Here is a 57,671-nt window from a genome sequence, read left to right on the forward strand (position 1 = left end):
ATGCAAGCCGTCGACTTCCTGCTCCATTAAAACGCCACAACGCTTCCGCTTGACCTTCCCACCGGGGCAAGGATTACAGTGGAAGCACTTAATCATTCAAGGAGTGCTTGCCATGTATCAGTTACAAGTTGAAAACATGAGCTGCGGCCATTGCGTCGGCTCGGTCACGAAAGCGGTGCAGGCGATCGATCCTGCGGCACAGGTGCAGATCGACCTGGCCAGCAAGCGCGTCACGGTGGAGTCACCCGCCGAACTGGGCGCCATCAGCGCCGCCATCGTGGAGGCGGGCTACCCCGTCACCAGCGCACAATAACAGCAGAGCAGCACCAGGACAGCCGGCCCTTGCGCCGGCTGTTTTTTTATCCGTCCAGTTCGGGGTAATGGCGGAAGATGCCTTCTTCATTGAAGGCGATTCTGCGCTTCGACTTCAGGTAGCGGGCGATATTCGGCCGCGCCGCCACCGCATCGTGCAGCGCAAACAGGGCTGGATACTGCGGCGCCAGGCGCGCCATGGCTTGCGGAAACGCATAGCGCAGGCCGGCCAGCATCTGGAACAGCGACAGGTCGCCATACGTGAGTCTGGCACCCACCAGGTACTGGCCGCGGCTGCGATTATTCAACAACACTTGCGTGAAATAGGAAAGAAACTTGGGCAAACGTGTTTCGCGGAAATCCGCGCTGCGCAGCATGGCCGCCTGCTGTTGCTCCTCGTAATATTGATTCATCGACAGCGGATGATGCGTGTCGTGCACTTCCGTCAGCCAGTCGGCCATCGTCAGTTGCAGCTGGTTCAGCCACAAACGGCCGCTTTCCGTACGTGGCGCCAGCCCCAGACGCCGGCCCAGGTACAAGAGGATATTCGTGGTCTGGCCGATCAGCACGTCACCATCGCGCAGCACGGGCGGTGCGTAGGCCGCCTGTGGCATGCTGTCGCCATCGAGGCAGGCCAGCATGGCGGGAACGCCTTGCCCCTTGCGTTCAGGCAAACGGGCGATATCGCGGTAGTCGGCGCCCGCCTCTTCCAGGGCCAGCCGGATGAATTCGCCGCGCCCCTGTATCGTGGGCCAGTAATACAGTTCATACGCCATAGCCCCTCCGTTGATTCACATCAATGGCAACATGCTTTCGCGTCCGTGTCACCAGCCAACCCCAGGCTTTGCAGGATAGGGCAATCGGGCTTGTCGTCGCCGTGGCACGATTGCGCCAGGTGGGCCAAGGTATCGCGCATTTCCGTCAGTTCGGCGATGCGCTGATTCAAATCGGCGACGTGGGCCAGGGCGATGCCTTTCACGTCCGCGCTGGCGCGCTGGTCGTTTTGCCACAGCGACAGCAGCTCGCGGATCTGTTCCAGCGAAAAGCCAAGACCCCGCCCGCGCTTGATGAAGCGCAAGGCGTGCAAGTCGTTCGGCGTGTAGATGCGGTAACCGGCGTCGCTGCGCGCGCTGGGTTTTAACAATGCAATACTCTCGTAGTAGCGTATCATTTTTGCCGATACGCCCGTTTCGCTTGCCGCCTGGCCGATATTCATCCTTATTGCTCCTTGGTATGCGTGCCACCTGAATGACTGCGGGCTTTCCAGCGCCGCAGCAACAGGGCATTGCTGATCACGCTGACCGAACTGAAGGCCATCGCCGCGCCCGCCACCATGGGGTTGAGCAGGCCGAAGGCGGCCAGCGGAATGCCGATCAGGTTATAAATGAAGGCCCAGAACAGATTCTGCCGTATCTTGCTGTAGGTGCGGCGCGAGATATCGATGGCGTCCGCCACCAGGGCCGGATCGCCGCGCATCAGGGTGATGCCGGCCGCATGCATGGCCACATCGGTCCCCGTCGACATGGCGATGCCCACGTCGGCGGCCGCCAGCGCCGGCGCATCGTTGATGCCGTCGCCCACCATGGCCACCTTCGCGCCCTCGCCTTTCAGCGCGACAATTTTAGCGGTTTTATCGGCCGGCAGCATTTTCGCCGCCACCGTGTCGATGCCCAGCAGCTTGCCGACGGCGTCGGCGCTGCCCTGGTTATCTCCCGTCAACATCACCGTGCGGATGCCCAGGCTGTGCAGATGGGCAATGGCCGCCTGCGCGTTCGGCTTGACCTGGTCGCTGAAGGCAAACAGGCCCAGCAGTTCCGATCCCGACGCCAGCCACGAAATCGTGTTACCCGTGGCTTCCAGTTCCTGCGCCTGCGCGGCCAGCGGCGTCATGTCCACGTTCAATTCCTGCATCAGCCGCGTGCTACCCAGCTTCAATTCCAGGCCATCGACGTGGGCCGCCAGACCGCGGCCCGGCAAGGCCGACAGGGCCGTGGCTGGCAAGGGGTCGATGTGGCGCGCGGTAGCCGCATCCAGCACGGCCGTCGCCAGGCTGTGCTCGCTACCGCGCTGAATGCTGGCCGCCAGCTGCAGCAGCCGCGCATCCTCGATGCCATGCGCATGCAAGGCCGCCAGCGCCGGTTTTCCCACCGTCAGGGTACCCGTCTTGTCGAACACGACAGTATTGACGGCGTGCGCCACTTCCAGCGCTTCCGCATCCTTGATCAGGATGCCGTAGCGGGCAGCCACGCCCGTGCCGGCCATGATGGCCGTCGGCGTGGCCAGGCCCAGCGCGCATGGACAGGCGATGACCAGCACGGCCACGGCATTGATGATGGCGTTCTCCAGCTCGCCGGTAGCGAGCCACCAGCCCAGCATGGTCAGCAGCGCCAGCACCAGCACCACGGGGACGAAGATGGCGCTGACCTTGTCGACCAGATGCTGGATCGGCGCCTTGGCCGCCTGCGCATCTTCCACCAGGCGGATGATGCGCGAGAGGGTCGTCTCGCCGCCCACGGCTTGCGTGCGCACCAGCAGCAAGCCGTCCGCATTGATGGCGCCGCCCGTGACCTTGTCGCCCACGTGCTTATCGACCGGCAAGCTTTCGCCCGTGATCAGCGATTCGTTGATCTGGCTGGCGCCTTCCACTACCACGCCATCGACGGCTACCCGCTCGCCGGGACGGATGACCACCAGGTCGCCCACTTTCACCTGGTCCACGGGCAAGTCCAGCTCCACACCGTCGCGGCGCACGCGCGCCGATTCCGGACGCAAGACTTGCAGCGCGCGGATGGCGGAGGCCGTCTGGCGCTTGGCGCGGCTTTCCAGCCATTTGCCCAACAGTACCAGGGTGATGACGACGGCCGACGCTTCGAAATACAGGTGCGGCAGCATCTCGCCCGCCGTCAGCCATTGGTAGACGGACAAGCCATACGCGGCGCTCGTACCCAGCGCCACCAGCAAGTCCATGTTGCCGCTACCGGCGCGGGCAGCCTTCCAGCCCGCCTTGTAGAAGCGCGCGCCAAAGTAAAACTGCACGGGCGTGGCCAGCGCGAATTGCAGCCAGCCTGGCAACATCAAATGGATGCCGGCCCACTCGAGCAGCATGGGCAGCATCAAGGGGAAAGCCAGCACGGCCGCGAACGCCACTTTCATGCCGTCGCGGTTCGGTGCGGCAGCGGGCGCGCTGGCCTGGCTGGCGACGGGTACCTTGGCGGCATAGCCGGCCTTGTCGATGGCGGCGATCAGGGTGCCCGCTTCCAGGCCGCCCGTCACCTTGATGCGCGCGCTTTCCGTGGCCAGGTTGACGCTGGCGGCCAGCACGCCTGGCACTTTCAGCAAGGCTTTTTCCACCCTGCCCACGCAAGAGGCGCACGTCATGCCGGCGATGCTCAGGTCGATCTCGCGCTGCGCCACCGTGTAGCCGGCCTTTTCCACTGCCGCCTGCAAGGTGGCCAGGGGAATCGGCGTGCTGGACGTGACTTTGGCCACTTCGGTGGCCAGGTTGACACTGGCCTGGCTCACGCCAGGCACGGCGGCCAGAGCCTTTTCCACGCGGCCCACGCACGAGGCGCAGCTCATGCCTTCGATGGCCAGCGCCTGCGCATGGGCGGCGTCGGGAGGGAAAGCGGCGGGGACGAGTGCACTCTGGTTCATGGCAGATCCTGTACGAAAGATTAACGAATAGGGTCAGGATCTGCTATCCAACGATGGGAAGGTCAAGCCCTATTTGCAAAGTGTGCGGGCTTGTTTACGGATGCTTAACGCACCACGCAGTCGATGGCGGCAGGCTTGCCGCTGTTGGCGCCGGCGCCCGTGCTGGACAGTGGCGTCGAAAACGCCGGCGGCGGCGTAAACGGGATGCCGGGATTGACGGGCAGCATCACGGGCGGCTGCTTGAAGCTGGGCGTAAAACCGAACTGGCCGGCAGCAAAATTTTGCGTCCCGGCAGGATTGGTGACATGAATCAAGCCATCGAGCACCTGCACATACAAGCCCGGCGCCCTCGCCGCCCCGACTGGCGGCGATACCGTTGGCAGCGCCGGTGCCGACGGTGCTACGTAACTGGCAACAAACGTCGTGCCGCGGATGCCGATGGTGGCGGCCGGCGTCTTCATCTCGAAGCGCTCCTTGTTGCGCTTGCCCAGCAGACCCGTGACGGAACGCAAGCCCCCCTTGAGCAAGCTGAAGATGGCATGGTCGCCATCGGGCTGCTCGGCCGTGTAGCTGAATTGTTCGATCACGAAACTGGTATTCGGCTTCAGGGTGATTTCGCTATTGTCGATCAGCTTGATCAAGGCATAGGTCTCCTTTTCCGTCAGCAAGGTATCCCCCTGCTCGACTTCGGACTTGATGGCCAGGATTTTCACCTTGCCATCCGCCTTCTTGGCCATCAGCGGGCCACTCAATTGCATGACGGTACCGGCCACCTGGCCGGCCCAGGCGTGCGCGCCCACGCACATCAGGGCCAGCCACAGCAGGGCCTTAATTGCAGTACATTTTTTTAGTAGGGTCATCGAATTTGTATCCTGTGGGTTTATCTGCAGCATCGGCAACATCCTTGCTGTCCGGCTTCTTGTCGTCCAGCTTGGCTGGCGGCGTGGACGCGAGCGTGTCGTTGGCACGGTCAGCCTGCTTGATGATGCGCAAGGCATCGTCGATGGCCGCACTCGTGGCGGCATCAATCACGGGCTTGTCGATGGTCGTCGCTGGCAGGAAGATGGCGTCCGCCATGCTCAACGTGCCATTCGGCGCCAGCAGAATCACGCCGCTGCGCTGGCGGTTGATGCGCACGCCCGTGTCGCCCGTGATGCTGCCCGTTTTCGCCAGCACGCTCATGCTGGACGCTGCCGGCAAAGCGACGCTTGCCGTGTCCGCGAAGCGCACATGGCCTTCCGCGGTGGCGGCAAAATTGCCACCGCTAACAATCTTCGCATTGCCGCCGACATGGATGTCGCGACCCGCCGTCAAACTGACATGGCGCGCAGCGGCCAACTGCGCGCCATCGCCCAGCAGCACGTCCGTGCTGGCATTGAGGGCGATATCATTGCCCTCGATCTTGCCGTTGACAGTGACGGGGCTGTGCGCCGTCACGCTGACGTTGCCGCCATGCGCATTGATATTGCCAGCCGCGACACCGCCCGTGTTGTCGATGGCGATATTGCCCGCGCCTGTGGTGAGCGTTCCCAGGGTCAAGGTACCCGGCGCCGAGGTATTGTTCAGCGCAATGCCGCCCCCTGCACTATTGCTGGCGGTAAAACTACCCACCTGGTTGCCCGCATTGCCCAGCACGATGCCATCGCGCGCCTGCGCAGCCAGGCTGCTGGCGAGCAGCGCGCCGTCCTGGCCGATGGCGCCGTTCAGGGCGCTCAATTTCACTTCGTTCGCCGCCAGGCTGGCGAAACGCAAGTTGCCATTGGCTTGCGTGATGGCCAGCTGGCCGGCGAGCCGGATGGCGCCGGCCGCCTGGCTGAAGCTGTTTGCGACAAGCAAGTTGCCGTTGCCGCTCAGCAGCCCGCCGCCTTGCGCATAGCGGTCCGCCGACAGGCTGCCGTTCAGCAGCAAGCTGCCGCCGTTGATTTCCAGGCCGGCCAGGCCGCTCAGCACGGAGAGGTCCAGCGCGCTTTCCCCCAAGGTCAGGCTGCCGCCCGTCAACAGCAAGCCCGTCGCCGAGTTCAGGTTTTTCAGGATGGTGCTGCCGGCCGCCGCGCTGTAGGTAACGATGCCCTTGCTGTTGCTGAAGTCGACGGCCAGCACGTTCGCGCCTTCCGGCACCACGCCGCCATCCCAGTTGGCGGCATCGCTCCACAAGCCGCTGCCGACCCAGGTGGACAATTGTTTTTGCGCAATCGATGCCTGCGCCGTGCCGCCCGTCGTCTCCAGGGTGTAGTTGCCCGCATCGGCGCCCGCCAGGCGGAAACCGCTGGCCGTCACCAGCTTGCCCGCGCCCGCATTCTTGTCGGCAAAGCTGCCGCTACCGCCCACCACGCTGACCACATCCTGGCCCAGCACGCCGTTCGCCGACGCGCTGACCGCCGCGGACGTGGTTCCGTCATACACCTTGCCGGCGGCGCTCACTCCTGCCAGGGTCAGGCTGGCCGGTGTAATGCTGGCCAGCAAGCCCGTCGGCAAGACGATAAAGTAATTGCCTGCATCGGCGCCCGTCAGCGCCGCGCCGCTGAGCTGCACGGCCTTGGCCGCGCCCACGTTCTTGTCCGCAAAGCTGGCTACCGCCGAGGCCGTCAAACTGTCGCCAGCGATACGGTCATCGCCCAAACTCAGCTGCGCACCCGTCGTGCCGTCGTAGACCTTGCTGCCCACCACGCCGGACAGGTTCAGGGCGCGCGCCGCGATGTCGGCCGTGGTGCTGCCGGTGCTCGCACCCAGCACATAGTTGCCGGCGTCGCCGCCGCTCAACGCCACGTTGCTGACATTGACGGCCTTGCCGGTACCCGCATTCCTGTTGCCAAACGCGGCGCTGCCGCTCACGCTCAAGGCATCGCCCTGGATGCGGTCATCGCCAAAGTGCACCTGCGCGCCCGTCGTGCCGTCATACGTCTTGTTGACGCCATTAAAACTCACGTTCAGGGTGCGCGCCGCGATGTCGGCCGTGGTGCTGCCTGCATTGCTGCCCAGCACATAGTTGCCAGCATCGCCGCCACTCAAGGCCACATCCGTGACATTGACGGCCTTGCCCGCACCCGCGTTCTTGTTGCCAAACGCGGCATTGCCAGCCACCGTCAGGGCATCGCCCTGGATGCGGTCGTCGCCGAAATTCACTTGCGCGCCCGTCGTGCCGTCATACGTCTTGTTGACGCCATTGAAGCTCACGTTCAAGGTGCGCGCCGCGATGTCGGCCGTCGTGCTACCCACATTGCTGCCCAGCACATAGTTGCCCGCATCGCCGCCGCTCAACGCCACATCCGTGACATTGACGGCCTTGCCGGTACCCGCGTTCTTGTTGCCGAACGCGGCATTGCCCGCCACCGTCAGGGTATCGCCCTGGATGCGGTCGTCGCCAAAGTGCACTTGCGCGCCCGTCGTGCCGTCATACGTCTTGTTGACGCCATTGAAGCTCACGTTCAGGGTGCGCGCCGTGATGTCGGCCGTGGTACTGCCCGCATTTCCATTCAGCACATAGTTGCCCGCATCGGCGCCCGTCAGCTGGCCCGTCGCCACCTGATAATCGACCACCTTGCCAGTGCCCACATGCTTGTCGCGGAAGCTGCCCTGCAAGCCGGTCATGCTGACCTGATCGCCCGTCACAAGGCCCTCGAAGTAGCCGTTCAGGCCAGCTTGCAAAGTGCCGTCATAGACGCGGCTTTGCGCGCCCGTGACGCCATAGTTCAGTACGCGCGCCGTGATGTCCGCCGTCGTGCTGCCCGCATTTCCATTCAGCACGTAGTTGCCCGCATCGGCGCCCGTCAGCTGGCCCGTCGCCACCTGGTAATCGACCACCTTGCCAGTACCGACATGCTTGTCGCGGAAGCTGCCCTGCAAGCCGGTCATGCTGACCTGATCGCCCGTCACCAGGCCCTCGAAGTAGCCGTTCAGGGCCGCCTGCAAGGTGCCGTCGTAGACGCGGCTTTGCGCGCCTGTGACGCCATAGTTCAGCACGCGCGCCGTGATGTCGGCCGTGGTGCTGCCCGCATTTCCATTCAGCACGTAGTTGCCCGCGTCGGCGCCCGTCAGCTGGCCCGTCGCCACCTGGTAATCGACCAATTTTCCGGTGCCGACGTGCTTGTCGCGGAAGCTGCCCTGCAAGCCGGTCATGCTGACCTGGTCGCCCGTCACCAGGCCCTCGAAGTAGCCGTTCAGGCCAGCTTGCAAGGTGCCGTCGTAGACGCGGCTTTGCGCGCCCGTGACGCCATAGTTCAGCACGCGCGCCGTGATGTCGGCCGTCGTGCTGCCCGCATTTCCATTCAGCACGTAGTTGCCCGCATCGGCGCCCGTCAGCTGGCCCGTCGCCACCTGATAATCGACCACCTTGCCGGTGCCCACATGCTTGTCGCGGAAGCTGCCCTGCAAGCCGGCCATGCTGACCTGATCGCCCGTCACAAGGCCTTCGAAGTAGCCGTTCAGGCCAGCTTGCAAAGTGCCGTCGTAGACGCGGCTTTGCGCGCCCGTGACGCCATAGTTCAGCACGCGCGCGCTGATGTCCGCCGTGCCGTCCGCCGTGGTCGCGGCCAGGCTGTAGTTGCCCAGTTCATTGCCGCCCAGGGCCAGGCCGCTGGCATGCACGGCCTTGCCGTTGCCCGCATTCTTGTCGAGGAAGGCGGCGCTGCCACTGATGCTGATGTTGTCGCCCGCCACCACATTGCCCAGCACGAAATTGGCGCCGTCGTAACCCAGGGTGCCGTCATAGATCTTGCCATTGCCGCCGATGCTCACCGTCAGCGCGCGCGGCGTGATGGCGAAAGTCGTCGTGCCGCCCAGGCTGATGTCGTACTTGGTCGACCACAGGCCTGTCGCTGCATAGCTGCCCACATTGCGCGCGTTGCTGCCGTAGCCGAGGCTGCCATTTACGCCCGTGTCGCCGTCGATCAATCCCACATAGCCGATCGAACCGAGGAAGGCGGCCAACTGGCCATCGTAGACCTTGCCCGCAGCATTGCCAGAAAGATTCACTTGCAGCGGTTTCAGGAAAGCCTTCAGCATCGGCGTCGTGTAGCCATCGTAGATGCGCCACACGCTGCTGAAATTGTAGTCGTTGAACATGCCCTGCTGCTTCATCTGCGCCGTGCTGCGTCCGCTGGAACCACCGCCATCCATCAGCACCAGCGATGTTTCATAATTAAAAAAACCATAGCTGAACGGGGAACCGGAAGACACGCGGCCGGCTACCGCGCCTACTGCCGCATAGCCGCTGCCAGTCACGGCGCCACTGCTGAAGACATGGCTGACGCTGCCCGTGCTTTCGCCGACCAGCCCGCCCATGTTTTCCCAGGCGAGGATGGGATCGGCAACGCCGGCCCGGCCCACGGCACCGCTGGCATACGCATCATCGATGCTGCCGCCGTTCAGGCCCACCAGGCCGCCGATGCTGCGCGCGCCAGTGACATTCCCGGTGGCATAAGACTGGCTCAGCGCGCCCTGGTTATTGCCAACCAGGCCGCCGATCATTTCACGCGCGCCCGTCACCACGCCGGTGGCGTACGAGGTCGTGATGCTGGCGCCGGACGCATTCAATCCCGCCAGGCCGCCGATGGCGCCGCCGCCATCGGCATTGATGCCGGTGACGGCGCCGCTGCTGGCGGACAGCGTGATGGCGCCCCCGTTGCTGCCCACCAGGCCGCCAACATTGCGCTGGCCGCTGACGGCCATGCTGCTGTTCACGCCATCGATGTTGCCGCTGACGACCTCGCCCGCCAGCGCGCCCACATTGGCCGTACCGGTGACGCTGCCGCCGCTCAGGGTCAGGTTGCGCAAGGTGCCGCCCTGGACGGTGCCAAACAGGCCTGCCGCCGAACCGGACGCCAGGCTGCGGTCGATTTTCAAGTTACTGAGAGTAAATCCGGCGCCATCGAACACGCCGGAAAAACCGCTGCCGCTGCCGGCGATCGGCACAAAACCCTGGCCATCGTTCCAGTTCGTGGTGCCGCTGGCGTCGATATTGCCCGCCAGGCGATAGCTGTTGCCAAGGCCGAGGCTGCCGATGCCTTGCAAGCCATGGATATCGGCGATCAGATAGGGCGAGGACGATCCGCCGTCGCCGCCTGCCGCGCGCAGGAAGCTCCCCTGCGCGATGCTGAAACCGCGCGCGGAAAACGCGGGCAGGCTGGCGCTGTTCTGCACCCAGCGGCCGCCATCGAGCACGAAGTCGCCGCCCACGCTGACGGCGCCGCTCGCGCTGATGTTATTGCCGGAAGCCAGGGTCAAGCCCTTGGCCACGCTGAGGGGGCCGTTCAGGTTGATATTGCCGCCCGTGCGCAGCACAAGCTGGTTCAACTCGCCTTGCGACGCCAGGTCCATCGCGCCCACGAGATTGACGACGCCGGCAAAACTGTCGCCGCCCACCTGCACGGTGCCGGCGCTGATGGTCTTCAATTCCGCTTCGCTCAAACCCAGGCTGCCGGCATTGTCCGCCGCGCCCGTGCCCAGGGTGATGGCGCCCACGCTGGAACGGCGGTTCAGGCTGACGGTGCCACCCGCCGTGGCCGCTATCGATTGCGCGCCGCCGCCCAGGCTCATATTGTCGGCAACCAGATTGACCGCGCCGGCGGACAAGCCGCCGCCACTGGCGAGCGACAGCAAGCCGCCGGCCGTGGCGGTGATACTACTGCCGTCCTGGCGCAGCGCCAGCGTGTTCGAGACGAGCACATTGCCGCCGCTTTCGAGCACCAGGTTTTTCACGCCGCCGTCCGCCGCGACCGTTGCCAGGTCGATCGCCTGCTCCACCGTCAGGTCGCCGCCTGCAGCGCTGCCGATATGCACGCTGCCGGCGGCGATGCGGTTCAGTTCGGCGTTTGTCAGGCGCAGGCCGCTGCCGGGCTTGTCACCCAGCGCGATCTGCCGTCCCGCGCTGAACGCTTGCAGGGTCACCCCGGCATTGCCGGCGGCGCCGCCAACATTGATGGCGCCGTTGATGCTGATGTTGTCCGCCTCCAGCAGCACCGTCTGACCGGTGACGCCACTGCCCAGCAGTTGATCGCCGCTGCCCGTCAGGTCGATGGATCCACCGGCGACATTCGCGCGCAAGGTCAAATTGCCGTTGCCGACATTGACGGAGCCGACGCCGAAAGTGACGCCGGCGCCGGACAACCGTACATCGCCATTGCCGCTGCCGAGCGCCGCGTTCAGATTCACATTCGAGCCGGCGCCATAGGCCATGCCAGCGGCCGCATCATTGGCCGACAGCGTGATATGGCCGCCATTGGTGGTGATGGGCGCATTGACATTGATGATCTCGCCCGCCTGCGCCGTCAAGCCCACGCCTTGCTGCGCGATGTTGATGGCGCTGTTGAAATTGATGCGGTGCAGGGCCTGCAGCGTGACGTTGCTGCTGGCGCCGGAAATGAGGTCGGCGCCGATGCTGGCGTTGCCGGTGGCAGGAGAGTCGGCGAATTGATCGAAGGAACTCAACTGGCCGCCCGAACCAGCGACCACGGTGATATCGTAAGGATCGAGCAGCCAGTTGCCCCGCTTGCCATGCGCCGCGCTGGTATTGACGCGGATGCCATCGACGGCCAGGTAATGGCCGGATGTTTCCACGAAGCCCCCGTCGCCGCCCTGCGCGCCGCCGCGCGCGGAAATGCTGCCGTGTACCTGGGCCGATTCATTGCCCCAGGCGATGACCTTGCCGCCGTTGCCGCCATGGACGGCATCGGCATTGACGCTGGCGTCCTTGCCGACGAGCACCTGCCGCGCATTCTGCACGGCCGCGTTCTTGCCCTGGTAGTCGCCGCCCAGCAAGACCGTGCCGCCGCCCGTGGCGCCGCTGGCGTCGATTGCCGCATTGCCCAGCAAACCCACCTGCTCGCCCAGCACCTGGATGTCTCCCCCCTTGCCCACCGCGCCAGTGGCGCTGGTGACGCTGCCCGCCTCCAGCAATGCCTTGCCGCTGGCCTTGAGCACGATCCTGCCATTCTCGCCGACGACGGCGCTGTTGGCGTTGAGCACGCCGCGCTGGCTGACCAGCGCGCCGGCCATGCCGATGCTGCCGCCCTGGGCAATGATCTGGCCCAGGTTCAGGGCCTGGTCCGCTGGTGCCGAGACCAGCACGCGCAATTGCGGATTGCCGGGGTCGGCCAGTTGCACGCTGCGTCCGGCCGCCAGGATCACTTCGCCATTTGGCGCCGTGATGATGCCCGTGTTTTCCACGTTCGGCGCGATCAGCAGCACTTGCCCGCCCTTGCCCGCCTGGATCAGGCCCGCATTGCTGACACCGCCGGCCACGCCGCCGGCCGTGAACTGGCGCTTGCCGGCCAGGAAATCCTCGTTCGTCATGCCCAGGCTGGACGCCACCAGCCCGTTCACGTCCACTTTCGCGCCCTGGCCAAAGACGATGCCGTTCGGGTTGATCAGGAAGACCTTGCCGTTCGATTCGAGCGCGCCCAGGATCTTGCTGGGGTCTTGTCCCGTGATGCGGTTGAGTACGGCGCTATTGCCGTTCTGCTGGATGAAACGCGTGATTTCGCCCGCATGGATGGAAAAGCTCTGCCAGTTGATGATGGTGTTGGGCGTGTTCGTGATCGAGAAGATGTTGCCCTGCTGGTTGAACGTCGCCTGTCCGTTGACCACCTGCGGCAAGGCGGGGTTGGCCTGCGTCGCGCCGAAACAGCCGGCCAGCAGCAGCGCCAGCGCCGTGCGGCGCAGGGGCAGCGCAAAGGGTGACGAAAAGGATGGCGTCAGGATGAAAACGGAGGGGTGCTGGACATGGTTGTGCATGGTGTTCATCCTGATACTAGTAGGCCAAGGCGAGGCGGAAATGCAGGCGGTTGGCGCCCCGCTGTCCCGTGTCGCCGCCATTGACGACATGGGCGTAATCGAGTTGCAGATTGGCATAGCGGCTCAGCAATAAACGCAGGCCGAGGCCGCCGCTGCTGATGCCTTGCGACGCGCTTTCGCCGGGCAGCCCATGGTTGCGGCGCAGCCATGCCGTGTCATAGAACGCCAGTGCGCGGCATTGGTAGCCGAGTGCCTGGCCGCACCAGTTCGGCGTATACAGTTCCAGGTTCAGGTTGACGCCCGAATCATTCGATACCTCGCGCTCGGCAAAGCCGCGCACGGACGCGGCGCCACCGGCGCCGAACTGCTCGCCCGGCACCAAGGCGTCGGGCGTGACTTGCGCGTTGACGAGCGCGCGCCATTGCCAGTCGCCGGCCAGCACGCGCCCCGAGCTGGCGCTCAGGCGCAGGGTGTTGTAGGCCGCCTTGGCATGCGCGCGCACCCGGTCGAAATCGGCTTGCGCGCCATGCTTGCCACCAGGGATATTGTGCGCGAAGGTGACCGCCACGCTGGTCTCGCCCGTGGGCAAGGTCCAGTTGCCGATGTAGCTGACGCTGAGCGGATGCACGGTGACGTCGGCGCCCAGCTCCATGCCGAACAGCTGCACGCTGTTGCGGTAAGCCTTGTAATCGACGCCGTACACGAGCTTGGGTTCGAAATCGCCGCTGCGGGCAAAGTTCTGGTTGTAGCGGATGCCGGCCATGCTGCCCTGGCCGCTGACGGCCAGGTCGAAGATGCCGGCCGAGACGCTGCCCGAATCGACGTTCGAATAGCTGGCGAAGAAATCCATCGAGTCGCCCAGCGCATACAGCGGCAAGTGGTAGCCGGCGCCATACACGCCCACCTTGTCCGGCTTTTCCAGGCTGCTCGTGTATTGCAGGCTGGCGACATGGTCGCGGCCGAACAGGTTGGCATGCTGCAGCACCACGCCCACGTGCGTCTTGCCCGTTTGCGCATTGCCCGTATTGTCGACGTTAAGCATGGCTTTCCAGGGCTTTTCATCGGCCACCGTGACGATGGCGTCGATGGCGCCCGCCGGCTCGTCCGCTTGCAGGCGCACTTCGATCTTGCGCGCAGGGTTTTCATTGGCCAGCTTCAGGCTTTGCGACAGGGCCGGCACGTTCGGCGTCTCGCCTTCGCGCAGGGACGGCAGGGCGCGCCGCACGTTGGCCTCGTCGACATGCGCGTTGCCGCTGATGGCGAGCTTGCCCAGCGGCGTTTGCAGCACGCTCAGGCGCACCACGCCCCGTTCCAGTTCCTGCTCGGGCAATTGCACCTGCACGGCGCTGTAACCGCGCTCGCGGTAGGCCGCTTCCAGCGCCTCGACGGCGCGGGCGATGTCGGAAAAATCGCGCTGCGCGCCCGTGTAGGGTGCCAGCAAGGCTTGCACCTGCGCGGACGTGAGCAGGGTATTGCCCTGGACGTCGAAGCGGCGGATCTCGAAGCGCGGCACGCCGTCTTCCTGCATCGCAGGAGCAACGTCATCCATGGGAACGGCAGCGCCGGCGGCGCCGACGGCGAACAGCAGCGCGGAACCCGCAAGCAGGTGCACCAAACGATATGTCATGTGAAGGATTTCTTGTGTAACCGGACAAGCGCGCGGCCCGCAGGCGCCAGCATGTCCGGCAATGGATTGAAGACAAATTTTAGACGGCTTTTAGTTTCCAGTCAGAAATTTCTAACATTTCTCCCTGATTTTTATCGCAGCGCAACAAACCGTGCGCCGGCGAGGGTGAAAAATGCCGCCATCGCTTGCATTTTCGGGCGCGATGGCGGGCTATTTGCTGTGCAATGCTGTCACGCCATCCCAGTCGGCAGGCGGCGGCGCGTTGCGGTACTGCTCCAGGCGCGCCGCGTACAGCCGGTACAGGCCGTCATCGGGAAAGTCCGCCTGCAAGCGGGCCAGCTGCGCGCCAGCCTGCCCCCAGTCGCGCGCGCGCAGACTGGCCAGCACCGCATGCCAGCGTTCCAGCTGCGCCAGCTCCGCTTTGCCGGCGTCGGCCAGCAGGCCGCGCGGCTCGAAGATGGCCACCGCTTCCTGCTTGCCCAGCACGCGTATGCGATCGAGCTCGCGGTACAGGAAATCCGGGGCGGCGGCGCGCGTGGCCTCGCCCACCACGATGCCCACGCCATACAGCTTGCTGGCGCCTTCCAGGCGCGCGGCCAGGTTGACGCTGTCGCCCATCACGGTATAGGCGCGGCGGATGCGCGAGCCCATGTCGCCCACATGCATGGATCCCGTATTGATGCCGATGCCGATGCGCAGCGCCGGCCAGCCGCGCGCACAAAACTGCCGGTTCAGCCGCGCCGCGCTGCCCTGCATCAGCAAGGCGCTGGCCACGGCCCGGCGGGCGTGATCGCCAAAGGCGACGGGCGCGCCCCAGAACGCCATCACGGCGTCGCCGATGTATTTGTCCAGGGTGCCGCCATGGCTGTCGCGGATATCTTCCGACATGGCCGTCAGATATTCATTGATGTATTCGCGCAGCGCGGCCGGCGCCAGCTGCTCGGAAATGGCCGTGAAACCGCGCACGTCGGCAAACAGCACCGTCAGTTCGCGGTTCTCGCCCTCCATGGTATAGCGCTGCGGATCGTCGGCCATCTCGGCCACCAGCTCGGGCGCCACATATTCGCCGAAGCGCGCCACCAGCGCGCGTCCCTTGCGCACCTCGAAAAAATAGCCCCACGCCAGGTTGGCGATGAACAGTGCAAGGATCAGCAGCAGCAGCACGGCGCCGCCCAGCACCAGATCGTGCGCGGCGTACAGGTACAGGTTGATGCCGATGGCCGCCGCCAGCGCGCCCCCGGTGGCCAGCATCACGCCGGCCGGCGGCAGCACTGCCAGGGCGCCCGCCAGCAGCAGGCCAAACAGCACGATCTGCACCAGTTCCAATGCCAGCGCATAGTCGGGCCGCGCCTTGAAGCGCCCGTCGAGCATGGACTTGATCAGGTTGGCGTGCACCTCCACCCCCGGATACTCGGCATTCACGGGCGTGGCGCGGATATCGTTCAAGCCGGGCGCCGTGGTCCCCACCAGCACGATGGCGCCCTTCAGCAGCGCGGGCGGCACCGTGCCGGCCAGCACGTCGGACGCCGAGACGTAGCGGAAGGCGCCGCCATCGGGGCCGCCCGTGCCGCGGTACCGCACCGTGGTCGTCAAGGCTTCGCCCACGGGGATCGCCATCGCGCCGCGCGGGGTGAACAGCATGAGGTGTTCGAGTCCGCCGTTGGCCAGTTCGCGCGCCGACAGGGTGTCGGCCGTGCCCGTGAAGCGGGGAGCGATGGCGCGCGCCTGCAGGTAGACGGCGACGGTGGCCAGCGACAGCGAAGGATAGTAGCCGTCGCCGATGCGCTGCAACATGGTCGAGGAACGCACCACGCCATCGGCATCGGTCAGGGCCGTGAAGATGCCGGCGCCTTGCGCGGCCGCCTGCAGGGGCGCGATATTGGCTTCGTAGCCGCGCGCCACGTAGGCCGTGACGCTGCGCCCGTTCAAATCGGCCACGGTGAAGGCCGGCTTGGGCAGCACGCCCTTCCTTTGCTGCTCCGAGACGCTGTAGCCCAGCACCACGGGCTGGCCGCGCATGGCCTCGGCAAACAGGCCGTCGTAATCCATGGCGGGGCGCAGCTTTTCCAGCTGCGCCGGCAAGCCGGCCACGCCCGCCAGTTCGCCATGCGCCAGGCCTTGCAGCACGGCGTAGCCGGAACTGGTGTCCGCTTCGGGAAACGCGATATCGAAGCCCAGCGCAGACACGCCGTAATGGCCGGTGAGCTGGCGTACCAGACGCGCCTGGATATCGCGGCTCCAGGGAAAACGGCCCACCCGGGCCAGGCTTTGCTCGTCGATGTCGACGATGACGATGCGGCGGTCGAGCTGCGGCTTTTCCGCGCGCATGCGCCAGTCGCCCAGCATGGCGTCCAGGCGCGCGATGTTGTCGTTGCCGGCCAGGCACAGCAAGGCCGCCGCCAGCGTCAGCAGTATGCCCAGCAAGCAGCGCGCCCCATGCTTGCGCAAGGCCAGCGACGGCTTCAAGGGATATAGCCTGGAATGGCCGCCTCGTCGACGGCATCGATCTGGCTTGGATGCATGTGCTTTTCAGCGAAGGTCAGATAGACTTTGCTGCGGATGAAGACGTCGAACAGCTCCGGGTCGATATGCCCGTTCAGGCTGAAATTGCCGAGGATGCGCAGGGATTCGGACAGCGACTTGCCCTTCTTGTAGGGCCGGTCGCGCGCCGTCAGGGCCTCGAAAATATCGGCGATGGCCATCAGCCGCGCCGGCACCGACATCTGTTCTTTCGTCAGGCCGCGCGGATAGCCCTTGCCATCCATGCGCTCGTGGTGGCCGCCCGCATACTCGGGCACCTTTTGCAGGTGCTTGGGCCACGGCAGCGCTTCGAGCATGCGGATCGACACGCTGATATGGTTGTTGACGATGGCCCGCTCGGCCGCCGTCAGGGTGCCGGCGCGGATGGTCAGGTTTTCCGTCTCGTCGGCATCCAGAAAATCGCGCAGTTCGCCATCGGCCGCGCGCCAGCGGCGCCTGGCGATCTGCCGCACGCGCTCCTGGTCCGCCTGCGCCATGCTCTCGCCGCCGATGTTCACCCTGCGGATGAAGTCGCGCTCTTCGCGCAGCGCGGCCTGCTCCTGCGCCAGCGCGCGGGCAATGGCATCTTTCTGCTGCGGCTGCGCCGCCTGCTGGCGCAGGGCCGCGATCTCGGCGTCGCGCAGCAGCACTTCGTAGCGCGTATCGATCAGGGCGATGCGGTCAAAAATGGTTTCAAGCTTGGTCGCCTTGTCGACCACGTGCACGGGCGTGGTGATCTTGCCGCAATCGTGCAGCAGGCCGGCCAGCCACAGCTGCTTGCGCTCGTTGTCGCTGAGCCGGAAATCGGCCAGCGGCCCGGTGTCCGTCGCATGCGCGGCATCCGCCAGCAGCATCGTCAGCTCGGGCACGAACTGGCAGTGGCGGCCCGTGTACGGCGACTTTTCATCGATGCCGATATTGATCAGGGTAACCAGCGATTCAAGCAACTCTTCCAGCTGCGAGATAAGCAGTTGATTCGTCAGCGCCACGCCGGCCTGCGCGGCCAGCGCCTCGATGAAGCGCTGGTCGGTGGAGGAAAAGGCGCGCACCTGCCCCGTTTCGCCATCCTTGGCATTGACCAGCTGCAGGACGCCGATCAAGTCGCCCTCGTGGTCGCTCATGGGCACCGTCAGGATCGATTGCGTGTGGTAGCCGTGGTGGCGGTCAAACTCGCGCATGCCGGAAAAATTGAAGCCCTCGTCGCGGTAGACGTCGGCGATGTTCACACTGCGGCGCAGGTTCGCCGCATACGCGGCCACCGATGCCAGATTCGGCTGGCCGGCAGCGTCGAACAGGGGCACGCCGGGCAAGCCCATGTCCGCCCCCTGAGCGATGCCCAGGCTGTCGTTGACGCTGATGTCGAACGCCAGCTGGCGGCCCTCGGCCATGGGCCGGTACAGGGTGGCGCCATCGGCGCCGCTCATGCTTTTTGCCAGCAGCACGATGCGCTGCAACAGCGCGCCGATATCGTGCCCCTCGCCGCCCAGGCCATGGCCGAGCGCGACACTGAGTTCGGTCAATTGCTCCAGTCTGTGGGCGATTTTCTCAGGGTGCAGCTGAGGCATGTTGGCGGCAATCAGGTAATGGGCAAGCAAAAAAGGGAAGTCGGCAAGCGCCAGTGTAACGGCCACCCTGCGCACTGTACATTACTTAGTTACAACAAAATGAAATAACTTTCCGTATCGCAACACGCATAAATGTTGCCGCCAATCTCATTAATTAGAATAGAATCAACAATAATTACACCGTAACAAGGTACTGAATGAAATTCACGTTCAGGGGCGTGCGCGGCTCCATCCCCTCTCCCGGCCCGCGCACGGCGCGCTATGGCGGCAACACCACGTGCATCGAAGTACGCACCGACAGCGATAGCCTGATCATTCTCGATGCGGGCAGCGGCATCTTCTCGCTGGCGCAGCAACTGCCGCCAGGCGAGCCTGTCGACGCGCACGTCTTTATCACGCACAGCCACTGGGACCACATCCACGGCCTGCCCATGTTTTCGCCCCTGTTCGTGGCCGGCAACCGCATGCGCCTGTACGGCGCCCACGATGCCGTCGCCGGACGCGGCATCGAGCACGTGATGGCTGTGCAGCTGCAAAACAGCTATTTTCCCGTCAGCGAAGCGGCCATGGCGGCCTGCATCGAGTACCGCACCCTGGCGCCCGGCGAGGCCGTCGAGGTAGGCGGCGCGCAGGTGCGCGGCGCGGAAATGAACCACCCCGTCGTCAACCTCGGCTACCGCATCGACTGCGGCGGCGCCGCGCTGTTTTTCAGCGGCGACCATGAACCGTTCTACAACCTGCATCCGCCCGGCCATGCCGAGCATGCGGCCTGCGCGGCGCGCAATGCACAGCGCCAAGCCGGCATCGACGCACTGGTCGCCGGCGTCGACGCGCTGATCATGGATTGCTCGTACACGCGCGAGGAATACCCGGGCAAGAAGGGCTGGGGCCACGGCACCTTCGACGCAGCCTTCGACCTGGCCCTGCGCTGCGGCGCGCGGCGCCTGTACTGCACCCACCACGAACCGACCCGCAGCGACGAGCAGCTCGAAGCCGTGTTTGCCGACGTGATGGGCCGCTATGCGAGCCGCCTGGCCGGCCTGCAGGTGTTCCTCGCCTATGAGGGGCTGACGGTGGACCTGGCCTGCGCATAAAAAAAGGAACCTTGCGGTTCCTTTTTTTGAATGTGCCCAATTGGCCCAAGGCCCTCTGAAAACCGTAGCGAGCAAGCCCGATATCGGATTGAGTAGCGGAGCTGTACTTTAGTACAGCGAGCAACGGAGATTCGATAGGGGGCTGCGCAGTAGGTTTGCAGGGGCGCCTTACATGATGTGGTGGCCAATCCACCAGGCAACCGCGGCAACGAAGGCGGAAGCGGGAATCGTGAAGATCCAGGCCCAGACGATATTGCCCGCCACGCCCCAGCGCACGGCCGACATTTTTTGCGACGAGCCGACGCCGACGATGGCGCCCGTGATCGTGTGCGTGGTCGACACGGGAATGCCCAGCGCCGTCGAGACGAACAGGGTGATCGCGCCACCGGTTTCGGCGCAGAAACCGCCCACCGGTTTGAGCTTGGTGATCTTCTGGCCCATGGTCTTGACGATGCGCCAGCCGCCGAACAGCGTACCGAAGCTGATGGCCGTGTAGCACGAGATGATGACCCACATCGGCGGCATGGCATCGGCCGCGCTCGAGTAGCCGGCGGCGATCAGCAGCATCCAGATGATGCCGATGGTTTTTTGCGCATCGTTGCCGCCGTGGCCCAGGCTGTAGGCGGCCGCCGATACCAGCTGCAAACGGCGGAACCACTTGTCGACCTTGCGCGGCGTCGAACGCACGAAAATCCATGACACGAGCAGCATCATGATCGAACCGAACACAAAGCCCAGCACGGGTGCGATGACGATGAAAGCCACGGTTTTCCACAGGCCGGCCGCGACCAGCGCGCCCGTGCCGGACTTGGCGACAGCGGCGCCCACCAGGCCGCCGATCAGCGCGTGCGAGGACGACGAGGGAATGCCGTAGTACCAGGTAAACAAATTCCAGAAGATGGCGCCCATCAGCGCGCCGAAGATCACGTACTGGTCGATCACCGCCGGGTCAATGGTGCCCTTGCCCACCGTGGCGGCCACGGTCAGCTGGTGGAACACGAAGATGGCGACGAAGTTGAACGTGGCGGCCATGGCAACCGCGGTCTGCGGTTTCAATACGCCCGTCGAGACCACCGTGGCGATCGCGTTGGCGGCATCATGGAAGCCGTTCATGAAGTCAAACAGCAGCGCGAGGACGATCAACAGGCCTAGCACGTAGATGCTGATTTGTATGGTCATTGTAGTTTCTTTTCTGATTCTGGTTCAGGACAGGCCCAACGCTTACGCGTTTTCGACGATGATGCCTTCGATAATATTGGACACATCTTCGCAACGGTCGGTCACGGTTTCCAGAATTTCGTAGATCGCTTTCAGCTTGATCAGGTTGCGCACGTCCGGCTCATCGCGGAACAGCTTGGACATGGCGGCGCGCATCACGTGGTCGGCATCCGATTCCAGGCGGTCGATCTCCTCGCAGATGGCGACGATCTTGCGCGAATTGTCCATGTTATGCAGCATGGCGACGGCGTCGCGCACTTTTTCGGTACAGGCCAGCACCAGTTCGGCCAGACGCTTGGCTTCCGGCGTGACGGCTTTCAGGTCGTACAGCGAAACGGTTTGCGCCGCATCTTCCAGCAGGTCGAGGATGTCGTCCTGGCGCGTGATCAACTGATGGATGTCGTCGCGGTCGATCGGCGTGATGAAGGTCTTGTGCAGCATTTCCACGGTGGCGTAGGTGACTTTGTCCGCCTGTTTCTCGATGCTTTCGATCGCATGCACGCGGTTTTCCAGGTCGTCGAAATTGGTCATCAGGCCGAGCATCTCTTTGGCGCCCTTGACGCACAGTTCCGCGTGCTGGTTAAACAATTCAAAAAACTTGCCCTCAGTGGGCATCAAGCGTCCAAACATGTCATTCTCCGTTAAGCATTGAGTCGTGTTATTTACTACAGAAAGCCGCCCCTTTTGATGAAGGGGCGGCCAATGGAATATCAGTGCTGCTGTGTTAGTCGCCTTGGTAAAGCGCCAGGCCACCACTGTAATTGCCAAATTTGGTGTACTGCCCCATGAAGGTGAGGCGGATGCTGCCGATTGGACCGTTACGTTGTTTACCGATGATGATTTCGGCCGTTCCCTTGTCTGGCGAGTCGGGGTTATACACCTCGTCGCGGTAAATGAACAGGATCACGTCGGCATCCTGCTCAATAGCGCCCGATTCGCGCAAGTCGGACATGACAGGACGTTTGTTCGGGCGTTGCTCCAGCGAGCGGTTCAGCTGGGACAGCGCGATCACGGGGCAGCCGAGTTCTTTCGCCAGGCCTTTCAAGCCCCGCGAAATCTCGGAAATCTCCGTGGCGCGGTTGTCGCCCGGCGTATTGGCCGACATCAGCTGCAAGTAATCGACGATGATCAGGCCCAGCTTGCCGCATTGACGCGACAGGCGGCGCGAGCGGGCGCGCAATTCGATCGAGTTGAGCGCCGGCGTTTCATCGATGTACAACTGCGCGTCGTTCATCTTCTGGATCGCATTCGTCAGGCGCGGCCAGTCCTCGTCGTTCAGGCGGCCCGTGCGCAAGCGGTGCTGGTCGAGCTGTCCGACGGAGCCGAGCATACGCATGGCCAGCTGGGCGCCGCCCATCTCCATCGAGAACACGGCCACGGGCAAGCCGCTGTCGATGGCCACGTTTTCGCCGATGTTGACGGAAAACGCCGTCTTGCCCATCGATGGACGGCCCGCCACGATCACCAGGTCGCCCGGCTGCAGACCGGAGGTCATGCGGTCGAGGTCGATGAAACCGGTGGGCACGCCCGTGATTTCACTCTGGTTATCGCGGCTGTACAGTTCGTCGATGCGCTCGACCACTTGCGTCAGCAGGGGCTGGATGGCGGTCCAGCCCTGAGCGCCGCGCGCGCCTTCTTCGGCGATGGCGAAAATCTTCGATTCGGCCTCGTCAAGCATCTGCTTGACTTCCTTGCCTTGCGGGCTGAAGGCCGTGCCGGAGATATCGTCGGCGACGGTGATGAGCTTGCGCAGCACGCCGCGGTCGCGCACGATCTCGGCGTAGCGCCGGATGTTCGCGGCCGATGGCGTGTTTTGCGCCATGGCGTTCAGGTAAGCGAGTCCGCCCACATCATCGGCCTTGCCGAGCTGGGTCAGGGTTTCAAAAACAGTAATGACATCGGCTGGCTTGGAAGCGTTAACCATCTTGACGATTTGCTCGAAGATGATGCGATGGTCATAGCGATAGAAATCCTCCGCATGCATGAAGTCGGCGATGCGGTCATACGCGGCATTGTCGCGCAGCAGACCACCGATAACGGATTGTTCTGCTTCGATCGAATGCGGCGGAATACGGAGGGAATCCAGTTGCGGATCAGAGGGGGCGTTCATGGCGCGAATTATACCCGCTTCGGCGTGCTGGCAAAAATAAAGGGCTGAAATTGAGCGAAAAAAAGGCCACAAAAAAGCCGGGCGAACCCGGCTTTTCATAGTGCGGCAGCGCTTGCGGGCCAGGCCCGCAGACGATTACGCGTTCGCGTCTGGTACGACAGCGATAACAACTTCCACGACCACGTCGGTGTGCAGAGCAACCGAAACGTTGTGCTCGCCAACGATCTTCAGCGGGCCGGTAGGCATGCGGATTTGTGCTTTTTCAACAGCAAAACCTTGCTTGGTCAGCGCTTCAGCGATGTCGAAGTTGGTGACGGAACCAAACAGACGGCCATCAACACCAGCTTTTTGAGCAACTTGAACGGTCAGGCCGCTCAGTTTTTCGCCCTGGGCTTGCGATGCGGCCAGTTTAGCGGCAGCAGCTTTTTCCAGTTCGGCGCGCTTGACTTCGAATTCAGCCACAGCGGTTGCCGTAGCACGACGTGCCAGGCGTTGCGGGATCAGGAAGTTACGTGCGTAACCGTCTTTGACTTTGACGACTTCGCCGAGGTTACCGACGTTAACAACTTTTTCTAACAGAATGATTTGCATAGTTCTTCTCCAGGAATATCTGACCGATTAAGCGTGGTGCAGATCGGTGTATGGCAGCAGCGCGAGGAAGCGAGCGCGCTTGATTGCGGTGTCAACTTGGCGCTGGTAGTGCGCTTTGGTACCGGTCAGGCGTGCTGGCATGATCTTGCCGTTTTCTTGGACGAAGTCTTTCAGCGTGTCGACGTCTTTGTAGTCGACTTGCTCAACGTGAGCTGCGGTGAAGCGGCAGAACTTCTTGCGTTTGAACAACGGGTTTTGCTGTTTGCGTTTTTCTTTAAGCTTGAGCTTATTTTTGTCGAACTTTTTACCGAATGCCATGTCAGGCTCCTGTATCTAAAATGCGCTAGTCAGAATTGACTGCACTAAAATCAATGATGTGAAACACCAAACTCTTGCTGTTGCGGCTCTTCCTGGCCAGGAAACCCGTGAACTGATACACCCCGCCCAAGCTTGCCTGACTGAACCTGCCTGAAATTTCGCCAGCGGCTAGCGCGGCAACATCAAACTCGGTCAAACGGGCAATCCCTGCTTCCATCTGCTGCGAACTGTGTTGCAATACTGCATTCACAATCGGCAGCCCTGCCGGGGTATAGCGCAATATTTCGCGCTCGGCAATGATGGCGGTTACTTGTAGCTGGTTCAGCGCACGATCCTGGTCAAGAATTAAGCTGCTGCTGCGGCTGGAGCGGCTGCTGGTGCTTCGGTGCGGTGGCTTTTGGCCGCGTCTTCGCGTTGTACCGATTTCATCATCGGCGAAGGAGCTGTTTCAGCTTTCTTCATTTTAACGGTCAGGTGACGCAACACGGCATCATTGAATTTGAATGCTGTTTCCAACTCGACCAGGGTCTCGTTGTCGCATTCGATGTTCAGGCAGATGTAGTGTGCTTTAGGCAGCTTTTGGATCGAGTAAGCCATTTGACGGCGGCCCCAATCTTCCACGCGGTGAACCGAACCGCCGCGGGTGGTTACGCTGGCTTTGTAGCGTTCGATCATCGCGGGCACTTGCTCGCTTTGGTCCGGATGGACGATAAAGACTATTTCATAATGACGCATGCAAACTCCTTCAGGTCGGATTGATAATCGCCCACCCCGGCGTCAAGACGGGTGTGGGAAGGTCAGCCGAAGATTATAACCGCCTTTTGCAAACGTTTCAATCATTCCTTCCACAAGCGCCCGAAAAGCCCGCGCGCCACCGTGCTTTCCGCCCCTGGACAAGTATTTCTTGCGAAATTCGCCTAAAACACGGAAATCCCCTTGCATAGTGGGCGATACTGTACAAAAATACAGACTGTTCATATAGACAGCATTTTAGTATGCACCCACCGCTCATGATCAAGCTGACAGCACGACAAGAACAAATCCTGAACCTGATCAAGGACGCGATTGAAAACACGGGCTTTCCTCCCACCCGTGCCGAAATCGCCAATGAACTGGGTTTCAAATCGGCCAACGCGGCCGAAGAGCATTTGCAGGCCCTGGCCCGCAAGGGCGCGATCGAGATTTCTCCCGGCACCTCGCGCGGCATCCGCCTGATCGGCGCGGCCGCCGAAGCCCTGCCATCGAAAGTGCCGGCAGCGCTGCTGATGTCGTTGCCCCTGATCGGCCGGGTGGCGGCAGGCTCGCCCATCCTGGCACAGGAAAACCTGGAAGCGAGCTACAACGTGGACCCCGCCCTGTTCTCAGCCAAGCCCGACTTCCTGCTGAAGGTGCGCGGCTGGTCCATGCGCGACGCAGGCATCATGGATGGCGATTTACTGGCCGTCAAGAAGGTCGATAGCGCCAAGAATGGCCAGATCGTCGTCGCCCGCATCGGCGACGAAGTCACCGTCAAGCGCTACAAGAAAACGGGTTCCGTCATCGAATTGCTGCCGGAAAACCCCGACTTCAAGGTCATCACCGTATCGCCGGAAGATGAATTCGCCCTGGAAGGTTTGGCGGTAGGCTTGATGCGCAGCTGGCATTGAACCACCGCATGTAAAAAGGGCCGCAACAGCATGACTGTTGCGGCCCTTTTTTTATTGCCCAGGCGTTTTATGCATCCAGGGCGCTACGGAAATCCTCGAGCAAGTCCGCCTCATCCTCGATACCGACGGACACGCGGATCAGGGATTCGGCGATGCCCATGCTGGCGCGGCGCTCGGCGCCCATCTCGTAAAAGATCGTGTGGGCGACGGGAATGACCAGGGTGCGGGTGTCGCCGAGATTGCTCGCTGGAATGGCAAGATTGAGACGATTGAGGAAATCGAAGCAATCGATGCCATCCTTCAGCTCAAAGCTGAACAGCGAGCCATAGCTGCGGAACAAATCCGTCGCCAGCGCGTGCTGCGGATGCGCGGCCAGGCCCGGGTAGTGCACGGCCGCTACCCGCGGGTCGGCGGCCAGCATGGTGGCCAGCGCCAGGGCGTTCGAGCAGGTGCGGTCCATGCGCAAGGCCATGGTTTCCGCGCCGACGGCGATATGGTGCGCCGCCTCCGGGCCCAGGGAGGCACCAAAATCGCGCAATGCCTTGGCGCGGATTTGCGCGATGCCCCACTGCGCCGGCGCCGCCTTCTTGTAATTGTCGAAAATGTTCGGATACTGCGTCCAGTCGAACACGCCCGTGTCCGTCAAGCTGCCGCCCAGGGCATTGCCGTGGCCGCCGATGGATTTTGTCAGCGCATTGACCACCAGGCCAGCGCCCACGGCTTTCGGGCGGAACAGGTAGGGCGTCGTCATGGTGTTGTCGACGATGTACAAAATGCCGCGTTCCTTGCACAACGCGCCGATCTTCGCCAGGTCGGCGATCTGCGTGCGCGGATTGGCGATGGTTTCGACAAACACGATGCGCGTTTGCGGCGTGATGGCGGCGGCCACATTGGCCACGTCCGTGGCGTCGACAAACGACACGCCGACGCCCTGCCCTGTCACCGTTTGCCACAGGCTGTTGGTGTTGCCAAACAAAAAGGCCGACGACACGACATGGTCGCCAGCGCGCAAGAGCGCCTGCACCACGGCGCCGATGGCGCCCATGCCGGTGGCGAAGCACAGCGTGGCGACGCCGTCTTCCATCTTGTTGACCTTGTCTTCCAGCGCGGAGACGGTCGGATTGCCCTGGCGGCCGTAGCGGAAGCCGGGCTCCTTGCCCTGGAATACGGAAGCGAGCTGGCGCGCATCGCCGTAGCCGAAGGCAACGGAAGTATGCACGGGCTTGTGCAGGGAACCGTGCTCGATGCCCTTGCGGCGGTCGTTATGCAGGATGGTGGTGGTAAAGCCGTAGTTTTTTTTATCGTTCATGATCGCGGAGCAAAAAAAGCCCGGCGCTAGCCGGGCAAGATAATTACGCTTCTGTTGTCGCCAGGTTCAGGTTCAGCTGGGAACGCGGCGTATCTTCGGGCGCTGCCGCCTTCGGATGGTGGCGCGCATATTCCAGGCGGTCCAGGTATTCCTGCGACACGTCGCCCGTCACGTACACACCATCGAAGCACGACGCTTCGAAGTTGGTCAGGGCCGGGTTGACGTCGGCGATGGCCTGCTTGAGCGCGCCGATATCCTGGTACACCAGGTAGTCGGCCGTGATTTCGCGGCACACTTCTTCCGTCGTGCGGCCATAGGCGATCAGTTCGTCGCGCGTCGGCATGTCGATGCCGTACACGTTCGGGTAGATCACCGGAGGCGCAGCCGAGGCGAAGATGACTTTCGTCGCGCCCGCTTCGCGCGCCATCTGCACGATTTCACGGCTAGTGGTGCCGCGCACGATGGAATCGTCGACCAGCAGCACGACCTTGTCCTTGAATTCGGACGGGATCGCGTTGAGCTTCTGGCGCACGGATTTCTTGCGCGCCGCCTGGCCCGGCATGATGAAGGTACGGCCGATATAGCGGTTCTTGATGAAACCTTCGCGGTACTCGATGTTCAGCGCCATGGCCAGCTGGATGGCGGCCGGACGCGAGGAATCGGGAATCGGCATGACCACGTCGATATGCACGCCTGGCAATTCGGCGCGGATCTTCTCGGCCAGGTACTCGCCCATTTTCAGGCGCGTGGCGTACACGGAGGCACCGTCGATGACGGAGTCGGGACGGGCCAGGTAGACGAATTCGAACACGCACGGGTTCAGGCTGGCATTGTCGGCGCATTGGGCGCTGTGCAATTGCTTGTCAGCATCGATGAAGACGGCTTCGCCGGGACCGATGTCGCGCACGAAGCGGAAGCCCATGCCTTCCAGGGCCACGGATTCGGAAGCGATCAGGTATTCCGGACCTTGCTCCGTTTCATTGATGCCCAGGCACAGCGGGCGGATGCCGTGCGGATCGCGGAAGGCCAGCAAGCCCACGCCGGCGATTTGCGCCACGGCGGCGTAACCACCCTTGACGCGGCGGTTCAGCACGGTAACGGCCTTGAAGATGGCTTCCGGGTCCAGGTTCAGGCCCGTCGTCGCTTCCTGGATTTCATGCGCCAGCACGTTGAGCAGCACTTCCGAATCGGAATCGGTATTGATGTGGCGGCGGTCGTTCTTGAACATTTCCAGCTTCAACTGTTCCCAGTTGGTCAGGTTGCCATTGTGCGCCAGGGTGATGCCGAACGGCGCATTCACATAGAACGGTTGTGCTTCCTCTTCGCTCGACGAACCGGCCGTCGGGTAGCGGCAATGGCCGATGCCCGTCGTACCTTGCAGCGAACGCATGTTGCGCGTACGGAAGACGTCACGCACGAGGCCATTGGCTTTGTGCATGGAAAACATACTGCTGTGATTGGTCGCAATCCCTGCCGCGTCCTGACCGCGATGTTGCAGGAGCAACAATGCATCATAGAGCAATTGATTGACAGGTTGATGGGAAACGACGCCGACGATGCCACACATGGTGTGCTCCTAAACTGTGCTACTGATTTTAAAAAAAATTCAAAATTTCACATGCTGCGCGTAAGCGGCAGGCAGATAAGGCTTGATGGCGCGCGCGCCCTGCTCCGCGAGCGGGCTGAGCTGCGCGTTTTTCCAGAATGGCTGCTGCGGTATGGACGTCATGCCACACAAGATGACGGCGGTCAGCACGATCACAAGGCCCCGCGCCACGCCGAACAGGCTGCCCAGGGTGCGGTCGGCCAGGCTCAGGCCCGTCACCTTGACGAGCGCGTCGACCGTCATGGACAGCAATCCCATCAAAATGCGTACGCCGATGAACAGCACCACGAATGCCAGCAACAAACGGACAGCTTCGCCTGGCACGGCTTCCGGCAGGAATTTCGCCAGCGTGGCGCCATAGGCGTTGGCAATGACGAAAGCCACGATCCAGCTGACCAATGACAGTATTTCCTTGACCAGGCCACGCATCATGCTGATCAGCACGGACGTCACCAGCACGAACAGCACCAGGTAATCGAAAATCGTCACGTGCGCTCAGCCTTGCAACATCACGCCGGTACCAGGCTGCCGCCCAGGCCCAGCTTTTGCAGCTTGGCGCGGGTCTTTTCGGCGTCTTCGCGGCTGCCGAACGGGCCCACGCGCACGCGGATGCGCTCGCCCGCCGGGCTGGAGACTTTTTGCGTGTACGACTTGATGCCCGCTTCGCGCAGCTTGTCCTGCAATTCGTCGACCTTGTCCTGCGTCGCCAAGGCCGCCACCTGCACCACGAACTTGCCGCTGCCGGCGTCGTGCGCCTTGTCTTGTACTTTCTCTTGCGGCTTGCCTTCCAGGATAGCCAGCGCGCGCGCGGCATCGTCGGCCGATTGCGCCGGCTTGGCAGGCTTAGTCTCGGGCTTCGCTTCCGGTTTTACTTCATGCTTGGGCTCGGGCTTGGGCTCGTGTTTCGGCTCAGGCTTGGGTTCGTGCTTCGCTTCCGGCTTCGGCTCCACCTTGACCGGCTTGGGCTCAGGCTTGGGCTCAGGTTTCGGTTCCACATAGGTCGGCTTGACCGGTGCAGGCTGGGCGGCGGCCAGCACGGGTGCCGGTGTGGGCGTAGGCTTGGCTGCAGGCGGCAGCGGCGCATCGACGATTTCCTCGGACTGGTCCAGGCCATTCGCTGCGGCCTGGGCCGGAATGGCCGGCACGGGCGCCGGTGCAGGTGCGGCGGCCTTTTCCTTCGACGGAATGTCGATGGCAATATCGTTGAAGGGCGCCTTCGGCTCGGAATCGAGCAGCATCGGCAAGCCGACAGCTACGCCCAGGGCCAGGGCAATCGCCCCGACCAGGCGGCGGCGTGCGCGCTTCTTTTCAGGCAAGACCGGATCCGGCGCCTCCTTGCCGCCACGGCGCGATCCGCCGCCACCGGAGGTGTTGGCGGCGCGCTTGCGGGTCGGCGACTGTGCTTCGCCAGGGACATAAAAGCCGCTGTCTTCGCCAGAGGATTCTTGCTTGTTTTTAAACAGTTTCGAGAACAAGCCCATGCGTGATTTTCAGTCGAGTGCGTTTCAGTGAAGTGAGGATTTTCGGGCCTTCATCACGCCGGCAACGGTGAGGAAAGAACCAAAGACCACAATTCTATCATTCTCACCGGCCCGGCTCATTGCATTTGCAAAAGCTTGTGCCGGATCATCGAAAATAGACACAGTATGTTCGCTGCTGTCGGGCTTGTCTTCGAGCATGATCTGCACCTTGGCGGCCAGTTCGGAGGCCGTGGCCGCGCGCGGCGAAGGCAGGCCCGTCAGGCACCAGTGGTCGACGTGCTCGCTCATCGCGGCCAGTACGCCATCGATATCCTTGTCCAGCATGGAGCCGAACACAGCATACGTGTACGGGTGGAAACCCATATTGCCCAGGTTCTGGTTCAGCGCCGACGCTGCATGGGGGTTGTGCGCCACGTCGAGGATCACGCTGGGGCGGCCAGGCAAGACCTGGAAGCGGCCCGGCAGTTCCACCGTCACGAGGCCCGTGCGCACTTCCTGCGCGCCCACGGGCAGTTTCAGCTTCAGCACTTCCAGCGCGGCCAGCACGGCCGTCGCATTGAGGATCTGGTTGGCGCCGCGCAAGCTCGGGTAAGCGAGCGAATTGCGGCGCTGCTCGCGCCCGCCATAGTTCCACTGCTGCTTGTCGCCCGAATAATTGAAATCGCGGCCCATCAGCCACAGGTCGGCGCCGATGGCTTCCGCATGGTCGATCAGCGACTGCGGCGGCACGGGGTCGCTGCAAATGGCCGCCTTGCCCGGACGGAAGATACCCGCCTTTTCAAAGCCGATCGCTTCGCGCGTGTCGCCCAGGTAATCCGTGTGGTCGATATCGACGCTGGTGACGATGGCCACGTCGGCGTCGATCACGTTGACGGCGTCGAGGCGCCCGCCCAGGCCCACTTCCAGGATGGCCACGTCCAGCTTGGCCTGCGACAGCAGGTGCAGGATCGCCAGGGTGGTGAATTCGAAATACGTCAGCGGCGTGTCGCCCCGCACGGCTTCAACAAAGTTGAAGCTGGCAACGAGCTGTTCGTCGCTGGCCATCTCGCCCAGCACGCGCGCGCGCTCGTTAAAATCAAGAAAGTGCGGCTTGATGTAGAGCCCCACTTTGTAGCCGGCACGCAACAACACGGATTCCAGCATGGCGCAGGTGGACCCCTTGCCATTCGTGCCTGCCACCATGATCACGGGGCAAGTAAACGCCAGCTGCATGCGCGCCTTGACGGCTTGCACGCGGTCCAGGCCCATGTTGATCTGGGTTTCCGAATGGCGGGTTTCCAGCATGGCGAGCCAGTCCGGCAAGGTGGTGGGGAGGTTTTGCATGGGAGACTTCTTGATGAGGAGACAGTGCGCGAAGCGCGGAGACGGTGTGGCGTGGCAACCGGGCGGGTCCTTCGGACGCCGCCCGGCCTGTTACTTTGGCGTTAAGCCAAGACTTCGACGGCCTGGTTTTGCAACAAGGCCAGCAGGCGGGCGATTTCTTCGCGCATCTTGCGGCGGTCGACGATCATGTCGACGGCGCCCTTGGTGACGAGGAACTCGGCGCGCTGGAAGCCTTCCGGCAGTTTTTCACGCACGGTGTTTTCAATCACGCGCGGGCCGGCAAAGCCGATCAGCGCTTTCGGTTCAGCGATGACCACGTCGCCCATGAAAGCGAACGAAGCGGACACGCCGCCCATGGTCGGGTCGGTCAGCACGCTGATGAATGGCAATTTCTTTTCCGACAGCTTGGTCAGCATGGCAGTGGTTTTCGCCATCTGCATCAGCGACAGCAAGCCTTCCTGCATGCGCGCGCCACCGGTGGCGGTGATGCAAATGAACGGCACCTTCTGTTCCAGCGCGATCTGTGCGCCGCGCACGAAGCGCTCGCCCACGACGGAGCCCATGGAGCCGCCCATGAATTCGAATTCGAAGCACGCCACGACAACCGGCAGGCTCATGATGGCGCCGCCCATGACGACCATCGCATCCGTCTCGCCCGTCGCTTCCATGGCGGATTTCAGGCGGTCCGGGTATTTCTTGCTGTCCTTGAACTTCAAGGTATCGACGGGCAGGATTTCCTGGCCGATTTCATAGCGGCCGCCCGCGTCGAGCAGGCTGTCGAGGCGTTCACGCGCGCGGATGCGCATGTGATGATCGCATTTCGGGCACACGTGCAAATTCGATTCCAGGTCCGTACGGTACAGCACGGCTTCGCACGACGGGCACTTGACCCACAGGCCTTCCGGCATGGTCTTGCGCGCGGCAGCATCAGAACGCTGGATGCGCGGTGGCAGCAGTTTTTCCAACCAACTCATATTTTCTCCTTGGGCCCTTGTAGGGGTAGCGTCGGTGGACGCCCCCGGCAGACGGTAAACGGCGACGCCCCGCAGGGCGCCACCAAAAATTTTATCTATTGCACAATAACAGGCAAATCAGTGGCCGAAGTGTAGCCGTTTATCGCCGGGCTGTCGAACTTTGCCGCCACCCGAGCTTGCGTAAACAACAAGCTTGCTCAGGCGTCCAGTGCGGCGCGGATGCTTGCCGTAAAGCTGCGCACGGCGTCGACGGCGCCACCTTCCGGGGCATTTTCAATCTCCTGGATGATGCGGCTGCCGATCACGACGGCATCGGCCACCTTGGCAACGGCCTTGGCCGTGGCGCCATCGCGGATGCCGAAGCCCACGCCGATAGGTAATTTTACATGCTGGCGGATGGCCGCGAGGCGCTCTGCCACCTGTTCCGTATCAATGTTGCCGGCGCCCGTGACGCCTTTCAGCGACACATAATAGCTGAAGCCGCCGCCAACCTTGGCCACTTGCGCAATGCGCTCTTCAGTCGAGGTGGGCGCCAGCAGGAAGATCAGGTCGAGCCCAGCCTCGCGCATGGCGGCGGCGAATTCCTCGCACTCTTCCGGCGGATAGTCGACGACGATGGCGCCATCGGCGCCGGCCGCTTGCGCTGCATCAATAAACGCGGCGCTGCCGATGCGCTCGATAGGATTCGCATAGCCCATCAGCACGACGGGCGTCGTCTGGTTCGTTGCGCGGAACTGGCGCACATAGCCGAACACATCGTGGATGCCGACATTGAATTTCAAGGCCCGTTCGCAGGCGCGCTGGATGACGGGGCCTTCGGCCATGGGGTCGGAAAACGGCACGCCCAGCTCCAGCACGTCGGCGCCGCCCTCGACGAGCGCGTGCATCAGGGGCACGGTGGCGTCGGGGCCGGGGTCGCCGGCGGTAATGAAAGTGACCAGGGCGGCCTTGTTGTTGGATTTTAAATTGGCAAAAGTGGCGGAGATACGGGACATGATGAGCTTTCTTAATGATGGATAGATGGAATGATTTCAACCCAAAGCAAAGGCTGGGGTCAGTCCCTGCGGGATCGGAATGCGCACCACTGGCGCGCACTCCCCCGGCGGGTCTGACCCCGTTGACACGCTGTTAGTTGAAATTGAGTCCCATGCGTTCCGCCACGGTATGCATGTCCTTGTCGCCACGGCCCGACAGGTTGGCCAGCACGATCTGGTCTTTCGGCAAGGTGGCCGCCAGCTTGGCCGCGTAGGCCAGCGCGTGCGACGATTCCAAGGCCGGGATGATGCCTTCGATATGGCAGCAATCGTGAAACGCTTGCAGCGCCTCCTCATCCGTGATCGACACGTATTGCGCGCGGCCCGAATCTTTCAGCCACGCATGTTCCGGGCCCACGCCAGGATAGTCAAGGCCGGCCGAGACGGAGTGCGTTTCGATGATCTGGCCATTTTCGTCCTGCAGCAGGTAGGTGCGGTTGCCGTGCAGCACGCCCGGGAAGCCCGCCGTCAGCGAAGCCGAGTGCTTGCCCGTGTCCAGTCCTTCGCCGGCCGCTTCCACGCCGATCAGTTTCACGTCCTTCTGGTCGATGTACGGGTAAAAGATACCCATGGCGTTCGAGCCGCCGCCGATGCAGGCCAGCACGTAGTCAGGCTGGCGACCCGTCATTTCCGGCATCTGCACCAGGCATTCCTCGCCGATCACGGACTGGAAGTCGCGCACCATCATCGGATACGGATGGGGGCCGGCCACGGTGCCGATGATATAAAAGGTGTTTTCGATATTCGTGACCCAGTCGCGCATGGCTTCGTTCAGCGCATCCTTGAGGGTCTTGGAGCCGGATTCGACGGGCACGACGGTCGCGCCCAGCAGTTTCATGCGGTAGACGTTCTGCGCCTGGCGCTTGACGTCTTCGCTGCCCATGTAGACCACGCATTCGAGGCCGAAGCGGGCGCAGATGGTGGCCGTGGCCACGCCATGCTGGCCGGCGCCCGTCTCGGCGATGATGCGCGGCTTGCCCATGCGCTTGGCCAGCAGGGCCTGGCCGATCACGTTATTGATCTTGTGCGCGCCCGTGTGGTTCAAGTCTTCACGCTTGAAATAGATTTGCGCGCCGCCAGCCATCTCGGACCAGCGCTTGGCGTGGTAGATCGGCGACGGACGGCCAACAAAGTGCTTGAGCTCGTAGCGGAATTCTTCGAGAAATTCCGGGTCGGCGCTGTAGCGCGCGTATGCGTCTTTCAGCTCGGCCAGCGCGTGGGTCAGCGTTTCGGCAACAAACGAGCCGCCATAGGGGCCGAAGTGGCCGCGTACGTCAGGAAAAGGGTAATCGGTGGCGTGGAACAATGCGGCGGCTGCGCCGGGCGCGGTGGTGTGGTCATTCATGGTGGTTTCCTCTGGCAATGATGGCATCGGCATCCTGCACCGCGGCGATAAACGCGCGGACTCGGGATGCGTCCTTGATGCCCTTGGACGCTTCGACACCACTGCTGATGTCGACGGCGTAAGGGCGCACGCGCACCACTGCGTCAGTCGCGTTTTGTACGCTCAAGCCACCACTTAAAACGACCCGAGGCGCGAGTTCTTTTGGAATGAGGGACCAATCAAATACCTTTCCTGCACCGCCGTAGGCATCCACATAGGTATCGAGCAAGAGGCTGGAGAACAAGGGACTGGCGGCGCGATAGCGCTGTTCGTATTCTAGCAAATCTTCAAAGGAGGTGTCGGGTTTGACGCGGAACACTTGCGTAAAGGGCGTATTCACGGCGCCAGCCAGCGCGGCGCTGTGTTCGGGCGTCTCGTCGCCATGAAATTGCAGCAGGGACAAGGGCGCCACGGCCCTGGTGGCCCGCACCTCGTCCACCGTGGCGTTGACGAACAGGCCCACCGTCGTCACGTAGGGAGGCATGGCGGCGATCAGGCTGGCGGCCTGCTGCGGCGTGACGTAACGGGGGCTTTTCGGATAAAACACGAAGCCGATGGCGTCGGCGCCCGCGGCCACGACGGCCTGGATGTCTTCGACGCGGGTCAGGCCGCAGATCTTGATGCGTGTGCGAGGCATGGCAATCCTTTACTTGATTTGATGCAGATCAAAACCAGGGCAATGCGCTGCTACTGTCTTGCGGCAATGCCCATTTCGGATCGTAATCGATCTGCGCCAGGTACAGACCGTCCGGCATGAAGGTGGGCGCCGCCGCGTGGCGGTCTTTACTTTCAAGCAAATGCCCCAGCCATTCCGGCTTTTCGCGCCCCGTGCCGATGTAGACGAGCGAACCGACCAGGTTGCGCACCATGTGGTGCAGGAAGGCATTGGCCGTAATGGTGAAAATCACGCAATCGCCGCGCCGCTCGATGCGGATGTCATGCATCAGCTTGACGGGCGACTTGGCCTGGCATTGCGCGGCACGGAAGGCCGTGAAATCGTGCCAGCCCAGCAGCGGCTGCACGGCTTGCCGCATCAGTTCCACGTCCAGCGGACGGAAAAAGAAACCGGCGCGCCCTTCCACCAGCGGCGAACGGGTGGCGTTGTTGTACAACACATAATGATAGGTGCGCGCGCGCGCGCTGAAGCGGGCGTGGAAGAAGTCATTGACCGTCGGATCGCCTTCAAGTTCCTTGGCCCAGCGCACGGCGATGGATTTCGGCAGGAAGGCGTTGACGCCGCGCACCCACGAGTGCACGTCGCGGTTCAATTCCGTATCGAAATGCACGACTTGCTCGAGCGCATGCACGCCCGTATCCGTGCGGCCGGCGCACGTGGTGGCCAGGCGCACGCGGGCAAACTGTTCCAGCGCGTTTTCCAGCTGGTCCTGCACCGTTTGCCCGTCTTCCTGTTTCTGGTATCCATGCCAGGCCGTGCCGTCGTACTGCAGGCCGAGGACGATACGCTTCAATGGCGTTGCTGTCGTAATATTTTGCATCGAAGCATTATACCGGCGCGCAGACGGCCCCGCCTCCCGACGACACAAGCGCCTGAGACGGCGTTCAGGGCAAGGCGCACGGTCGAAGACAGTACGACCAGTACGGCGAGACCGTGCAACGCAGCCATGGACGTCGTATCAGGTGCTTAACTGAGCAAAGCTCTCATGGTATTCGCTTTCTTCACCTGCTCTTCGCTGCCACCCTTGATGACCTCATCGATCAGCTCGCGCGCGCCTTCCTTGTCGCCGATTTCCTGGTAAGCGATCGCCAGGTCCAGCTTGGTATCCATTTCCATGTGGATGGCCGACAGCGGGTCGTCCACGCCAGCGCTGGCCGTCTTGCCATCGTTGAGGTCCAGGTCGATGCCGGACAGGTCGAATTCCTGTGCCGGCGGTATGGCTTCCGGCAAGGTGGCGGGCGTTTGCGCGTCGTCGAACAGGCTGTCGAGGGAAGGCTCGGCCGCCGCGACCGGCGCGGCAGCTGGCGCCACCGGTTCATCGAGGTCGAAATGGGCCAGGTCGACATCCTTCAACGGATCAGGCAACGGCGTCAAGCCGGCGCCTACGCCATTCACGGGGCCGGCTGGCGGCTCCAGGTCCAGGCCGAAATCCATGCTGGCGTCATACTGCGCATCCTGCGCGGCGGAGACCGGCTTGCTGTCCGGTCCCGGCATGACGATCGGGTCGCTGGTGGAAACGGGCTCGAAATCGAGGCTGTCGAGGTCGAAGTCGAGGGGCGCGCGCGTATCGCGGGCCATCACGGAGGACACGGGCTCGGCGGGCGCCAGGTCGGCCGCTGGCGCTGATTCAGGAGCAGACAGATCGTCGGACAAGTCCATGCTCTGGCCATGCAAGTCGTCGCCGGCAGCCTTGCTCAGGCTGACAACGGCGTCGTCTTCCGTATCGCCATACAGGGGATTGGTGGGATCAAGCGCCAGACCCAGCGCGGCCGCCTGCGGCCACTCCTCGCCCTGGCCCCGCGTCAGGCTGTACAGCTCGCTGGCCTGGTCTTCAAATGCGCGCACGTCGTTGCGGGCCGAATAGATTTCCAGCAGCTTCAGGCGGGCCGCATGGCGCTCCGGGTGGATACGCAAGGCTTCCTTGAGGATATCTTCCGCCTGGCCATCGCGGCCGTAGGCGATATACACGTCCGCTTCGGCGACCGGGTCCGTTTCATTCGCATCGAGCATGCTGGCGCCCGCCGCGGCGGCCACGCCGGCAGCGGCGGCACCCGTGCCGAACAGGTGGTTGCTCGCTTCGGACTGCTGGTCTTCCGGCGCCAGGCCGGCCGGCGGCGTCACCGGCGCTTCCGGCTCGAACACGGGGGCGACATTGTCGGCCGGCGGCGGCATCTCCTTGCGGCGGCGCGCAATCACCAGCGCGGCCACGGCGGCCAGCAGCGCGGCCAGGCCGATGCCGATGGCACCCATATGGTCATTGATCTTGTCGGCGAAGGTCGGTTCCAGCGGCGACGGCTTTCTCACCAGCGGCACCGGCTTCGCCTTCGGCACGGGCGGCTGCGCTTCGGCGACCGGGGCAGGAACGCCGGCCGGTGCGCTGGCAGCGGTCTCGGCCGGCTTGGCGGGCGCCGGGGCGCTCTTGTCCGCCATGGCCTTGCTCTTGACCGCCATCAACTTTTCCAGGTCGCTGACGTTCTTTTCCAGCTCTTTGACGCGCGCGGCAGCTTCATCGACCTGCTTCGCCTTGGCGATCTTGTCTTCCTCGCTGGCGACGGCGCTCTTGCCGGCCGACTTGGCCGCCGGCTCCGCCTTCGACAGTTTCAGCTTGTCTTGCGACTCGCTCACGGCCGTCGGCTTTTCCTGCACCTTCGTCGCGCCGATCTTGCCAGCCGTGCTTTGCGTCGCTTGCGCCGCCTTGGCCGGCTTGCTTTGCGACACCTGGCCCGCCAGCTTGTTGCGGTAGGCTTCGAAATCGATGGCGTGCGCCGTCACGATGCCCTTCGCTTCAGCCGCGCCCGTGGCGCGCACGGTGTCCGCGCCCGGCACGGCCAGGATGCGTCCGGCCTGCATGCGGTTCATGTTCTCGCCCTTGAAGGCATCGGGATTGGCGCGGTACAGGGCGACGAGCATCATGTCGAGCGAGACGCCCGAAGGCTTCAGCTCGCTGGCGATGCGGCTCAGGGTATCGCCCGCCTTGACCTTGTATTCGCCTGCCGCCTTTTTCGCGGCCGGCGGCGCAGCATCGGCTGCGGCGGCAGCCGGTTTGGCCTTGCCTGGCTCGACTGGCGCCGTCACTTGCGCGCCGCGCGTCTGGCGCGCTTCGGGCGTGTCGAGCACAAACGCATATTCGCGCACCTGGCGACCGCCCTTGCTGCTCAGCTCCAGCAAAAGATCCACCATGGGTTCGGCCACCGGTTGCGCCGAGCTGATGCGGATGAAGGGCTTGCCATTGCGGTTTTCCACGGCAAACGTCAGCGCGTTCAGGGCGGGATTGAATTCCACGTTGGCCTGGCGGTAGGCGTCCGGCGGCGCCAGCTTGGCCAGCAGGTTCGCGGCCTCGCCTGGCTTGACGGCCGATAATTCGACCTCGGCGCGCAGCGGCTGGCCGGCGGCGGACAGCACCGTGATCTTGCCCAGCTCGGCTGCGGATGCCGCCGGTGACAATAACACCGCACAGGCGACAGCACTGCTGAGTGTTTTAATGGCAAGGGAGGCGACCCGGGGACGAGTGTGTACAGGCATAGTTGGCGGCATCTTAGTTGACATGGGAAAACTGTTACTTTTCCAGAGGTATCAACATATCATCATGCCCAGAGCTATGCAAGCTCCGCATGGTTGAGCCTTGAGGGGCTCAGGACGAAAAAAAAGCCGGGAAAACAGCCCCGGCTTGATCTGGATCAGCAATTTATTGCCATTACGCGTCCAGCAGGATGCGCAGCATGCGGCGCAGCGGCTCGGCCGCGCCCCACAGCAACTGGTCGCCCACGGTGAATGCGGACAGGTATTCGCCGCCCATGCTCATCTTGCGCACGCGGCCGACAGGAATCGTCAGGCTGCCCGTGACGGCCGCCGGCGACAGGTCGCGCACGGACGCTTCGCGCGTGTTCGGCACGAATTTCACCCATTGATTGTTGCTGGCGATGATGTCGTTGATTTCATCGAGCGGCACGTCTTTTTTCAGCTTGATGGTCAAGGCTTGCGAATGGCAGCGCATGGCGCCGATGCGCACGCACAGGCCGTCCACCGGGATTTCCTTGGTGCCAAAGTCGATGCCGCGGCCCAGGATCTTGTTCGTTTCCGCGCCCGCCTTCCACTCTTCCTTCGACTGGCCGTTGCCCAGGTCCTTGTCGATCCACGGGATCAGGTTGCCGGCCAGCGGCGCGCCGAATTGCTTGATTTCATCCGGGGAATAGCCGTGCTGGGTGGCCAGCACCTGGCGGTCGATTTCCAGGATGGCGGAAGCCGGGTTGTCCAGCAGCGCCTTGACGGAACCGTTGATGGTGCCAAATTGCGTCAGCAGTTCGCGCATGTGCTGCGCGCCGCCGCCCGATGCCGCCTGGTAGGTCATCGACGTCATCCAGTCGATCAAATCGTGCTGGAACAGGCCGCCCAGGCCCATCATCATGCACGATACCGTGCAGTTGCCGCCGATGTAATTCTTGACGCCCTTGCCCAGCGCATCCTTGATGACGTGCAGGTTGACGGGGTCGAGCACGATGACGGCGTCTTTTTCCATGCGCAGGGTCGATGCCGCATCGATCCAGTAGCCATTCCAGCCCGCTGCGCGCAACTGCGGGAAGACAGCGCTCGTGTAGTCGCCGCCCTGGCAGGAAATGATGATGTCGCACTTGGACAGTTCGGCGATGTTGTTGGCATCCTTGAGGATGGTTTCATTCTTCGCCATGGCCGGCGCCGCGCCGCCCGTGTTCGAAGTGGTGAAAAACACCGGTTCGATATGGGCGAAATCGCCCTCTTCCTGCATGCGCTGCATCAGGACCGAACCGACCATACCGCGCCAACCTACCAAGCCAACTAATTTCATTACCATTCCTCAAGATGAGACGGCGACTGCCGTCATTAGACTATTTTATCCCAGCGCTTTTACAACTGCATCACCCATCGCCTCGGTACCGACCAAAGTCGTGCCCGCTTCATGGATGTCGGCCGTGCGCAGGCCCTGCGCCAGCACTTGCTTGACAGCAGCCTCGATGCGGCTTGCCTGCTCTTCGCGGTTGAGCGAATAGCGCAGCATCATGGCCGCCGACAAGATCGTCGCCAGCGGATTGGCGATGCCCTTGCCCGCGATATCGGGCGCCGAGCCGTGCGACGGCTCATACAAGCCCTTGTTGTTGGCGTCGAGCGAGGCCGACGGCAACATGCCGATCGAGCCCGTCAGCATGGCGGCCGCATCCGACAGAATGTCGCCGAACATGTTGCCGGTCACCATGACGTCGAATTTCTTCGGCGCCCGCACCAGCTGCATGGCCTCGTCGTCGACATACATGTGATCGAGCGCCACATCCGGGTATTCCTTGTGCACGTCGGTGACGATATCTTTCCAGAACTGGAAGGTTTCCAGCACGTTCGCCTTGTCCACGCTGGTGAGGCGCTTGTCGCGCTTTTGCGCGGCCTGGAAAGCCACGTGGGCGATGCGGCGGATTTCCCCTTCCGCATAGCGCATGGTGTCAAAACCTTCGCGCTGGCCCTTGAACGGACCATCCGGGCACTCGCGCACGCCGCGGGGCTGGCCGAAATAGATGTCGCCCGTCAGTTCACGGATGATCAAAATGTCCAGGCCGGACACCACTTCCGGCTTCAGTGTCGAAGCGCCCGCCAGTTCCGGATACAGAATGGCCGGACGCAGGTTGGCGAACAGGCCCAGGTTCTTGCGCAAGCCCAGGATCGCCTGCTCGGGACGGAACTGGCGCTCCAGGTTGTCGTACTGGTAGTCGCCGACAGCGCCGAACAGCACGGCATCAGCCGCCTTGGCCAGGGCCAGGGTGCCTTCCGGCAAGGGGTGGCCATGGGCCGCATAGCCGGCGCCGCCCACGGGCGCCGTTTCCAGCTCGAACGATTCGCCCAGCACATTCAAGACCTTGACGGCTTGCGCGACGATTTCAGGACCGATGCCGTCGCCGGGTAAGATTGCAATTTTCATATTTTAATCGTTTAAATGACGTTGGCCAGCCAGGGCTGAGCAGAAAGATGGCGTTCTTCGAAGGCGCGGATATCGTCGGCGTGGCGCAGGGTCAGGCCGATATCGTCGAGGCCATTCATCAGGCAATATTTGCGGAAGGCGTCGATCTCGAACGGATACGAGACGGAACCGTTGCTGGTGCGCACGCATTGCTGCTCCAGGTCCACCACCAGCTTGAAGCCGGGGAAAGCCTTGACTTCATTGAACAGGTGCTCGACCTGGCTTTCCGACAGCACGATGGGCAGCAAGCCGTTCTTGTAGCAGTTATTGAAGAAGATATCGGCAAACGATGGCGCGATGATGGCGCGGAAGCCATATTGATCCAGCGCCCACGGCGCGTGCTCGCGCGAGGAGCCGCAACCGAAGTTCTTGCGCGTAAGCAAGATCGAAGCGCCCTGGTAGCGCGGCTCATTGAGCACGAACTCCGGATTCAGCGGACGGCGGCTGTTGTCCTGCCCAGGCTCGCCATGGTCGAGGTAGCGCCATTCATCGAACAGGTTGGGGCCGAAGCCGCTGCGGTGGATCGATTTCAGGAATTGCTTCGGGATAATCGCGTCGGTGTCGACGTTGGCGCGGTCCAGCGGGGCGACCAGGCCTTCGTAAATCGTAAATTTATCCATGCTGTTTCTACTCGGTAGGACGCGCGGCGCGGGGCGCCGGCACGTCGCGGTTTATTTTCCGCCGGCGCCAGTGACGACCTGGCCGACTTTCTGCACATCGCGGCCGATGCCGGAGACGGTGTTGCAGCCAGACAGGATGACGGTGGCGATGAGGAGGGCGAAGAGTTTTTTCATGATGATTTCTTGATAGTAAGTAAGGGACCGGGAACGCTAGTGTAAACCAGCGGCGCCGGTCCCTGCCGTCATCGCAATCCCCGCACGTCGACAAAGTGGCCGGCGATGCCTGCCGCCGCCGCCATCGCGGGCGACACCAGGTGGGTACGGCCGCCCTGCCCTTGCCGGCCTTCGAAGTTGCGGTTCGACGTAGACGCGCAACGTTCGCCCGGCTCCAGGCGGTCCGCATTCATGGCCAGACACATGGAGCAGCCCGGCTCGCGCCACTCGAAGCCGGCATCCTTGAAGATGCGGTCCAGTCCCTCGCGCTCGGCCAGGTCCTTGACGAGGCCGGAACCTGGCACCACCAGCGCCAGGGAGACGTTCGAGGCGCGGTACTTGCCGCGCACCACGGCGGCGGCCGCGCGCAAATCCTCGATGCGCGAATTGGTGCAGGAACCGATGAATACCTTGTCGATGCGGATGTCTTCGATGGCCGTGTTGGGCTTGAGGTTCATGTAGACCAGCGCCTTTTCCATCGCATCGCGCTTGACGCTGTCTTTTTCCTGGTCGGGGTCCGGTACGCGGCCATCGACGCCGATCACCATCTCGGGCGAGGTGCCCCAGGTCACTTGCGGCACGATGTCTGCCGCGTTGAGCGTGACGACGAGGTCGAAGCGGGCGCCAGGGTCCGAATGCAGGGTGCGCCAATAGGCCACGGCGCGCTCCCAGTGCGGACCTGCCGGGGAAAACGGACGGCCCTTGACGTAATTGATGGTGGTGTCATCCACGCCGATGATGCCGGCCCGTGCGCCCGCCTCGATGGCCATGTTGCACACCGTCATGCGGCCTTCCATCGACAGCGCGCGGATGGCCGAGCCGCCGAACTCGATACAGTAGCCCGTGCCGCCGGCCGTGCCGATCTTGCCGATGATGGCCAGCACGATATCTTTCGCCGTCACGCCGGCCGGCAAGGCGCCGTCGACTTGCACCAGCATGGATTTGGATTTCTTTTGCAGCAAGGTTTGCGTGGCCAGCACGTGTTCCACTTCGGACGTGCCGATGCCGTGCGCCAGCGCGCCAAACGCGCCGTGCGTGGACGTGTGCGAGTCGCCGCAGACGACCGTCATGCCGGGCAGGGTCGCGCCCTGTTCGGGGCCGATCACGTGCACGATACCCTGGCGCTTGTCGTTCATGTTGAAGTAGGTCAAGCCGTAGTGCTTGGCGTTCTTGTCCAGCGTTTCCACCTGCAGGCGCGAGACCGGGTCGGCAATGCCATCGACGCGGCTGGTGGTGGGCACGTTATGGTCGGCCACGGCCAGGTTGGCGGAAATGCGCCACGGCTGGCGGCCCGCCACGCTGAGGCCATCGAAGGCTTGCGGGCTGGTGACTTCGTGCAGCAGGTGCCGGTCGATGTACAGAATTGTCGTGCCATCATCTTCGGCCCGAACAACGTGGGATTCCCAAAGTTTGTCGTAAAGCGTCTTCATCATGATTTATGCAGCGTTGCCACAGCCTGTTTAAGTGATCAAGTGATACCAGGTCATACGGTGATCCACAAGGATTATGCCATATATTGGGGAATACAGAACCGAAACAGGCAAAAGCGTGGGATTGGCGATACAAAGTTTGGCCGCATTGTTCGATATGAGCTGGAAATTGCCGATATCGGCTTATCAGCGCCATCACAAGCCCATCCGCACGCGGCTTGCCGAAGGACTGACGGCGGCGGCAGAAAGGCATGTTTTTTCCTCAATCTTTCGTGTATTGTGTTTCGACAATAATGACCGGCGCACGCGCGCCACCACACTGGGGACTTCGATGAAACTGAACTTGTTGGCGCTGGCCGCCCTGACCCTGGCCTGCGCCCATGCGGCGGCGGCCACGCCGGGAGAAACATGCGTACAGGACTTGCGCGCCATTGCGCCCTTCCTGCTGGAAAATGACACGGGCGCGCGCCAGCACCTGGAACAAAAGGGACAGGCGTATTTCGACCTGGCGCTGGCCACGGCCACCACGGCGGCGGCCGGCGCGGCCGATGGCCAGGCCTGCGATGCGGTCCTGGAAAACTATGCGCGCATGTGGCGCAAGGGCCACCTGCATGTGAAGCCGGGCAGCGCGCTCGATATCGCCAAACCGGCGCCGGCACGGCCTGCAGCGCCGGGACAGGCGGCAGCATCGAAGGAACCGGCGCTGCGGATATTGTCGGACGCGACTGTACTGCTGACCTTGCCCAGCTTTCACGGCAGCTACCGCGCCGCCGTGGCCGCCCTGCTCGATACGCATCGCGCGGCACTGGCGGCGCGCCCCAACTGGATCCTCGACGTGCGCCGCAACGGCGGCGGCAGCGACAGCACGTATGCGCCGCTGCTATCCTGGATCAGTTCGGGAGAGATCGTCCGCATGGGCGCCGAATGGCTATCCACGCCGGCCAATATCGCAGGCCAGGAAAACGTCTGCGCGCTGCTGGCGCCCGGCGACCAGGCATGCGCCGCCTTTGCGGCCCAGGCCGTGACGCAGATGCGCAGCGTCAAGCCGGGCCAATACGCGCCGCAGCAAAGCAGCGGCACCATCAGCTATATGCGCGCGGACACGCCGGAACCGCGCCGGCCGGCGCGCGTGGCCGTGCTGGTCGACCGCGACTGCGCCAGCTCCTGCGAAGAATTCCTGCTGGCGGCGCGGCAAAGTTTTCATGTGAAATTGATCGGCCGCAACAGTTACGGCGCACTCGACTATTCCAACCTGCGCCTGCACGCCCTGCCATCGGGACAGCGCCACCTGCAATACGCCACCTCGCGCTCTGCCCGCTTGCCGCAGCTGCAGGTGGATCTCGGTGGCATCATGCCCGATATCTACCTGCCGCCACCGAAGGACGAGGCGGAGCGCGCTCAGGAAGTGCTGCGCGTGCAGCGCTGGCTTGAAGGGGGAACTTTACGCCCCGGCGGCGTTTGATTACCCAATGAAAAAGCCCACTACGCATAGTGGGCTTTCAATGAATAAAGCAAATACTTACTTACGGAGCCTGACAAAACCGTAGCGAGCGGAAGGGAGAGGTGGCTAAGAAGCGCAACCGTACTCTAGTACGGTGAGCATCGCAGGCCGCCTATACCGACGCGCAGTAGGTTTGGTCAGGTGCTCTCATGCAGCCAAACGCACGCTCCCCCGGCACCCATCCATCAGGAACGACAGGCCGACAACCAGCACCAGCTCGCCCTCGGCCGAGCGGGCCGTACCCGTGATGCCTTCCACGGTGATGGCCGTCATCGGCTTGATCACCAGGTCGGCCGTGCCATCGACGGCTTCCACGGCCAGGATGTACGGCTGTGGCGCGGCGACCACGATGCCGACACGCTCGCTGCACGATTCGTAGCCCAGGGAGCCGGCCAGCGACCGCACGGGCAATGGACGGCCCTGGTCTTTCAGCACGGGCGCGCCGCCCACTTCCATGAAGGTTTCCGGCAATTCGACGACGCGTTGCACCACCGCCATCGGCAGCGCCAGCGCGGCACCCGACGTCGACACCAGCATGGTCGGCACGATCGACAGTTCGATCGGCAGGCGGATGGCAAATTTCGTGCCCTTGCCCAGCGCCGACTCAATATGGATGGCGCCGCGGTTTTTCTCCACGGCCGTTTTCACCACGTCCATGCCCACGCCACGGCCGGAGACGCTGGACGCGACTTCCTTGGTCGAGAAGCCCGGCAGGAACACCAGCTGGAAGCATTCGTCGTTGCTCAATTGCGCGTTTTCGCTGATCAAACCCTTTTGCTGGGCCTTGCTGCGCAGGAAGGCCGGATCCATGCCCTTGCCGTCATCCTGCAGCACGATCATGACACTGTTGGCTTCCTGCCATGCTTTCAGTGAAATATACGATTTGGCGGGTTTGCCGGCAGCCAGGCGCGCTTCCGGCGATTCGACGCCATGGTCGAGCGAGTTGCGCAGCATGTGCACGAGCGGATCGTACAAGCTGTCGACCACCACGCGGTCGACTTCCGTCTCCGCGCCCTCGATGGTCAGCTCGACATCCTTGCCCAGGTCCTTCGCCAGCTCGCGCACCAGGCGCGGGAATTTCTGGAACAGACGGCCCACGGGCTGCATGCGCGTGGCCAGGGTGGCCCGCTGCAGTTCCGTCGAGTAGCGCGAAGCGCGTTCCAGGGTTTCCGCCAGAGTCGCCATCAGGGTGGCGGCCTGGCCTTCGAATTTGAATTGCAGCAAGCGCTCAAGCAGCACGGCAGCCTGGTTGGCGGCCTGCACGGATTCGCCAGCCACTTCCAGCAGGGCATCGAGCTTGACGGCGTCGACGCGGATGCTGTCTTCCTTGACGGGCGCGGCATGGCGCACTTCCGGACGCTCTTCGCGTCGTTCGGCGCCATCCCAGGCCTTGGCGGCCGGCTTGGCGGCAGCGGCAGCGGCCGGCGCGGCGGCCACGACGGCAGGGGCAGCGGCGACGGCGGACACCGGCGCGGCAGCGACCCGGCTGCCCTCGGGCACGACGGCGTTATACATGCCTTCCCAGTCCAGGCCATCGGCGCCGGCGGTGGAAACGGCGGCTGCGGGCGCGGCCACGGCAACTTCTGCGACCTCGGCAACGACCACGGCCGCTTCCGCCACCACGGCGGCGGCCGGCGCAGGCGCGTCCATGCCCTTGCCTTCGATGGCATTCGTCAGGATATGTTCCAGCTCTTCCGGCATGGCCGGCAAGCTTTCCGGTGCGGCGCCATTCGCCAGTTCCGTCAGCTGGTCGGCCACGAAACCGGACGCTTGCAGCGCCGCCTCGATGGCGATGGGGGTTACCGGCGCTGCGCCCGTGCGCAAGGCGTCAAACAGGTTTTCCGTCAGATGGCAGGCCGCCACCAGCGCGGGCAAGCCCATGAAGCCGGCGCCACCCTTGATGGTGTGGAAAGAACGAAACACGGCATTCAGTGTTTCCTTGTTGTCAGGATCACGCTCGAGGCGCAATAAGTGCTCTTCAACATTAACCGCAAGATCCATCGCCTCAACGACGAAATCCTTGAGCATATCGTCCATTAGAATCCCAAATCCGCAAGAAGGTCGTCTACATTATCCTGGTCCAGCGCCACCGACGGCACGGACGGGCCCTGCATCAGCGGCACCGGCTTTTGCGCCAGCTTTTCGCGCACCTCGGCCGGCGCGTTGTCGCGCAGCAGCTGAGCCAGCTCGTGCTCCACCGTCTTGGTGATGTTGACCACTTTTTTGATCAGCTGGCCCGTGATGTCCTGGAAGTCCTGGGCCATCATGATTTCCAGCAAGCGTGCTTTTTCCGCTTCCGTTGCTTCGGCAACGGCTTGGGCGAACTGGCGTGAATCGCCGGCCAGGGCCTTGAATTCTTCCAGGCTCAGCTTGCCATCGAACAAGGCTGTCCAGCGGCTGTCCATGTCCTTGGCTTTCTTCGACAGCACGTCTTGCGCCGGCATGCCTTCGTCGAGCGTATTCAGGACCTTGTTGGCGGCCTGCTCCGTCAGGGTGGCGACATATTCCAGGCGGTCCTGAGCGTCGACGATCTGCGACGACGCTTCCGTCAATGCCTTGTCGTAGCCCAGTTCGCGCAGCGAGTCGTGCAGCAGGCGCACGATGCCGCCCAGGCGCTCGAACATCGGTTTGTCGGACTGGTCGACCGGATCGGCCGCTTCGCCAGGCGCGCCGACGCCGGCCACGGGGGCCGCTTCCGCTGCGGCTGGCGCGGCAGCCACCGGCGCCGCTGCGGCTGCCGGCACGGCGGCGCTGGCCGACACGGAGTCGAACAGCGCGTCAAAATCGTCATCCGCGATCACGGCGGGAGCGGGCGCGGCGGCAGGCGCCGGCGTGGCTGCGGCCGCGCTTTGCGCGGATACTTCATCGAATAATGCATCGAAATCATCAGCGGCGTTGGTCATATCCCTGCTTCTCCATAATTTGTCAAAATTCCGCCTGAACTGTGCGTTTTACAGACTGATACCCACAATTTCTCGATTAAGATGATTTGAGGCAATACCGCTGCGATGGTGCGAGTGTAGCAGGGCGCCGCCCTGTTGGTAAATCTCAAAACGCGCTTCCCGGTGCAAAGCTGGCCCACAAGAGCTTTTCCGCCAGGAAATAAGTGTTCCTGCTGTTGTATTTTGAAATACTACCATTGGCGTGCGTGCAAGACCACGCGCCGCACAAGAAATCCTGCCCGCGGGCGCCTGCGCAACAGCGCCATATGGATATCGCTGGGACATCGTTGCACCTTAAACACGATCTTTCTGCCAATGTTGTCTATACTGAAGGTGCAGTAGTATTGACAATTATCAAGTCTTTACATGAATACAATGCTGCCGCCACGTCTACAATAAGAGGCGTTGCGCGCGCTGAGTCATCGCCAAAGGACCTGCCATGTATAAGAAAATTCTGATCGCCACGGACGGCTCCACCGTCTCCAACTTGACGGCCTGCGCCGGCGTTGCCTTTGCCGAACAGATGCACGCCGACATCCTTGCCGTGTACGTGGCACCCGAGTACCAGTACCCGGTGTATATCGAAATCATTCCGCCAAGCTATCCCAGCGAAGAGGAATACCGCATCGCCATGCGCAAGGCGGGCGCCGACCACTGGCAGCCCATCCTCGACGCGGCTGCCAAGCGGGGCCTGCAGGCGACGGGCTTGACGGCCTTTTCCGACAGCCCGGCCCTGAAAATCGTGGAAGTGGCGCAATTGCAGCAATGCGACCTGATCTTCATGGGTTCGCATGGCCGCAGCGGCTGGGGCCAGTTGCTGCTGGGTAGCGTCACCAACAAGGTGCTGTCGCACTCGAAATTGCCCGTGCTCGTGCATAGGCTGATCAAGGAACCCCCGGCAAAATAAGGGGTCACATGGCCACGGAGGCCGCCGTTGCCGGCACAGCAAGAAAAAGGCAAACGTGCGGACATTTCAGTTAAAATGACAACATTTCTCGTTTCTTAACATTTGATTGTCCGGTAACGGACACAGCAGATTACACGCCACCAGATTGCCCGCCTATGATACGTATTGTGATTGCCGACGACCACACCATCATGCGTGAAGGATTAAAGCGCATCCTTGACGGCGCGCCGGATATCGACATCGTGGGTGAGGCCATCGACGGTTTTGAAGTCCTCAACCACGTGCGCCAGGGCGGCTTCGACCTGCTGCTGCTCGACCTGTCGATGCCGGGCCGCAGCGGCGTCGACCTGATCCGGCAAATCCGCAGCGAGGCGCCCAAGCTGTCCATCCTGATCCTCACCATGCACGAGGAAGAGCAATATGCGGTGCGCGCCATCCGCGCCGGCGCGCAAGGCTATCTGACCAAGGAAAGCGCGGGCACCCAGCTCGTGGGCGCCATCCACAAGGTGGCGTCGGGACGCCCCTACATCAGCGCCGAGGTGGCGGAGCAGCTCGTGCTCAACATCATGATGCCGAATGAAAGCTTGCTGCATAAACAGTTGTCGGACCGCGAATTCGAAGTCTTTTCCCTGCTGGTGGCCGGCAAGTCGATCACGGAAATTGCCAACAACCTGCATCTGAGCGTGAAGACGGTGAGTACGCACAAGACGCGCATCATGCAAAAGATGGGCATGAGTTCCCTATCGGAAATGGTCCAGTATGCCGTCGCGCACCGCCTGCTATCGCCCTTCAAGACGTGATCCTCCTGGCGCGCGCCCGCGCGCCAACTGTAGGAACAATCCTACCTCACCTACCGCAGCTCCTACTGCCATATTCAGCCACTGCTGATATTAATTGCATACGGTTGTTGGCATACTGAAACCAGTCATCAAGTTGCTGGAAAGTTATTTCATCACACAGCAAGTCTTCAGCGAATTGAGCATTACCTGCCTGGACGCGCGCCGCCGACCCTTGCCCGCCCGCCGCCCCGAGCATCCCGTCATTCAACTCTGAACTACCTGTCACCAGGAGATGAACATGCTGTCCACGCAAACGCCCGACACCCGCGCTGCCTCACCGTCGCTGGCCCCCTCCTCCCCGATGGAAGCGGGACGCCAGCGCCAGGGCCGGCTCTGGTCGAACCTGAAGGAGGTGTGCGACCTGCTGCATATCTCCAGCGCCTGCACCATCGCCGCTGACGAACTGCTGTTCCAGCACGTGCAATTCAAGACGGGCCAGCGCGTGCACACCATCGGCCAACCGTTCGACACCCTGTACATCGTCAATTCGGGATTCCTGAAAACCGTGCTCATCGATGAATTCGGCAATGAGCAGGTACTCAGCTTCCCCATGAAGGGCGACATGCTGGGCGTCGACGGGATCCACTCGCGCCATTACTCCTCGGAAGCGGTGGCCCTGTCCGACTGCGACCTGATCCTGCTGCCGTTCAAGAAGCTGACGGCGCTGGGCAGGGTGCACCTGGAACTGGAAAACGTCATGTATGGCGTGATGAGCCGCGAACTCGTGCGCGAGCAAGCCATGATCGGCATGCTGGGCGCCCTCAGTGCCGAAGCCCGCGTGGCGCGCTTCCTCGTCTCGCTGGCCGACCGCTTCGCGCAGATGGGCTATTCGAGCAAGCTGTTCAACCTGCGCATGACGCGCCATGAAATCGGCAGCTACCTGGGCCTGACCCTGGAAACGGTCAGCCGCACCTTGTCCGCATTCAATGAAATTGGCCTCATCACGGTTGATCAGCGCACCATCGGCATCAAGGATCCGGACGCCCTGAAAACCCTGCGCCGCCTGCCGCCGTCGCGCTCGCGCGCCAAGCAGCTGGCCGCCGCCAAACTCAAGGCCGATACCACCGCGGCCGCCACAGCCTCGGCGCAATTGCTGGCCACCATTTAGCGCCATCCCGATTTCTTCAAGCTTGGCACAGGCTTGGCCCGGCCAAGGCGCGCAACGCCTTGGCCGGGTCTTTTTTGCGGCCACTCCCCTTCCGCGCCGCGTCAGCGGCCACCTTTGCGCAGCAGCATCTTCCACGCTGCCATCTCGCCGCAAAAAAGCGCGGATTCCACACAAATAAGCCTTGCTTTTCGGGCCACATTCAACAATAATGCAAATACGAATCATTCTCAACTGAGATAAAGAAAGCCCAACATGCAAAGCTCAAAACCAGCCTTGATCCAGGATGCCGCTACCGCCCACGTCCGTCCTCCCGTCAGCATGGCCCAGCCGGCGCGCCGCATCACCAGCGAAGCGCTGCTGCAGCAGGGCCGCGAAGTGGAGATTGAGCACAGCGGCAAGATCTATCGTCTGCGCGTCACCCAGTTGAACAAGCTGATCCTGACTGCCTGAAGCAGCACGGCAGCCAGTCACCACACTCGCCAGCCAGTCGCGCTCCGTGCGCGCAGCCAGCCAAACCACCGCACAGGAGTGTTTGATGGCGAACGACCGACCTTCCACGACGTTTCCTTCCCCGCAAGGCCAACAGCCTGAATTGCTGCTGTCGGCCGTGCTGCATCTGATGTCGCACTACCATGCGGGCAGTCCCTGCGAGAAACTGGCCGGTGTCATCGAACGCCATCTGCAAGTGCTGTCGAATTCGCCCGGCCTGGGCCCCGTGCTGCAAGCGACGTGCCAGCAACTGTCGCAGCAGTGGGCCGCCCTGGTGGCGCTGCACCGGCCGGCGCCGCCGAAGACCACATTGCTCGATCGCCTGGCACGCATGCTGAGCGCCAAGCGCCCTGCCTCGCCCCTGCCGCAATAATTTCTATTCAACACTGCCACCGCCCAACAGGATACCGCCATGTGTGACAAAGACCAGTCCTTGCCCGTCATCAGCAATTGTTCCAGCGACGGAGCCGAAACGGCCGCGCTCGCTTCACGCCGCCGCCGGCTGTGGGAACTGTCGCATACCTGCCATTGTCCGCTGGTCGGCGTGGGCTTGCCATTGGGCTACCTGCGCAAGCTGGTGGGCAAGATGACGGGCGGGCGCGTGCTGGCAGACGACTACGAAGTGCACGTGGGCGCCGTGACGGAATGCGGCGCGCGCAACCGCCTGTCCGAAGCGCTGCAAAAGGAACTCGAACGCCGCTACGCTCCCGTGATCCTGCGCTTTCGCGGCGCCAAGACCACGGAGCAGGTAGCGCAACTGTGGCGCACGGCCGTCGCCAACGGCGACGTGTCGGGCGCCTTCTGGGCTGGCCTGACGCACCCGCGCTGCGATGGCGAGCTGGAAGAGCAGATGTGCAGAGACTTGCACATGATCCAGCACCAGGCCGGCGCCTGCGTGCGCGCCGACATGGGCAAATTTACGGCCTTGCAGGAAGAAAACGCGCGCCTGGCGCACGAACTGGCCAAGCTGCAACAGCGCAGCCAGGCAGCACTGATGGAAAAAACGGGCGAGCTGGAGCGCCAGGAAGCCGTGCTGCTGCGCACGCGTGCCGAGGCCATCGGCAAGGATAGCGTGATCGATGGCTTGCGCGCGGAACTGGCGCAATTGCAGGCCGCCATCCCGGCGCTGGAATCGCGCACGCGCCTGGTCGAGCGCCTGGCGCAAATGGATGAGCGCGAAAAGGAATTGCGCCAGCAAATCGTGGAATTGAAGCAGGCCCAGCCACGCCCGGCCGCTGCCGCGCCGCCACCGGCGCCGAAGCTGGAAGTGCCGACCGGCGGCAAGCTGAAAATGCCGATCCGCCTGGTCGATCAAAGCGTCCTGTGCGTGGGGGGGCGCAGCGGCAATGTAGCCACCTACCGCGCCCTGATCGAGCGGGTCGGCGCGCAATTCGCCCACCACGACGGCGGCCTGGAAGACAATGCCAACCTGCTCGATTCGAGCCTGGCGGCGGCCGACCTGGTGATTTGCCAGACGGGCTGCATCAGCCACAGCGCCTACTGGCGCGTCAAGGATTATTGCAAGCGCACGGGCAAGCGCTGCGTCTTCATCGACAACCCCAGCATTTCCAGCCTGGCACGGGGCTTGCAGGAAGTCAGTGGCGAGATGGAGCCAGCCGCGCTGGACGCCTCCGACTAAAACCTAGGCCTGCAACTCGCGCGCGATGGCTTCGCGCAAGAGCGCATCATCTACCGTGGTGTCGGGCGCAAAACGCCCCACCACCTTGCCGTCCTTGCTGATCAAAAACTTCTCGAAATTCCACAGCACGTCGCTGGGCTGCTCCTGCGTGATGCCGTAACCGGCCAGCTTGGCGCGGAAATCGCTGCCCGGCTTTTCCTGCGCCTGCGGCTGCTCTTGCACCAGGCGCTGGTACAGCGGATGCTGGCCCGGACCCTTGACGACGATTTTCTCAAACATGGGAAATTGCACGCCAAACGTGCCACGGCAAAAGTCCGCGATCTCGGCATTGGTGCCCGGCTCCTGCGCACCGAATTCATTGGCGGGAAAACCGGCCACCACCAGGCCCTCGGCCTGCTTGTCGGCGTAGAGTTTTTCCAGTCCTTCGTACTGCGGCGTCAAGCCGCAGGCGGAGGCCACATTGACCACCAGCACGACCTTGCCGCGATAGGCGTCCAGGCTGGTGGGTTCGCCATTGATGCGGCGCAAGGGAATGTCGTAAATGCTGTCGCTCATGATGTGTCTCCTCGGATGAAACAATCATGATAGCCGTGTGCGCGCGAACGCGCTGGCGGCGTCAAAAACTCAATACACGTCGCGCCGGTAGCGCCCTTCGGCCGCCAGCGCGTCGAGCGCGGGCCGGCCCAGCATCTCTTGCAGGGCCTGGTCGACGCCGCCCGCCATGCCGGCCAGGCTGCCGCAAACGTAGATGGCGGCACCCTGCTCCAGCCACAGTTTCACCTCGTCGGCATTGCCGCGCAGGCGGTCCTGCACGTAGGTCCGCTCCGCCTGGTCGCGCGAAAACGCCAGGTCCAGGCGCGGCAAGTCGCCGCTGGCGTGCCAGCGCTCAATTTCCTCGCGATAATGGAAATCGTGGGCCAGGTTGCGCTCGCCAAAGATCAGCCAGTTGCGCCGCTGCCCCGCCAGCACGCGGCTTTTCAGGTGGCCGCGCAAGCCGGCGATGCCGCTGCCGTTGCCGATCAGAATTAATGGCCGCCGGGCATTGTCTTCCAGGCGGAAGCGCCGGTGCTGGCGCAGGCGCAATTGCACCACGTCGCCGACCTTGGCTTGCGCCGTGAGCCAGCCCGAGGCCAGGCCCAGGCTGCCATCGGGATGCGCATGCTGGCGCACCAGCAGATGCACGCCGCCATCATGCGGAATCGAGGCGATCGAGTATTCGCGCGGCTGCGATGGGTCGGCCGGGGCGGTCACCTGCACCAGGTCACCCGATTGCCAGTCAGGCAAGCTGCCCGCCACCGGCGCCAGTTCCACGTGGTAGATGGCGCCGCCAGCGCTGCCAGGGTTGAGGTGGCGCCGCTGCGTCAAACGCCAGTCGCCGAAGGCGGGGGCGCTCCAGTCGGGCGCGTCGCTGGTGCCGGCCAGGTGGCTCAGGTGCTGGAACCATTGCTCGATGGCGGCGCTGGCGCTGCGGTCAACTTCGATGCGTTCGAACAGGCGCGATCCGCCCTGCGCCGCCAGCCAGGCATCGAGCGCGCGGCCGAAGCCGCAATAATGGCCATAGCTGCGGTCGCCCAGGGCCAGCACGGCATAATGCAATTGCGGCAGCGCCAGCTCGCCCGTCATCAAGCGGCCCATGAAGGCGGCCGCATTGTCGGGCGCGTCGCCTTCGCCATACGTGCTGACCAGGAACAAGGCCCGCTCGGCTTGTTGCAGATCCTTGGCCGTGACGTCGGCCAGCGCACACAGGCGCACGGGGATGCCGGCCAGTTGCAGGCTCTGCGCCGTTTGCGTGGCCAGTTCCTCGGCATTGCCCGTCTGGCTCGCGTACGCCACCAGCCAGGCGGGACTGTTGGCCAGCGCCGCCCTGGCGGCGTCGGACGCGCGGCGCTTGGCGCGCGCGCGCAGCCAGGGCGCCAGGCACACGCCCGCATAACTGAGGGACAGGGCGGCCAGCAAGGCCAGCCGCGTCGTATCGTGCGTAAAAATCATGGAATCAATCGTTCATTCGTCGAGCATGGCCAGCATGTGGCTGCTCAGCGTTTCGTGGTAGCCCTCGCCGTTGCGCTGCAGGAAGCGCGCGGCCAAGCCTTGCTCTTCGGCCAGCGCCATGCCGGCTTCCGGCCCCAGCACGGTCAGGGCCGTCGACCAGGCATCGGCCGCCATGCATTCGGCATGCACGACGGTGACGGAAGCGAGTTGGTTGGCGATCGGCATGCCGCTGCGCGGATCAATGGTGTGTGAGAAACGCACCGTGCCGTCCTGGAAGAAACGCCGGTAGTCGCCCGAGGTCGCCACGGACAAGCCGTGCAGCGCCAGCAGCATTTCCGCCGGATACTGTGCATTATCGGCACTATCGGCGGCGCCATCGACCTGTTCCAGCATGACCCACCACGGCTGGCCATCGGGCTTGCTGCCGGCGCCGCGCAGTTCGCCGCCCACTTCCACCAGGTAATGGTGGATGCCCTGGCTTTCCAGGTAGCGGGCCAGGCGGTCCACGCCATAGCCCTTGGCCACGGCGGACAAATCGAGCTGCAAGCCGCCCGGCTGGCGCGCGCGGCGGGCCGGCAAGTCGAGTTCCAGGCGGCGGCGCTGGCGCTGCGCCAGCAGCAGCGCCACGGTATCGTCTTTCGGCGGCAGGAATCCAGGCTCGTCATAACGGTTGCGGGGGCCGAAGCCCCACAGGTTGACGAGCGCGCCCGCACACGGGTCGTACGCGCCGCCGGACGCTTGCGACACGTGCATGGCAAAGCCCAGCACCTCGCAAAACGCGGCGGGCAGGCTGTGCCAGCTGCCAGGCTCGGCCCGGTTGAAGCGGCCCAGGTCGGACTCGTCGCTCCAGTGGCTCATTTGCGCCACCACCAGGTCCAGCTGCTGCTGCAAGCCCTGCTGCAAGTCGGCGCTGCCCGCGCGTCCCGGCATGGCGGGCTCGAGCAGGCGTACCGACCAGCTGGTGCCCATCGACAGGCCGCGCAAGTCCCGGAGCGCGGCACCGGGCGGCGCGACCTGATCGGAAATTTGCTGCGGCAGCAGGACCCGGCGCATCGGCGCTCTCGCTCGCGAAGATGCCGCCGCTTACTGCGGCAACACTTCCACGGTGGCCGCGTACGTCATGCGGCGCTCGGGCATGGCTGGCGGCTGGCCGGCCACGGCAGGTGCGGCCGCAGGCCAGGTGCTGCTCAGGTAATACATGCCGGCCGCCGGGACCGTAAACGTGATCTCGCCCTTGGCATCCGTGCTCTGGCGGATTTCACCGAGCACGCCACGGTAGCGCACGCCGCCTGGCACGAGGCTGAACGCCTGGTTCGCCGCCGGCTTGCCGTCGACCAGGAAGCGCCACGTGGCTTTCTCGCCGGCGCGCAAGTCGTTCGGGTGCGTCACCGGCACGAATTCCAGGCCCACGCCTGTCGGCTTGAACACTTCCGTGCTGGTTTCGCCATTGCTGAAGAAGGTTTCCAGGCGCGCTGCCGTGCGCGTGATTTTCAGTTCTTGCGCGTCAGCCGGCACTTCCTTCTTGAACGTTTCCTCGTTGCCACGGAAACGCTTCTGCTCGCCATTGAGCTTGTAGCTGCCCATCACGTTTTGCGACACGATGGCCGCTTTATACGTGCCAGGCTTTTCCATTTTCACATCGAAGACGCTGCGCAAACGGCCCGTGACCGTGTTCGCCGGCGTGACTTTGGCGCCGTCCGGACCGATGACTTGCAGCGCGTCCAGGCGCAGCGGCTGGTGGTCGATCTCGAACAGGCCGTCGGAGACGGCTGCGTCCACCGTCACCCAGGCGTCCTTGCTTTCCACCATCGTGCTCGATGGCACCATCCAGCCGCGGTGGGCGTGGGCGTTCATGGCCAGGCCGGCCAGGGCCAGGGCGATCAGGGATTGGTTGAATCGATTGAACATGATGTGCGCCTTATGGTTTGAGTTGGACGACGACATTGCCGAGTTCTTCCTTGCCTTTGGCAGGCACGGACTGGGCCGACTTCAGCGGCCACTGGAACGGCACGCGCACCAGTTCACGTCCACCCGCTTCGCGCGCCGCTTCCACCACCACCTGGTATTCGCCGGCCGGCAGCTTGTCAAGCAAGGCCTTGGCACCAGGGAAAGTCAGGGTATGTTCGCCCGGCGCACGCGTGGCGCCGCTGACGCCGTCAACGGGCATGGCCAGGTCGCGGCCGCTCTTGCGCCACCATTGACGCATGTCCTTCAGCCATTTTTCGCCGGCCTTGTCCTTCTTTTTCACGTCATACAGCACCGTCAGATTGCCGACGACCTTTTGATCGGCCGTTTCCAGCCATGCCGCCACGTAGGGACGGTGGTACTCCGCCACGTTCAGTTGCGGGATTTCAATCTTGAGGGCCAGGTCGGCCGCCATCGCCGAAGTGCCGATCAGGGGAAGGCCAAGCGCCAGGGAGTAGCGTAATTTCATGGTGTGCCTGTAAAAAGGAAAAATAAAAACGATCAGTGAATAAACAGCAGGGCGATCGCGCAAGGTATCAAGATACCGAGACCAACCATCGGCCAGGTAAATGGCCGGTTGGCCGCGTGGAACTTCAAAATCAATAGCCCCGTCAGGCAAAACACGATGCAGGCGCCGGCAAAGATGTCGATGAACCAGCTCCAGGCCACGCCCGTGTTGCGGCCCTTGTGGACATCGTTGAGCCAGGATACCCAGCCCCGGTCCGTCAATTCATATTCGGCGGCCCCGTCTTCCAGTCCGATGCGCACCCAGGCATCGCCGCCCGCCTTGGGCAGCGGCAAATACACTTCGTCGAGCGACCATTCCGCGGGACGGCCGCCCGCATTGAGCGACCATTGCTGCTTGAGCCAGGCTTCGGCG

The 57,671-nt window shown here is 63.2% G+C and carries 50 protein-coding genes (2 of these 50 only partly in view); 11 read left to right on the top strand and 39 right to left on the bottom strand.

What is annotated here, in order from left to right; translation table 11 throughout:
- Together BLT98_RS08345 and BLT98_RS08350 are read left to right on the top strand one after the other, a co-directional pair.
- Positions 1-30: the final stretch of a bestrophin family protein gene (locus BLT98_RS08345; RefSeq protein WP_070282379.1), read on the top strand. 912 nt of this gene lie to the left of the window's left edge; 30 of the gene's 942 nt are visible here — the last part of the coding sequence; the start codon falls outside the window, past its left edge; it ends in the stop codon at positions 28-30.
- Positions 31-112: 82 nt separating this feature from the next.
- The gene (locus BLT98_RS08350) at positions 113-313 is read left to right on the top strand and encodes a heavy-metal-associated domain-containing protein (protein WP_092606430.1); all 201 of its coding nucleotides are present in this window, start codon (positions 113-115) and stop codon (positions 311-313) included.
- Positions 314-359: 46 nt separating this feature from the next.
- On the opposite strand, the gene BLT98_RS08355 is transcribed toward BLT98_RS08350, so the two are convergent.
- From BLT98_RS08355 to BLT98_RS08390, 8 genes are all read right to left on the bottom strand, one after another.
- Positions 360-1,088 carry a glutathione S-transferase gene (locus tag BLT98_RS08355; protein WP_092606432.1) on the bottom strand — a complete coding sequence of 243 codons (729 nt, stop codon included), beginning with the start codon at positions 1,086-1,088 and terminating at the stop codon, positions 360-362.
- A gap of 20 nt (positions 1,089-1,108) precedes the next feature.
- The gene (gene cueR / locus BLT98_RS08360) at positions 1,109-1,528 is read right to left on the bottom strand and encodes a Cu(I)-responsive transcriptional regulator (RefSeq protein ID WP_092606434.1); all 420 of its coding nucleotides are present in this window, start codon (positions 1,526-1,528) and stop codon (positions 1,109-1,111) included.
- Between the two features lie 2 nt (positions 1,529-1,530).
- A complete protein-coding gene (locus tag BLT98_RS08365; RefSeq protein ID WP_092606436.1) occupies positions 1,531-3,966 on the bottom strand; it encodes a heavy metal translocating P-type ATPase in 2,436 nt (811 codons plus the stop codon).
- Between the two features lie 104 nt (positions 3,967-4,070).
- Positions 4,071-4,826 carry a FecR family protein gene (locus BLT98_RS08370; RefSeq protein ID WP_244517423.1) on the bottom strand — a complete coding sequence of 252 codons (756 nt, stop codon included), beginning with the start codon at positions 4,824-4,826 and terminating at the stop codon, positions 4,071-4,073.
- Positions 4,795-12,696 (bottom strand): YDG domain-containing protein, encoded by a 7,902-nt coding sequence (locus tag BLT98_RS08375; protein WP_092606440.1) that lies wholly within the window; start codon positions 12,694-12,696, stop codon positions 4,795-4,797. Before BLT98_RS08375 ends, BLT98_RS08370 begins: the two co-directional genes overlap by 32 nt.
- Before the next feature lie 16 nt (positions 12,697-12,712).
- Positions 12,713-14,323 carry a ShlB/FhaC/HecB family hemolysin secretion/activation protein gene (locus BLT98_RS08380; RefSeq protein WP_092606442.1) on the bottom strand — a complete coding sequence of 537 codons (1,611 nt, stop codon included), beginning with the start codon at positions 14,321-14,323 and terminating at the stop codon, positions 12,713-12,715.
- A gap of 210 nt (positions 14,324-14,533) precedes the next feature.
- Positions 14,534-16,789, bottom strand: coding sequence for a CHASE2 domain-containing protein (locus tag BLT98_RS08385; protein WP_244517424.1), 2,256 nt, complete (start codon positions 16,787-16,789; stop codon positions 14,534-14,536).
- Complete coding sequence (locus tag BLT98_RS08390) at positions 16,786-18,408, bottom strand: GAF and HD-GYP domain-containing protein (protein WP_092607073.1); 1,623 nt, start codon at positions 18,406-18,408, stop codon at positions 16,786-16,788. Before BLT98_RS08390 ends, BLT98_RS08385 begins: the two co-directional genes overlap by 4 nt.
- A gap of 197 nt (positions 18,409-18,605) precedes the next feature.
- On the opposite strand from BLT98_RS08390, the gene BLT98_RS08395 reads away from it, so the two are divergent.
- Positions 18,606-19,502, top strand: a complete 897-nt coding sequence (locus BLT98_RS08395) for an MBL fold metallo-hydrolase (protein WP_092606444.1) — start codon at positions 18,606-18,608, stop codon at positions 19,500-19,502.
- Between the two features lie 168 nt (positions 19,503-19,670).
- Here BLT98_RS08395 and BLT98_RS08400 read toward each other — a convergent pair whose 3' ends face one another.
- The 7 genes from BLT98_RS08400 to rpsF form a co-directional block, all read right to left on the bottom strand.
- Positions 19,671-20,681, bottom strand: a complete 1,011-nt coding sequence (locus BLT98_RS08400; protein WP_034783457.1) for an inorganic phosphate transporter — start codon at positions 20,679-20,681, stop codon at positions 19,671-19,673.
- A 42-nt stretch (positions 20,682-20,723) separates the two neighbouring features.
- Positions 20,724-21,350 carry a DUF47 domain-containing protein gene (locus tag BLT98_RS08405; protein WP_010400015.1) on the bottom strand — a complete coding sequence of 209 codons (627 nt, stop codon included), beginning with the start codon at positions 21,348-21,350 and terminating at the stop codon, positions 20,724-20,726.
- Positions 21,351-21,444: 94 nt separating this feature from the next.
- Positions 21,445-22,830, bottom strand: a complete 1,386-nt coding sequence (locus BLT98_RS08410) for a replicative DNA helicase (protein WP_034750488.1) — start codon at positions 22,828-22,830, stop codon at positions 21,445-21,447.
- A 135-nt stretch (positions 22,831-22,965) separates the two neighbouring features.
- Entirely contained in the window at positions 22,966-23,421 is a 456-nt protein-coding gene (gene rplI, locus BLT98_RS08415) for a 50S ribosomal protein L9 (protein ID WP_034783456.1), read from the bottom strand.
- A gap of 27 nt (positions 23,422-23,448) precedes the next feature.
- Positions 23,449-23,739, bottom strand: coding sequence for a 30S ribosomal protein S18 (gene rpsR / locus BLT98_RS08420; RefSeq protein ID WP_010400024.1), 291 nt, complete (start codon positions 23,737-23,739; stop codon positions 23,449-23,451).
- A gap of 25 nt (positions 23,740-23,764) precedes the next feature.
- On the bottom strand, positions 23,765-24,064 hold the full coding sequence (priB, locus tag BLT98_RS08425; protein WP_034783455.1) for a primosomal replication protein N: 300 nt from the start codon (positions 24,062-24,064) through the stop codon (positions 23,765-23,767).
- A 20-nt stretch (positions 24,065-24,084) separates the two neighbouring features.
- Positions 24,085-24,474, bottom strand: a complete 390-nt coding sequence (gene rpsF / locus BLT98_RS08430; protein ID WP_034750499.1) for a 30S ribosomal protein S6 — start codon at positions 24,472-24,474, stop codon at positions 24,085-24,087.
- Positions 24,475-24,749: 275 nt separating this feature from the next.
- Between rpsF and lexA the strand changes: the two genes are divergently transcribed.
- Complete coding sequence (gene lexA / locus BLT98_RS08435; protein WP_034783454.1) at positions 24,750-25,385, top strand: transcriptional repressor LexA; 636 nt, start codon at positions 24,750-24,752, stop codon at positions 25,383-25,385.
- A 67-nt stretch (positions 25,386-25,452) separates the two neighbouring features.
- Here the strand turns inward: lexA and BLT98_RS08440 are convergent, their stop codons facing one another.
- The 16 genes from BLT98_RS08440 to leuC form a co-directional block, all read right to left on the bottom strand.
- Positions 25,453-26,694 carry a cystathionine gamma-synthase family protein gene (locus BLT98_RS08440; RefSeq protein ID WP_092606446.1) on the bottom strand — a complete coding sequence of 414 codons (1,242 nt, stop codon included), beginning with the start codon at positions 26,692-26,694 and terminating at the stop codon, positions 25,453-25,455.
- Positions 26,695-26,737: 43 nt separating this feature from the next.
- Positions 26,738-28,261 (bottom strand): amidophosphoribosyltransferase, encoded by a 1,524-nt coding sequence (purF, locus tag BLT98_RS08445; RefSeq protein ID WP_034783451.1) that lies wholly within the window; start codon positions 28,259-28,261, stop codon positions 26,738-26,740.
- Positions 28,262-28,300: 39 nt separating this feature from the next.
- Positions 28,301-28,789 (bottom strand): CvpA family protein, encoded by a 489-nt coding sequence (locus tag BLT98_RS08450; protein ID WP_034783449.1) that lies wholly within the window; start codon positions 28,787-28,789, stop codon positions 28,301-28,303.
- 20 nt (positions 28,790-28,809) lie between these two features.
- A complete protein-coding gene (locus BLT98_RS08455) occupies positions 28,810-29,781 on the bottom strand; it encodes an SPOR domain-containing protein (RefSeq protein WP_092606448.1) in 972 nt (323 codons plus the stop codon).
- A 24-nt stretch (positions 29,782-29,805) separates the two neighbouring features.
- Complete coding sequence (gene folC, locus BLT98_RS08460; protein WP_034783446.1) at positions 29,806-31,104, bottom strand: bifunctional tetrahydrofolate synthase/dihydrofolate synthase; 1,299 nt, start codon at positions 31,102-31,104, stop codon at positions 29,806-29,808.
- Positions 31,105-31,205: 101 nt separating this feature from the next.
- Positions 31,206-32,078, bottom strand: a complete 873-nt coding sequence (accD, locus tag BLT98_RS08465; RefSeq protein ID WP_010400390.1) for an acetyl-CoA carboxylase, carboxyltransferase subunit beta — start codon at positions 32,076-32,078, stop codon at positions 31,206-31,208.
- Positions 32,079-32,275: 197 nt separating this feature from the next.
- Entirely contained in the window at positions 32,276-33,073 is a 798-nt protein-coding gene (trpA, locus tag BLT98_RS08470) for a tryptophan synthase subunit alpha (protein ID WP_092606450.1), read from the bottom strand.
- A 133-nt stretch (positions 33,074-33,206) separates the two neighbouring features.
- Positions 33,207-34,457: a tryptophan synthase subunit beta gene (trpB, locus tag BLT98_RS08475; protein WP_092606452.1), complete on the bottom strand. Its 1,251-nt coding sequence runs from the start codon at positions 34,455-34,457 to the stop codon at positions 33,207-33,209.
- Positions 34,450-35,133: a phosphoribosylanthranilate isomerase gene (locus BLT98_RS08480; RefSeq protein WP_092606454.1), complete on the bottom strand. Its 684-nt coding sequence runs from the start codon at positions 35,131-35,133 to the stop codon at positions 34,450-34,452. Before BLT98_RS08480 ends, trpB begins: the two co-directional genes overlap by 8 nt.
- A 28-nt stretch (positions 35,134-35,161) precedes the next feature.
- Positions 35,162-35,965, bottom strand: a complete 804-nt coding sequence (truA, locus tag BLT98_RS08485) for a tRNA pseudouridine(38-40) synthase TruA (RefSeq protein WP_092606456.1) — start codon at positions 35,963-35,965, stop codon at positions 35,162-35,164.
- A 173-nt stretch (positions 35,966-36,138) separates the two neighbouring features.
- Complete coding sequence (locus tag BLT98_RS08490; RefSeq protein WP_244517425.1) at positions 36,139-38,622, bottom strand: motility hub landmark protein FimV; 2,484 nt, start codon at positions 38,620-38,622, stop codon at positions 36,139-36,141.
- Between the two features lie 244 nt (positions 38,623-38,866).
- Entirely contained in the window at positions 38,867-39,994 is a 1,128-nt protein-coding gene (gene asd / locus BLT98_RS08495; protein ID WP_071653756.1) for an aspartate-semialdehyde dehydrogenase, read from the bottom strand.
- Positions 39,995-40,039: 45 nt separating this feature from the next.
- Positions 40,040-41,110 carry a 3-isopropylmalate dehydrogenase gene (leuB, locus tag BLT98_RS08500; protein ID WP_092606458.1) on the bottom strand — a complete coding sequence of 357 codons (1,071 nt, stop codon included), beginning with the start codon at positions 41,108-41,110 and terminating at the stop codon, positions 40,040-40,042.
- Positions 41,111-41,121: 11 nt separating this feature from the next.
- Entirely contained in the window at positions 41,122-41,769 is a 648-nt protein-coding gene (leuD, locus tag BLT98_RS08505) for a 3-isopropylmalate dehydratase small subunit (RefSeq protein WP_034783435.1), read from the bottom strand.
- Between the two features lie 51 nt (positions 41,770-41,820).
- Entirely contained in the window at positions 41,821-41,943 is a 123-nt protein-coding gene (locus tag BLT98_RS08510; protein WP_010400408.1) for an entericidin A/B family lipoprotein, read from the bottom strand.
- 68 nt (positions 41,944-42,011) lie between these two features.
- On the bottom strand, positions 42,012-43,415 hold the full coding sequence (gene leuC / locus BLT98_RS08515) for a 3-isopropylmalate dehydratase large subunit (protein ID WP_092606460.1): 1,404 nt from the start codon (positions 43,413-43,415) through the stop codon (positions 42,012-42,014).
- A 328-nt stretch (positions 43,416-43,743) separates the two neighbouring features.
- Here leuC and BLT98_RS08520 point away from each other — a divergent pair, with 328 nt between their 5' ends.
- Entirely contained in the window at positions 43,744-44,874 is a 1,131-nt protein-coding gene (locus BLT98_RS08520) for a S41 family peptidase (protein WP_170846323.1), read from the top strand.
- Between the two features lie 186 nt (positions 44,875-45,060).
- Here BLT98_RS08520 and BLT98_RS08525 read toward each other — a convergent pair whose 3' ends face one another.
- Both BLT98_RS08525 and BLT98_RS08530 read right to left on the bottom strand, forming a co-directional pair.
- Positions 45,061-46,950, bottom strand: coding sequence for a chemotaxis protein CheA (locus BLT98_RS08525; RefSeq protein ID WP_092606464.1), 1,890 nt, complete (start codon positions 46,948-46,950; stop codon positions 45,061-45,063).
- On the bottom strand, positions 46,950-47,816 hold the full coding sequence (locus tag BLT98_RS08530; protein WP_092606466.1) for a protein phosphatase CheZ: 867 nt from the start codon (positions 47,814-47,816) through the stop codon (positions 46,950-46,952). The genes BLT98_RS08525 and BLT98_RS08530 overlap by 1 nt, the downstream gene beginning before the upstream one ends.
- A 478-nt stretch (positions 47,817-48,294) precedes the next feature.
- Here BLT98_RS08530 and BLT98_RS08535 point away from each other — a divergent pair, with 478 nt between their 5' ends.
- The 6 genes from BLT98_RS08535 (at position 48,295) to BLT98_RS08565 (ending at position 52,837) form a co-directional block, all read left to right on the top strand.
- Positions 48,295-48,762: a universal stress protein gene (locus BLT98_RS08535; protein ID WP_070260284.1), complete on the top strand. Its 468-nt coding sequence runs from the start codon at positions 48,295-48,297 to the stop codon at positions 48,760-48,762.
- Between the two features lie 155 nt (positions 48,763-48,917).
- Positions 48,918-49,562: a response regulator gene (locus BLT98_RS08540; RefSeq protein ID WP_034783426.1), complete on the top strand. Its 645-nt coding sequence runs from the start codon at positions 48,918-48,920 to the stop codon at positions 49,560-49,562.
- Positions 49,563-49,902: 340 nt separating this feature from the next.
- Positions 49,903-50,709 carry a Crp/Fnr family transcriptional regulator gene (locus BLT98_RS08550; protein WP_034783488.1) on the top strand — a complete coding sequence of 269 codons (807 nt, stop codon included), beginning with the start codon at positions 49,903-49,905 and terminating at the stop codon, positions 50,707-50,709.
- Between the two features lie 252 nt (positions 50,710-50,961).
- On the top strand, positions 50,962-51,159 hold the full coding sequence (locus tag BLT98_RS08555; RefSeq protein WP_034750559.1) for a hemin uptake protein HemP: 198 nt from the start codon (positions 50,962-50,964) through the stop codon (positions 51,157-51,159).
- Positions 51,160-51,244: 85 nt separating this feature from the next.
- Complete coding sequence (locus BLT98_RS08560; RefSeq protein ID WP_092606470.1) at positions 51,245-51,571, top strand: hypothetical protein; 327 nt, start codon at positions 51,245-51,247, stop codon at positions 51,569-51,571.
- 39 nt (positions 51,572-51,610) lie between these two features.
- Positions 51,611-52,837, top strand: coding sequence for a DUF2325 domain-containing protein (locus BLT98_RS08565; RefSeq protein ID WP_092606472.1), 1,227 nt, complete (start codon positions 51,611-51,613; stop codon positions 52,835-52,837).
- A 3-nt stretch (positions 52,838-52,840) separates the two neighbouring features.
- On the opposite strand, the gene BLT98_RS08570 is transcribed toward BLT98_RS08565, so the two are convergent.
- The 6 genes from BLT98_RS08570 to BLT98_RS08595 form a co-directional block, all read right to left on the bottom strand.
- Complete coding sequence (locus tag BLT98_RS08570; RefSeq protein ID WP_092606474.1) at positions 52,841-53,392, bottom strand: glutathione peroxidase; 552 nt, start codon at positions 53,390-53,392, stop codon at positions 52,841-52,843.
- Between the two features lie 69 nt (positions 53,393-53,461).
- Positions 53,462-54,826: a sulfite reductase subunit alpha gene (locus BLT98_RS08575; RefSeq protein WP_092606477.1), complete on the bottom strand. Its 1,365-nt coding sequence runs from the start codon at positions 54,824-54,826 to the stop codon at positions 53,462-53,464.
- Between the two features lie 12 nt (positions 54,827-54,838).
- On the bottom strand, positions 54,839-55,879 hold the full coding sequence (locus BLT98_RS08580; RefSeq protein WP_092606479.1) for an FAD:protein FMN transferase: 1,041 nt from the start codon (positions 55,877-55,879) through the stop codon (positions 54,839-54,841).
- 30 nt (positions 55,880-55,909) lie between these two features.
- The gene (locus BLT98_RS08585) at positions 55,910-56,734 is read right to left on the bottom strand and encodes a DUF4198 domain-containing protein (RefSeq protein WP_092606481.1); all 825 of its coding nucleotides are present in this window, start codon (positions 56,732-56,734) and stop codon (positions 55,910-55,912) included.
- A gap of 10 nt (positions 56,735-56,744) precedes the next feature.
- Positions 56,745-57,260 (bottom strand): DUF2271 domain-containing protein, encoded by a 516-nt coding sequence (locus BLT98_RS08590; RefSeq protein ID WP_034783417.1) that lies wholly within the window; start codon positions 57,258-57,260, stop codon positions 56,745-56,747.
- A gap of 32 nt (positions 57,261-57,292) precedes the next feature.
- On the bottom strand, positions 57,293-57,671 hold the 3' portion of the coding sequence (locus BLT98_RS08595) for a PepSY-associated TM helix domain-containing protein (protein WP_092606483.1). The gene runs 275 nt beyond the window's last position; 379 of the gene's 654 nt are visible here — the last part of the coding sequence; its start codon lies off the right edge, out of view; the stop codon is at positions 57,293-57,295.

It is taken from the genome of Janthinobacterium sp. YR213 (assembly GCF_900099875.1).
GTDB classification, from domain to species: Bacteria; Pseudomonadota; Gammaproteobacteria; order Burkholderiales; family Burkholderiaceae_D; genus Janthinobacterium; species Janthinobacterium lividum.

Coding starts and splice junctions, on each gene's coding strand:
- trpB (WP_092606452.1), bottom strand. CDS start 34,457: ATGAATGACCACACCACCGCGCCCGGCGCAGCCGCCGCATTGTTCCAC.
- BLT98_RS08380 (WP_092606442.1), bottom strand. CDS start 14,323: ATGACATATCGTTTGGTGCACCTGCTTGCGGGTTCCGCGCTGCTGTTC.
- trpA (WP_092606450.1), bottom strand. CDS start 33,073: ATGTCCCGTATCTCCGCCACTTTTGCCAATTTAAAATCCAACAACAAG.
- asd (WP_071653756.1), bottom strand. CDS start 39,994: ATGAAATTAGTTGGCTTGGTAGGTTGGCGCGGTATGGTCGGTTCGGTC.
- folC (WP_034783446.1), bottom strand. CDS start 31,104: ATGCAAAACCTCCCCACCACCTTGCCGGACTGGCTCGCCATGCTGGAA.
- BLT98_RS08560 (WP_092606470.1), top strand. CDS start 51,245: ATGGCGAACGACCGACCTTCCACGACGTTTCCTTCCCCGCAAGGCCAA.
- BLT98_RS08550 (WP_034783488.1), top strand. CDS start 49,903: ATGGAAGCGGGACGCCAGCGCCAGGGCCGGCTCTGGTCGAACCTGAAG.
- BLT98_RS08410 (WP_034750488.1), bottom strand. CDS start 22,830: ATGAACGCCCCCTCTGATCCGCAACTGGATTCCCTCCGTATTCCGCCG.
- accD (WP_010400390.1), bottom strand. CDS start 32,078: ATGAGTTGGTTGGAAAAACTGCTGCCACCGCGCATCCAGCGTTCTGAT.
- BLT98_RS08370 (WP_244517423.1), bottom strand. CDS start 4,826: ATGACCCTACTAAAAAAATGTACTGCAATTAAGGCCCTGCTGTGGCTG.
- cueR (WP_092606434.1), bottom strand. CDS start 1,528: ATGAATATCGGCCAGGCGGCAAGCGAAACGGGCGTATCGGCAAAAATG.
- BLT98_RS08525 (WP_092606464.1), bottom strand. CDS start 46,950: ATGGACGATATGCTCAAGGATTTCGTCGTTGAGGCGATGGATCTTGCG.
- BLT98_RS08585 (WP_092606481.1), bottom strand. CDS start 56,734: ATGTTCAATCGATTCAACCAATCCCTGATCGCCCTGGCCCTGGCCGGC.
- BLT98_RS08375 (WP_092606440.1), bottom strand. CDS start 12,696: ATGCACAACCATGTCCAGCACCCCTCCGTTTTCATCCTGACGCCATCC.
- rplI (WP_034783456.1), bottom strand. CDS start 23,421: ATGCAAATCATTCTGTTAGAAAAAGTTGTTAACGTCGGTAACCTCGGC.
- rpsR (WP_010400024.1), bottom strand. CDS start 23,739: ATGGCATTCGGTAAAAAGTTCGACAAAAATAAGCTCAAGCTTAAAGAA.
- BLT98_RS08390 (WP_092607073.1), bottom strand. CDS start 18,408: ATGCCTCAGCTGCACCCTGAGAAAATCGCCCACAGACTGGAGCAATTG.
- rpsF (WP_034750499.1), bottom strand. CDS start 24,474: ATGCGTCATTATGAAATAGTCTTTATCGTCCATCCGGACCAAAGCGAG.
- BLT98_RS08510 (WP_010400408.1), bottom strand. CDS start 41,943: ATGAAAAAACTCTTCGCCCTCCTCATCGCCACCGTCATCCTGTCTGGC.
- BLT98_RS08590 (WP_034783417.1), bottom strand. CDS start 57,260: ATGAAATTACGCTACTCCCTGGCGCTTGGCCTTCCCCTGATCGGCACT.
- BLT98_RS08535 (WP_070260284.1), top strand. CDS start 48,295: ATGTATAAGAAAATTCTGATCGCCACGGACGGCTCCACCGTCTCCAAC.
- BLT98_RS08455 (WP_092606448.1), bottom strand. CDS start 29,781: ATGGGCTTGTTCTCGAAACTGTTTAAAAACAAGCAAGAATCCTCTGGC.
- BLT98_RS08440 (WP_092606446.1), bottom strand. CDS start 26,694: ATGAACGATAAAAAAAACTACGGCTTTACCACCACCATCCTGCATAAC.
- BLT98_RS08580 (WP_092606479.1), bottom strand. CDS start 55,879: ATGCGCCGGGTCCTGCTGCCGCAGCAAATTTCCGATCAGGTCGCGCCG.
- leuC (WP_092606460.1), bottom strand. CDS start 43,415: ATGATGAAGACGCTTTACGACAAACTTTGGGAATCCCACGTTGTTCGG.
- BLT98_RS08480 (WP_092606454.1), bottom strand. CDS start 35,133: ATGCCTCGCACACGCATCAAGATCTGCGGCCTGACCCGCGTCGAAGAC.
- BLT98_RS08350 (WP_092606430.1), top strand. CDS start 113: ATGTATCAGTTACAAGTTGAAAACATGAGCTGCGGCCATTGCGTCGGC.
- BLT98_RS08575 (WP_092606477.1), bottom strand. CDS start 54,826: ATGATTTTTACGCACGATACGACGCGGCTGGCCTTGCTGGCCGCCCTG.
- BLT98_RS08365 (WP_092606436.1), bottom strand. CDS start 3,966: ATGAACCAGAGTGCACTCGTCCCCGCCGCTTTCCCTCCCGACGCCGCC.
- BLT98_RS08540 (WP_034783426.1), top strand. CDS start 48,918: ATGATACGTATTGTGATTGCCGACGACCACACCATCATGCGTGAAGGA.
- BLT98_RS08520 (WP_170846323.1), top strand. CDS start 43,744: ATGAAACTGAACTTGTTGGCGCTGGCCGCCCTGACCCTGGCCTGCGCC.
- BLT98_RS08555 (WP_034750559.1), top strand. CDS start 50,962: ATGCAAAGCTCAAAACCAGCCTTGATCCAGGATGCCGCTACCGCCCAC.
- BLT98_RS08405 (WP_010400015.1), bottom strand. CDS start 21,350: ATGTTTGGACGCTTGATGCCCACTGAGGGCAAGTTTTTTGAATTGTTT.
- BLT98_RS08400 (WP_034783457.1), bottom strand. CDS start 20,681: ATGACCATACAAATCAGCATCTACGTGCTAGGCCTGTTGATCGTCCTC.
- purF (WP_034783451.1), bottom strand. CDS start 28,261: ATGTGTGGCATCGTCGGCGTCGTTTCCCATCAACCTGTCAATCAATTG.
- BLT98_RS08355 (WP_092606432.1), bottom strand. CDS start 1,088: ATGGCGTATGAACTGTATTACTGGCCCACGATACAGGGGCGCGGCGAA.
- leuB (WP_092606458.1), bottom strand. CDS start 41,110: ATGAAAATTGCAATCTTACCCGGCGACGGCATCGGTCCTGAAATCGTC.
- BLT98_RS08530 (WP_092606466.1), bottom strand. CDS start 47,816: ATGACCAACGCCGCTGATGATTTCGATGCATTATTCGATGAAGTATCC.
- lexA (WP_034783454.1), top strand. CDS start 24,750: ATGATCAAGCTGACAGCACGACAAGAACAAATCCTGAACCTGATCAAG.
- BLT98_RS08570 (WP_092606474.1), bottom strand. CDS start 53,392: ATGAGCGACAGCATTTACGACATTCCCTTGCGCCGCATCAATGGCGAA.
- BLT98_RS08395 (WP_092606444.1), top strand. CDS start 18,606: ATGAAATTCACGTTCAGGGGCGTGCGCGGCTCCATCCCCTCTCCCGGC.
- BLT98_RS08565 (WP_092606472.1), top strand. CDS start 51,611: ATGTGTGACAAAGACCAGTCCTTGCCCGTCATCAGCAATTGTTCCAGC.
- leuD (WP_034783435.1), bottom strand. CDS start 41,769: ATGGATAAATTTACGATTTACGAAGGCCTGGTCGCCCCGCTGGACCGC.